Origin of the sequence: Sphingomonas sp. BE138 (genome assembly GCF_031456125.1) — a bacterium.
Taxonomy (GTDB): Bacteria; Pseudomonadota; Alphaproteobacteria; order Sphingomonadales; family Sphingomonadaceae; genus Sphingomonas.
In genome coordinates, this window is record NZ_JAVDUC010000010.1 from 1 (window position 1) to 55558 (window position 55558).

The window sequence follows — 55558 nt, forward strand, 5'->3', positions numbered from 1 at the left end:
CCCCGATCGGGGCCCTTTCCATGTCGTCATCACGCCTCGACCGCTGGCCTACTTTTACACCGCCACCGTGGCCGGATTTTGCTCCGCCGTTGACAGTCGAGTGCGAGACTGTCAAAAGGCTTCTGCAGGATCGGATAGGCGATCCGCTCGTCGCCAGCCTCGGCGTACCCGCTGGCGATCAAGACCTTGACGGTCGGTCGGGCGAGCTGGGCTTGGTGGGCGAGCTGAGCACCGGTCATACCGGGCATCATCTGGTCGGTGACAATGACATCGATATTCGGATCCGACTGGAACTGCAGAAGGGCGCTGGGACCGGATCCTGCGAGCCGCACGGCATGACCCAGCTCCTCGAGCAACGCAGCGGTGTTTTCCAGAACGAGCGGTTCGTCATCGACCACGAGGACCGACAGCTTCGACATTCCGTGCTGCGGCCTCGTCGCCGCACGTGCATCATCCGCCTTCGCTACGACAGGCGCGGTCGTTGCCGGAAGGTACAGGTCCACGCTGGTGCCAGCGCCCGGCGTGCTGTCGATGACCAGGTGGCCGCCGGACTGCGCCGCAAAGCCGTGCACCATCGAGAGCCCCAGGCCGGTGCCCTTGCCGACGTCCTTGGTGGTGAAGAAGGGGTCGATCGCCCGAGCGAGCGTCGCCTCGTCCATCCCGATGCCCTCGTCAGCGACGGAGAGCCGCAGATAGTCGCCCGGCTTCAGGCCGTATCGGTTGCCACGTGACAGCGATTCCGACGCGGCGCTGATCGTGATCGCCCCGCCGTCCGGCATCGCGTCGCGTGCGTTGACGGCGATATTCAGGAGCGCCAATTCAAGTTGATGGGCGTCGATCAGCGCAGGCGGCAGGTCGGAAGAGAAGCGCTTTTCGACACGCACCTGTGGACCGAGCGATCGCTGGAGCAGATCGGCCATGCCGTCGACCAGTCGGGAGATATCGGTGGCTTGAGGGCGCAGGTCCTGGCGCCGGGCGAAGGCGAGGAGCCGCTGCGTGAGGGCCGCACCCCGCTCCGCGCCGTGCAGAGCGTTCGTTACCAGGTGCGAGGTCCGCGGATCTTCCGGCAGACGCCGTTTCAGCATGTCGAGATTGCCGATGATGACGGCGAGCAGGTTGTTGAAGTCGTGAGCGATGCCGCCGGTTAGGTGACCGATGGCTTCGTTCTTCTGCGCCTGGCGAAGCTCGGCCTCTGCACGCCTGCAATCGGTCACGTTCGTCAAGCCGCCAAGAACGTGGATGATCCTGCCAGCGGCGTCGCGCTCGATCCGTGCCGCCAGAAGGACGTCGAGCAGGGCGCCGTCGGATGCCACCATCTTATACTCGCACGCAGGCAGTTCTCCCTTCGATCGGAGCTCCGGCCAGTCCGATTCCCGGAAGCGCTGCGCCGACTCCGCGGTCATGAAGGTGAGCAAGGGGCGTCCGAGAACCTGTTCGCGCTTATAGCCGAACAACGCCAACCATGCGTCGCTCACCTGCTCCAAGCAGCCATTCCGATCGAGCGACTGGAGCGGTAAGGGTGTGCCGCGATAGAGCTTTCGGAAACGCTCCTCGCTCGAGCGGAGCGCCGCCGCCTCGCGCTCCGCCAGCAGTGCGAAGCGTCGATCGAACAAGGCGGCGACCAGTGCGAGGAAGAGGATCACGAAAGTCGCGGCGAAGACGGCGACCGCCAGCGACGTCTGCGCGACGCTCGCAGTGCGGTCGATGATACCAGGGTGCGACACGAAGCTTGCCGCTCGCATGCCAGCAAAATGCATCCCGGAAATCGCGAGCCCCATCACGATCGCCGCGGCGACGCGCTTGATCTGACTACTCTCGCGCGCAGCAAGCCACAGGGCCACCGTCGCCGCACCGATGGCGATCAGCACGGAGATGGCGACCCACATCCGATCGTAGCTGAGGTCGGCCGACATCCGCATCGCCGCCATGCCTATGTAGTGCATCGCGACGACACCGATCCCCATCAGCAATCCGGCGACGACCAGGCGCCGGACCGAACTGGTCGCTTGGTCCATGATCGCAAACGCCAGGCCGGTGACGGCGATCGCAACGCCAAGCGATGCGACGGTCAGTTCGGGATCGTATGTCACATCCAGGCCAGGCATGCTGTGCGCCAGCATGGCGACGAAGTGCATCGACCAGATGCCGCCCCCCATCGCAAGAGCGGCGGTGCCAAGCCATAACCGGCGAGTCCATCCGCTGGCCGCTCGTATCCGACCGCTGAGGTCCAGCGCGGTGTACGACGCGAACATCGCGGTCATCACGGAGAGCGCCACGAGCACGCTGTTGTGAGTGGCCATTTACGCCAAGCTCCAACCGGCGCATCGATCCGTACGATCAAACACCGGCCACTGCCGCAAGATTGTTCCTCACCCTCCAAACGAACATAGAAGCGCGCATTTTCGAACTTCTATGACTTCGTTCGGACTTTATCGCTGATGCAGGTTGTCCGGAATTGCTCCAAAGGCGGCTGGGTGCTGAACCTGTATTAACCCCTGGGACGTGCCCGCCGTATACTGTTACAGAGCCGATTATCGCCTGTCCGTAGCTGGAGGATCACATCGCGCCACCGACGCGTCGGCGCCCTCGGGTAAGCGGGTCGTTACTAACCAGATTGCTATCCGGACTCCTTCACGTCTTCGATCGCGCGGTCTTTTCGCCGGCGCGATCCCGCGGATCCCGGCGATTATCGCTTCGACGATGCGTATCGTGTCTGCGTTGTCGCCGTTGATGCGACAACCGGTGGCCTGTGTTGCGCCAGCCGCTGTTTTCGCGACCGCTCACGCGGGTCGGGCAACTGAGACGCAGCGGCAGAGATCGCGGCTTTCGTCGCCGACGGGCAAGAGGCGTTCACGCCTGCATCGGCACTGGTAGCATGGCTAGGCAGGCTTACGCGCTGCATGGCCGTCGCCGGGAGGAGCGACCCCGGCCGCCAGGGCGAGCTGGATCAGTGCCGCCAGGTTGCCGGCATTCAGGCGGCTCATGACCTGGGCGCGGTGCAATTCGACCGTGCGCGGGCTGATGCCAAGCTTCTTGCCGAGCATCTTGTTGGTGTCGCCCTCGACCAGCCCGAGCAGCACCTCCCGCTCGCGCGGGGTGAGTCGGGCGACGCGCGCGCTGGCGGTCTCGTCGCGGGAGACGGGGCGGACCGCCGCGAAGCAATCGGCGATGGCACTCGACAGGCCGGCGCGCAGCGCGGCTTCGTCGTCCACGACGATATAGTCGGTCGCGCCCGCCTTCATCGCGGCGACCACCGACGCCAGATCGGTATCGGTTCCGTCCAGGAGCACGCTCGGCAGGGCGAGCGCCCGCGCCTTCAATTCGCGAGGGATCGACAACCCCTCCGGTTTGGACGGGCGCAGATCGACGAGGACGCATCCGGGCGCGAGGACCGCGGCGATGTCGAGAAAGGCCGCCGCGCTCTCGAACGTCCGCGCGCGATACCCCAGCGAGCGCACGAGAGCGGCCAGCCGCCTTGCCTCGAGCGCCTTCGTGCTGACGATATAGACTTGGCCGGGGTCGTCCTGCGTCAGGTCCTCGACGATGCCCCCGATGCGGGTCACCGCGCCATGGTCGTCGAGAATCGGGAAGCCGGTGTTGCGCAGACGGCGGACGGCCCCGTCGCCGGGGCGGATGATGCGATATTCGAATTGCGTGACCTCGCCGGCCGCGACGGTGGCCAGCGCATGTTCGACCTGCGATCGGTCGTCCGCGTGGACATCCTCCAGCCACCGGTCGAGGAAGCGTGCGCCTTCATCGCGAGGGATGCCCCAGATCCGTTCGAACGCGGCGCTGCGATACAGAATGGCGCCGGTCGCCGGATCGCCGATCCAGAGCAGGTTGCTGCTGTGCTCGGCGAAGCTGCTGAACTGCGCCTCGCTCGCGCGGATCGCCGCTTCGGCGTGGCGTTGCGGGGTCAGGTCGATCGCCGCGCCGACGAAGCCGATCGGGCGGCCATTCTCGAATGTCGTGCGGCCCGACGTGGCGATGTGGCGGACGGCACCGTCATCGCGGCCGATGACGCGATATTCGATCGTATAGTCGCCGTCGCCGGCCGGATCGACACATGCCGCGATCGCGTCGCGGACCCGCGCCCGGTCATCGGGATGGATGCCCTGCTGGAACAGTTCTTCGTCGACCGGCGTGCCCGCCGGCAGGCCCCACATGGCGCGCAGCCGGTCGTCCCAGTCGAGCGCACCGGTGCGCGGGTCCCACGCATAGATGCCGATGCCGACCAGCTCGGTCGCGGCGCGCAGCCGCGCTTCGCTGGTACGCAGGGCCTCTTCGAACACGCGCCGCTCGCTGGTGTCGCGGGAGACGCCGATGACCAGTTCAACCGATCCGTCCGGCCCCAGCACCGGCCCCCAGACGTAGGAGAAATAAGCCGCATGGCCCGTGGGGCTGCGGTAGAACACCTCGTTCTGGATCGTCGTGCCGTCAGCGAAGATCCGGTCGATATGGCCGTCAAGCAGGTGGGCGAGATCGGCCGGATAATTCAGGTCTGCAAAGGACCTTCCCAGCATCTCTTCCGACGTCAGCCCGAACAGCGCCAGCATGGCCGGGTTGGCGTAGGCGAAGCGTCGGTGGCGGTCGAACGCATAGACGTAATCCGGGATGGCGGAGAGATTCGCTTCCAGGAATCGCACCTGCCGCGCCAGCGTCTCGCCCGCGCCATAAAGCGGATCGTCGCCTCGTGCCGGCGCGGCGAGCGAATATTCCTCCATGGGCCGGCACTCCTCAACCGTTGCCGGCCGGGGCGGCAATGACCCTTGGCCGGGTATAGTTCCCTAGGGATCGCCCGGATGGGCCGGCATCGGGTCGATGCGTACCTCGGCACCACGCAACCGAGGAGAGCGGCATGAAAGCCCTGGTCTGGCATGGCAAGGAGGACATTCGGTACGACACGGTGTCCGACCCTGCGATCGAACACCCCCGAGACGCCATCATCAAGGTTACGAGTTGTGCGATTTGCGGGTCGGACCTGCACCTTTTCCATAATCTCGTTCCCGCGATGTTGCCCGGCGACATCATGGGTCATGAGAGCATGGGCGAGGTCGTCGAGGTCGGCAGCGCGGCCAAGGGCACGCTGAAGAAGGGCGACCGCGTCGTCATTCCCTTCACCATCCAGTGTGGCGAATGCGACCAGTGCCGCCGCGGCAACTTCTCCGTTTGCGAGCGGACCAACCGCAAGAAGGAGCTGGGCGACAAGGCGTTCGGCCATGCGACCGCGGGGCTGTTCGGTTATACCCACCTGACCGGCGGCTATCCCGGGGGCCAGGCCGAATATCTCCGCGTGCCGTTCGCCGACACCACCCATATCAAGGTGCCGCACGGCATCGACGACGAGAAGCTGCTGTTCCTGTCGGACATCTTGCCGACCGGCTGGCAGGCGGCGGTGCAGGCCGACATCCAGCCGGGCGACACGGTGGCCGTCTGGGGCTGCGGTCCCGTCGGACAGATGACGATCCGCTCGGCGATCCTGCTGGGCGCCGAACAGGTGGTCGCGATCGATCGCCTGCCCGAACGCCTTTCGATGGCCGCCGCCGCGGGCGCGATCACGATCAACTTCGAGGAGGAGAGCGTCGTCGAGCGGCTTAACGAACTGACCAAGGGCAAGGGACCGGACAAGTGCATCGATGCGGTCGGCACCGAGAGCCACGTCAATTTCGGCCAGCCCGACACCGTGCTCGACCGCGCCAAGCAGATGCTGATGGCGGAGAACGATCGCCCGCATGTGCTGCGGGAAATGATCTATGTCTGCCGCCCGGGCGGCGTCATCTCGATCATCGGCGTCTATCTGGGTCTGGTCGACAAGATTCCGATGGGCCAGGCGATGAACAAGGGGCTGACCTTTCGCATGGCGCAGGCGCATGTCCCACGCTGGACCGGCGACCTGCTGCGCCGGATCGAGGACGGGCAGATCGATCCGTCCTTCGTCATCACGCACAAGGTCGACCTGTCCAAGGGACCCGACATGTACGCGACCTTCCGCGACAAGGCGGACGGGTGCGTCAAGGTCATGCTCCAACCGTAAAGGAGGCATCCATGCCACTCACCAACATCACCGGCATCGCCCGTTCGGAGGGCGACCCGAGAGTCGAACGCAAGGGGCCGAGCTCGCTGACCAGTGCAGACCGGCTGGCGCGCGCCCTCGGCTGGTTCTCGGTCGGGCTGGGCCTGGCCGAACTGATCGCACCCGGCCGTCTGGCCCGCACCTTGGGGCTCGACGACAAGGAAGGACTGATCCGCGCTTATGGCGCACGCGAACTGGCGAGCGCGGTGCCGACGCTGTCGATCGACAAGTCGGTCGGGCTGGCCCTACGGATCGGAGGCGATGCGCTCGACCTTGCCACGCTCGCCGGTGCGTTGCATCGCGACAATCCGAAATGGCGCAATGCCGCCGTCGCGACCGCGCTGGTCGCCGGCGTCACGCTGCTCGACGTCACCGCGTTCAAGGGGGTGAAGGCCGCCCACGCCCGCGAACCCGGTAGCGACCGCGATTATTCGGAACGGTCGGGCCTGCCGAAAGGGGCGCAAGCGTCTCGCGGCCTGGCGCGGACGGACTTCGACATCCCGCCGGATTATCGCGCCGAAGGCCGGGTGGCCGCCGCGATTCCCGTGCCGACGCTTCCGACCTGAAGATCGAGGGGGCGCCGGCATCATATACGCCACGATAATCGACCGTAATAGAATCCGCCGCTGAAGCCGAACGGTGCGAAGCTGCCGTACGCGCCGGAGCCGTCGGAGTTGATGATGCCGTTGCGCTCCGGATACACGTCGAACAGGTTGTTCGCGCCTACCGACAGGTTCAGTCGATCGGTCACGTCGACGCCCACGTCCAGGTCGGCGACCAAGCGCGCACCGAACGTCCGGTCGCCGGTCGCGACGTTGCTTGACTCGGTATAGCGCCCCCACCGCGTCAGGCGGGCGAGCGCATGCAGCCGCCCATGCGTCCAGTCGACCGTTCCGACCGCCTTGCTCCGCGGAGTCGCCACCACGAGGTCCTGCTGCGCCTGCCGGCCGAACAGGACGACGTTCAGATTGCCCAGCGCCGACGGATTGTCGATCACGTGCAAGATACGCGTCCTGTTGTAGCTATAGGCGGCCGACAGCCGGAAGCGGCCGAGCGCACCCGCCTGCCAGCGATATTCCGCCACCGCATCGATGCCGCGGGTACGGGTGTCGATCGCATTGGTGAAAAACTGCGCGCTGTCGACGCCGGTGATGCCGTTGGCGACCAGGATGCTGCGGATCGCCGTGCCGCCATTCGCCGCGGTGCCCAGGAACTCGGTCTTGACGATGCGGTCGTCGACGCGAATCTGATAGCCGTCGAGCGTCAGCCGCACCCCGCCGCGTTCGAAGGTGATGCCTGCGGTATAGTTGAACGACTTTTCCGGCTTCAGCGGCGATGCGCCGAGCGCCTGTGCGGCGACGCTGTTCACCGGAAGGAACTTGGAAACGGTCGAGACGCGCTCGTTGCCGACAATCGTGACCGTGTTCTGCGTGGTGGAAAAGCTCGTCTGTGCGAGCGAGGGCGCGCGAAAGCCGGTGTTGACGCCCCCGCGCAACGCGATGCCGGGCGCAAGCTCCACCCGTGTCGAGAATTTGCCCGCTATCGCATTCCCGGCGCTGTCGTCGTAATGCTCGAAACGGCCCGCCACGCCGACGAACCAGCCGGGCGTAAACCTGGTGGACAGATCGGCATAGCCGGCGACGTTGTTGCGCGTGAGCGTGGCGGCATCGGCCGGCGACGTGCCGGTGAAGGACACCAGACCCGGCGATGGCGAACGGCCGCCGTACAGGAGCCCGAACGGCGTACCGTCGCGCGGAATAACGTAGCCGCCATCACGGTAGCTGTCGGGCTCGCCGGCGCGGTTGCTGAACCGCTCCCATCGATGCTCCGCGCCGACCGAGATCGTGAGCGGTTCGGCGACACCGATGTCCACGTCGCGGCTGATGTCGAGGTTGTTGACCCATAATTGTTGACGCTGCTCCCCCATGAAGAAGCGCGTCTTGCTGTCGGGGCCGAGCGAGGGATTGAGGGTATTGTCCGCGCCCAGCCGCACGCGATCCTGGCCGTAGCTGGAGGACAGGTCCCAGCGCCAGCCACGCGCCTCTCCCTTCAGCCCGAGCGTTGCCTGCCAATCCCATTCGCTGATCCGGCGATAGGCCTGGAAGCCGGCCGGATAGATTTGCGGCAGGCTGTTGAAGCCCTGCGGATTGGCCAGCCCGCCATAGCCGGTCGACGAGGGGAAGTAGGCGCCGCGCGCGTCGCGGATGCGGCGGTAGCTGAGCGTGGAGGCGGTATAGAGCGACAGGTCGTCGCCGATCGGCAGCGCGGCGTTGACCGCGCTGTTGACGATCGTATCGCGGTTGGAACGCCCGTAGCCGCCGGCGACCAGATGATCCGCGCCGCTCTCGCGCGGATCGGGCTGGCCGTTGACCAGCGGATAAAGCCGGGGCGCCTCTTCGGCGGAGGAGGTGGCGCGATCGTGATATTTCGCCTCTACCGAAAAGCGCGCGAAGCCGCCTTCGGTGCCCAGCCGGGTTCCCCACCCGATCTGCTGCTGGAGCAGCTCGCCGCCTTTTTCGTAGAGCTGGCCGGCGGTCGTGGTCAGTTCGCCGCCTTCCGGCGCATCGTCCAGGATGATGTTGATGACGCCGGAGATCGCGTCTGAGCCATATTGGGCCGCCGCGCCGTCGCGCAGCACTTCGATCCGACCGACCGCATTGGTGGGGATCAGGTCGATGTCGACCGGGGTGGAGCCGCCCGACACCCGCGAGAGGTTGTTGATGAGCGAGGTGGTATGGCGCCGCTTGCCGTTGACCAGCACCAGCAGATAGTCTCCCGACAATCCACGGATCGAGATCGGGCGCACGCTCGCCGATGTGCCGCCGCCGCCCAGCGCGGGCATGGTCAGCGAGGGCACGATGTTGCCCAGCACTTCCTTCAATCCGGTCCGGCCGGTCGCCTTCAATTCGTCGCGCGCGATCACGTCGATCGGCACCGGGCTGTCCGCGACCGTGCGTGCGACGCCGCTGCGGGAGCCGGTGACCACCACATCGCCTTGTTCCTCCGCCACCGGATCGGGCGCGGGGTCGGCCGCCGGGGCGGCCGCGGCGCGGGCGGCGGCGGCGGCGGAAGCGTTATCGGGGGCGTCGGCGTGCGCGATGCCAACGGCCGTGAATGCCGCCAGCATCGTGCCGGTGACCAAGGTCTTGTTCATGTCCCTCCCTCTCGATGTCGAATGGCACAGCGCGGCCTTTCCCCGCCGGCGCGCGGCGGGTTACGCACCCTCTCGCCCTGGCTTGCTGTGCTGTTGCTCAGGCGCCCGCGGGCGGCACGAAGGCGTCCGCGATGTCGCGTGTTCCGGCCACCGTGCCGGCGCGGCGGAACGTTTCCAGCACCCGTCGCTGGTCGGCGATCACCCTGGCATCGATCGGCACGCTGCGGCGCCCGTTTTTGTTCGCGTAATCGCGCGCGATATCGGCGGGCAGCCCGGTTTCCCGCGCGAGCACCCGGGCATAATCGTCCGGGTGCGTCCGCGCCCAGTCGAGCGCCTTGGCCTCGCGTGCCAGGAAATCGTCCAGCATCGTGCGGTGATCCTTCGCCGCGCGATCGTTGGCGACCTCGAAGCCATAGCCGCTGACCAGATCATGCCCGTCCACCAGCACGCGTGCGCCTTCCTTCAGCGCCATCGGCAGATACGGCGTCCAGATCGCCCAAGCGTCGACCCGGCCGGAGCTGAACGCCGCCTTTGCGTCGCCCGGCGCAAGAAACGTGAAGCGCACATGATCGGCCGGCAACCCGTCGGCGGCGAGCGCAGCGAGTGCAAGGTAATGCCCCACCGACCCGCGCGTGGTCGCCACCGTCTTGCCCTTCAGGTCGGCCAGCCTACGCACCGGCGAGGCGGCGCGCACCACCAGCGCCAGCGCATCACGCGGCCGCTCCGCGACGTTTTGCGCGCCGATCGCCTTGATCGGAGCGCCGCTCTGATAGGCGAACATGAACGGCGCGTCTCCGACCAACCCCAGGTCGACCGACCCGCCGGCGATCGCTTCCAGCAGATGCTGGGCGGCCGGAAATTCGGACCAGTCGACGGTGTACGGTGCGCCGTCGAGGGCGTGGCTCGCCAGCATCACCGCCTTGGTGCCGCCGCGCTGGCTGCCGACGTGGAGCACCTCGCGCGTGTCCTGCGCCCCGCAGGCGGCGAGCGCGAGCAGCGCGACGACGGCAGCGGCGATGCGCGTCATGCCGCGGACCTGTCGCGCTCGCGCGCCGCATCCTCTTGGGCGACGCGGGCACGCACCAGCGGCAGCAGTTCGCGGCCGTACACGATCGAGTCCTCCAGCGGCTCGAACCCGCGGATCAGGAAATGGTCGATGCCCAAACGATAATAATCGAGGAAGGCATCGGCGACCTGTTCCGGCGTGCCGACGAGCCCGGTGGAATTGCCCTGCGCTCCGCCGACAGCGGCCAGCCCGGTCCACAACCGGGTGTCGGCACGATAGCCCGCCTCGGCCGCCTTCAGCAGGCGCTGCGCGCCGGCATGCGGAGGCGCATGATCCTTCGTCTCCAGCCCCGCATCGGCGCGGATCGCACGGACGATCTCGACGATCTCGTCCGCGCGCTTCCACGCCGCTTCCTCGGTGTCGGCGACGATCGGGCGCAGCGACAGCGAAAAGCCAGGCGCGCGATTGTACCGGGCGGCCGACGCGCGGATCCCCGCCACCGCCTCGCGGACCTGCGCCTGTGTCTCGCCCCACAAGGCGTACACGTCGGCATGACGGCCCGCGACGTCGATCGCCTCGGGCGAGGAGCCGCCGAAGAACACGGGCAGGTTCTGCGGCTTGATCGCGGCATAGCCGCCGCGGATGCGATAGAAATCGCCGTCATGATCGAACGGCGTCTCCGACGTCCATTCGCGACGCAGGATCGTCAGATATTCGTCGGTTCGGCGATAGCGTTCCGCCTTGTTGGTGCGGTCGCCGTCCTTTTCCATTTCACTGTCCGCGCCGCCCGTGATGATATGGACCGCGACGCGCCCGCCCGACAGCTGGTCGAGCGTCGCGAGCTGGCGCGCGGCGACGGTCGGCTGCGTGAAGCCGGGGCGATGCGCGATGAGGAAGCCCAGCTTCGTCGTCAGCGCCGCCGCGTGCGCAGCGACGATCTGGCTTTCGGGCGAGTTGGAGCCGAATGGGATCAGGACGCGGTCGAAGCCGCCTTCCTCCTGCGCGACCGCGGCGCGCTCCACATAATCGCGGTCGAGCGGGCGCACTTGCCGTAGCCCATGAATCTCGCTCTCGTTGTTGAAGCCGATGTAGCCGATGAACTTGACGGTCATGGTGCGAACTCCTTCGGTAATGGTCAGATGACGTAGAAGCCGTGGGTGCCGTCGCGCGCGAGCTGGTCGACCAGGCCATATTCCCAGTCGAGATAGGCCTGCATCGCGGCGGCGGGATTGTCGGTGCCTTCATAAGGCCGGCGATACCGCCCGTGGGGCCCGCGGGGCGGCGTCGCCCCGCCGTCGCCGGCCTCGGACGCGCCAGTGAGATCGGTCAGCACCAGTACCTCCCAGCCCATCTGCGCGAGCCACGAGGCGGTCATGTCCGCGCGCACGCCGCGATCGTCGGCCAGGACGATCCGCGCGCCGCGCACAGGAGCGAAATGATCGGTCTCCTGCACGAGCTGGCCGCCGGGGGCGGAGCGGAACCCGGCGAGATGGCTCAGCGCGAACTCCTCGGGCGTGCGCACATCGAAGCGGTAGAGCGTGCGGGTCGCGTCGGCGGCAACGGCAGACAGTTCGTGCCGGTCGATCTGCCGGACACCGGCACGATACGCGACATGGCGGGCTCGGCGGCGCGCCTCGTCGGCGAGGTCACGGTCGACCTCGGGAAAGCGCGCCTCCGAGCCGTGCGCGAGCGTCTGCCCAGCCAGCGTCCAGCCGATCGTGCCGTTGCGCAACGCACGCACGGGATTGGGCACACCGGCGTTGATCAGCGACTGCGTCCCGATGATGCTGCGCGTCCGACCGGCGCAATTGACGATGATCGTTGTTGCCGGATCGGGTGCGATCGCCCGCGCGCGTAGCACCAGCTCGGCGCCTGGCACGCTGACCCCGCCGGGCAGGCTCATCGTGGCATATTCGTCGAAGCGCCGTGCATCGAGGATCGCGATGTCGGCGCGGCCCGCGATCAGTTCCTGCACCTCCTCGGCGGAGAAGGACGGGGTGCCGCGACGGTGCTCCACCAGTTCGCCGAACGCCTTGGCGTAGCTGTTGACGTCCTCGAACACTTCGTAGCCTGCCGCTCGCCACCCGGCGAGCCCGCCCTCCAGCAGCCGCACGTCGCCATAGCCCAGGGTGCGGAAGCGTTCCGCCGCGGCTTCTTCATCGCCGTCGCCATAAAGGATCAGGGCCCCGTCGCGGCGCGGCCAGCGTGAGGCCGCCTCGACCTCGATCCGATCGAGTGGCACCTGCGCCGCGAACAGCGGATGGCCGGTCGCGAACGCGGCCTCGTCACGGGTATCGATCAGCGCGACTTCCGCACGCGCGAGCAGCGCCGCGCGCACGTCGCGCGGGTGGATGGTGGCGGTCATGGCAGCAGCGGCTCCAGCGGGGCGTAGCCGGACACGAAACGTTTCGGCTGGCCGGCGTTGTTATAGGTCGCGCGCTCGACCGCGCCGATGTCCGCGCCGTAGACGTGGATCGAGACGGAGGCGCGGTCGTCGTGCGCATTTGCGACGCTGTGGATATCGCCGACCCGCGGTGACACCGCATCCACTTCTCCGGCCGCCAGCCGGACCGCGGGCCCGGTCGCGTGCAACCCGCCGCTGTCGTCGCGGCGATATCGCTGGACCAACTCGGCGCCGCGCAGCACGCCGACCAGCCCCCACACGCGATGGTCGTGCACCGGTGTGGCCTGTCCCGGCCCCCAGACGAAGCTGACGATCGAGAAGCGCGATGGCGGGTCGCGATACAGCAGATATTGCCGGTACCGCGCCAGATCGGGTGCGGCATAGGCTTCGGGCAGCCAATCGTCCTTGGCGACCAGATCGCGCAGCAGCGCCGCTCCCGCGGACAGGATCGCCGCCTCGTCTACCGCGCCGTCCACCAGCGTCTGAAAGTCGGCGGCAAAAGCGGCGAAGCGGGGTGCGGTCATTCCGCGGCCTCCGCTGCACGGCCGGCGACCGCGTCGGCATAGCTCCCGTTCGCCACCTCTACGCCGAGCGCCGCAAGCAGACGACGCCGCAGCGCGCGCACCGCGCCGCTTCGCTGACCGCGCTCGGCGGTAATCCGCTCCTCCAGCGCGATCCGTCCGTGGTCGAGCACCAGCACCCGGTCGGCGAGCGCGATCGCCTCGTCCACGTCGTGCGTGACGATCAGCACCGCCGGACGGTGTGTCCGCCACAGCGTCAGCACCAGTTCGTGCATCCGCATCCGGGTGAGCGCGTCCAGCGCGGCGAATGGTTCGTCCAGCAGCAGCAGTTGCGGCGCCCGCACCAGTGCGCGCGCCAGCGCCGTGCGTTGCGCCTCGCCGCCGGACAGCGTCATCGGCCACGCGTCGGTCCGGTGCGACAGGGCGACCTCCGCCAGCGCCGCTTCGGCGCGGGCACGTGCATCGCCGCGCGGCAGGCCCAGCGCGACATTGGCCCAGACCTTCTTCCATGGCAGCAGCCGCGCATCCTGGAAGACCACGGCGCGGGCCGACGGGATCGCGACATCCTGCCCCTCCGCCGGATCGAGCCCGGCCAGCGTGCGCAGCAAGGTGGTCTTGCCGCTGCCCGAGTGGCCGAGCAGGGCGACGAACTCGCCGCGCGCCATGTCCAGGTCCAGGTCGTGGAGGATGGTGTTCGTCCCGAAGCGGCGGGTCAGTCCGCGCAACCGCACGACGGGTGCGGCCTCGCGGGTCGTCGGGAAAATGGCGACGCTCATCGGATCAGCCCTCCACCAGCTTGGGTCGCCACGCGAGCGCGCGGTTTTCGAGCGTGCGCACGATCTGGTCCGCGCCGAGCCCGAGCAGCGCGTAGACCATCAGGCAGACGACGATGATGTCGGTGCGCATGAAGTCGCGCGCATTGTTGACGAGGAAGCCGAGCCCGGCGCTCGCGTTGATCTGCTCGGCGATCACCAGCATCACGATCGCGATCGTCAGCGCATAGCGCAGTCCGACCAGCAACGACGGCAGCGCGCCCGGCAGAATGACGTGCACGATCAATTGCCAGCGATCGAGCCCGAAGCTGGCCGCCGCGTCCAGCAATCGCCGGTCCACGCCACGGATTCCGTTATAGAGATTGAGGTAGACCGGAAACAGCGTCGCGAACGCGATCAAGGCGACCTTGGTGGTCTCCCCGATGCCGAACCAAACGATGAACAACGGCGCCAGCGCCACCACGGGGATCGCACGCTTGATCTGGAGTAGCGGATCGACCCACGCCTCGCCGGCGCGCGACAGCCCGGCAATCAGCGCCAGCACCACGCCCGTCCCGAACCCGAACCCGAGTCCCAGCGCCACGCGGCAGAAGGAGATGAGCAGGTTGGCGGGCAGCTCGCCCGACGCAATCATGCCGAGCATCGTCGCGAACACCGCGGAGGGTGCGGCCAGGACGTGCTGCGGGATCAGGCCGACGCGCGACGCCAGTTCCCAGCCTGCGAGCAGCAACAGCGGCGTCAGCAGGCGTGAGCGTGCGACGCGCCGGGTCCCGGTGCGGAGGGGCGAGGAGGGGAGCGGTTCGGCCATGCTCCTAGCCTCCTCATAATTCCTACTACTTCAATGGAGTTTCGCTGCTATGACCTATTAGTCCTGCTTGTGACTCCGGCGTTCTGCCGCGGGGCGCGGCAGAAATGTCGAGGGGACGTCTGTGAGCGATTGTATCTGCCCGCGGCTTCATCGGAGCCGAACATGCCGGTGAACCTGCCCACCAACATGCTGCGCAGTTTCGCGGCGATCGTCGACGCCGGCTCGATGCTCAGCGCGACCGAGCGGGTGTTCGTCACCCAGTCCGCGCTCAGCCTCCAGATCAAGCGGATCGAGGAATTGATCCAGCAGCCCTTGTTCCATCGCGATGGCCGGCGCCTCGCGCTGACGCCGGCCGGCGAGATGCTGCTCGGCTATACGCGGCGCATCCTCGCGATCCACGACGAAGCGGTGGCGGCGGTCAGCGCGGGTGCGTTCGCCGGGCCGGTACGGATCGGGATGGTGCAGGATTTCGCCGATCTGCTGCTCGGCGGTCTGCTCGCTCGGTTCGGCGAACTTCATCCCGAGGCGCAAATCTTTGCACGGGTCGCGGGCACCGCGGAGCTGCAACAGATGCTGGAACGCGGGCAGCTCGATCTGGTGATCGGCTATGCCGCCGCCGACGATGCGCGCGCCCTGCGGGTCGCGCCGACGCATTGGTACGGCGCGGAGGCGCTGGCCGCTCGCGACGAACTCCCGCTGGTCGTGCTGGAAAAACCCTGCCGCTTCCGCGAGGCGGCGATCGCCGCGCTGGACGCGGCCGGCCGGCGGTGGCGGATCGCAGTCGAGACGCCGAACCTTTCGACGCTGAAGGCGGCAGTCGTGGCCGGGCTTGGCCTGACGAGCCGCACCGGCCTATTCCTGCGCGACGTCGTGCCGGTCCGCGATCGCGATCTGCCCGCATTGCCCGACGTGTCGTGCATCCTGCTGCGCGGCGAAGCCGCGGGCACCGCCGCCGACCGGCTGGCACATCTCGCTGCCGAGGAGGTACGCGCGCTTCCCGACCTATAGGTAAAACTCAAGTCCTGATTAGACCTTCGCGTTGGTAGGCGCTCGTCCGGCCGTACTAGCCTTGGCACGTCCAATCAGGAGGCACGTCATGGCCATTGCAACACTGACCCGCGACGATCCGTCGTCCCAAGCCGATACCCTGACCGTCGAGCAACTCACGCCGGTCATCGGTGCCGAGATCAGCGGAATTGACCTGCGCGAACCGCTGAATGCCGCGACGCGGGACGAACTCTATGCGCTGCTCCTCCAGCACAAGGTGCTCTTCTTTCGCGATCAGCAGATCGATCGTGACCAGCAACTCGCCTTCGCGCGAAATTTCGGTGAACTCTACGCCCATCCCACCGGCGGGCTGCAGAGCCATCGTATCATCCAGCCGATCGCCGCGACCGACTTCATCAAGCACGACGTTCGCGAAAACCACTGGCACACCGACACCAGCTGGCGGCTCAATCCGGCGCTGGGGGCGGTGTTGCGCGCCGAACACATCCCACCGGTCGGCGGGGACACGATCTGGGCGAACGGCGGCGCGATCCTGCGCGGGCTGCCGGAGGATCTGCGCGCCGCGATCGACGACCTCTATGTCGTCCACGACTATCAATCCGCGCTGGCGCGCGCTGGCGAGATCTACCCGCTCGTCGCGCATCCCGCGATCCGGACCCATCCGGAGACGGGCGAAGACATCTTCTGGATCAACTTCAGCCTGAAGCCGCGCTTCGTCGACCTCGATCGCGCGGAAAGCGACGCGCTGCTCGCCCGGCTCTACGACGAAGTGAAGAAGCCGGAGCACAGCGTGCGCTTCCGCTGGACGCCCGGTGCCGTCGCCTTCTGGGACAATCGCGCCGGGCTGCATTATCCGGTCCGCGACTACGGCGACTTTCCGCGTGTCATGCACCGGGTCCTGATCGCCAGCGACGATATACCGCATCGCGTCCGCGCAACGCAGGCGAGCGCCGCATGACGACGCTGCGCGCCCGCTTCGAGGCATTGGAAGCGGAGCGGGAGCGCGACTGGCCGCCCGAGCGCTTGCGCGCCAATCGTGCGCAGCGGCAGGTGCTGGTCGATCGCTTCGACCCTGCGGCGGTGGTGCGCGAGGGGCAGCGGGTCGAGTCGTTCGTGCTCGACACGCCGGCCGGTCCGGTGACGCTGGAGGAGTTGACGAGCGGCGGAGATCTGCTCCTCATCTTCTTCCGCTTCGCCGGCTGCCCGGCGTGCAACGTCGCCCTGCCGTATTACGACGAGACGTTGGCCGGTCCGCTCGCGGCGCAAGGCGTCCGCATCGTTGCGGTCACGCCGCATCTGCAGGAAGAGGGCGCGGATGCCATCCGGAACCGTCACCAGCTCAGTTATACCGTGGCGACCGACCGCGGCAACGCGCTGGCGCGCCGGTTCGGCCTCGCCTTCCTCCCCCAGGAACCCGCGACGCCGCCGGTCGCGGGCGGCGAGTGGATCGGTAGCCTGACCGGTACCGGGACGGGCGAACTGCCGCAGCCGGCCCTCGTTCTGATCGGTGAGGATCACGTGGTCCAATTCGTCGACGTGAGTCCCGATTGGCTTCGGCGAACCGAGGCAAGTTCGATATTGCCAAGGATCCGAGCTGCTGCAGTTTCGTGAACCTCGACCTAGCTGTTTTGGGCGGGCCACATGCGCGGCTTTCGTCACCGGCGCTGGCACGGCTGATGGTCGTCGCAGCTACGGCGCAGCGATGAGCCAGTGCCGGCAATCGCGACCGCCCGCCGATGGCCGGGGCTTATCCATGCGGCGCGAGCGCGCGCTCGACGCACAATCCGATCGCAGCGATCCGGTCGACTCCGGCGTAGGGCTCCTTGTCGAGCTCGTCGCCGAAGATGTCGGGGTCGAGCACGCGATAGTCGTAGCGATAGCCTTGCGCCGGCATCGCCGCGGTGAGCGCATCGTGCAACACGTCGTGGCCGCCGACGATCGACACGCCGGTGTGCATCACGAAGCGGCCGCCGGGGGCGAGCTTCCGAATGGCCATCAGCGTCCAGTCGAGCGAGAGCTTGCCGCCGAACAGATCGCCGCCGTCACGGTAGGCCCGTCGATCCGGATCGATCATGAACGGCGGATGGGTGACGATCAGGTCGAAGCTGCCGTCGACATCCGCCGGCTGGTTCACGCGGACCGTGCGGTGCTCGATGCCGGCAAAGGTCGCATTGACCGCGGCCAGCGACAAGGCCTTGGGATTGACGTCGGCGAGCGTCAGCGTCGCCTTTCCATGCAGCGAGGCCGCGATGATCCCGCCTACGCCGGCGCCGGCGCCATAGTCGAGGACGCGGGCGGACCCGGGCAGTCCTGCAAGATGGCGCGATATGTAGTCCGCGAAGCGGTAACTGTCCGGGCCGAGAAACACAGCATCCTGATCGTGGGTGGGATAGCTGGAGTGCACGAAAAGGCGGCCGAACACGTTCGATACGCGCACCCGGGCCGCGACCAGGCCATCTGCCCGACGCGTCAGGAGGCCCGCGGCGGCCAGCGCATCAAGGATCGACGCAGGGACGAGATGCGGATCACACGGCAGCGACCATCCCAGAAGGTCCGCCACCGTCGATCCGACAGCTCGGTCCGGACGGGAAAGGACGCGCGCCTGGGACGCGGGTGTCGGCGCTATGAAGTCATAGTCGATCGATCGAAGTTGTGAAAGCAAATCAAGCAAGGCGTCGCGCGTCGCGGGGCAAGCAGCGGCAGGCGAGAGGCTCGCCTTTGGTGCACTCGGATGTGTTGTCCGCATCATTGTCGGTCCTGACGGAGGTATTGGCGCTGAACGGTAGCACGTCAGGGGCGGTTCCGGATCAATGCATTGATTACAATCAACTAATGAGAAAGGAGCATAGGCTAAATGTGTATCAGTGACAAATAATAGCCTGCAATGTTGCCCGGCGCGAAATCATCTTAAAAGGCTTTAATTGCAGGAACATCACTTCGCGCGGCGATGTTGCGTGCTTATGGTTAGGTACTCGCTGCTTTTCATCGACAAATCGAGCCGGCTGGTGGCCGATCATCGGCTTAGGGCCCGGGATGTCCACCATGCTTTGGCCCAGGCCAATCGCCGGCTTTATCGGACTTTCGTGGGCGGGCAGGAGCCGGCGCTCGATCCCAAGGGCAGGGTGGATGTGCTGGATCCGTCCGGTTCGATCGTGGCCCGCATCTATTGCGCCGAAGCCATCGCGGCGATGTCCTGATGGTTCCCCCCTTGTACGAGGCGCAGAGCGGCGACGCGCAGCGTCAGGGCACGTTCGCGGTCCCGGTGCCGATCGACGCGGATTACGTCGGGGCACTCGAGCTCCGCGTCGACGCCACCGATCGCTGGCGCGGGATCCTGCGGGTGCGTGAGATCATCCCGGTGTCGGCGGCCGGCGAGCTGGTGCTGCTCTATCCCAAGTGGCTGCCCGGTTTTCACGCGCCGGTCGCCCCGATCGAGCTGCTGGCCGGGCTGTCCTTCAGTGCCGGCGGAGAAACGCTCGAATGGCGGCGACATCCCACGATGGTGCACGCCTTCGCCGTCGCGGTTCCGGACGGTGTCGGGGCGGTCGAAGCGGCATTCCAGTTCCTGTCTCCCACCGACGCGGCACAGGGGCGGGTGATCAGTGCGCCCGACCTGCTTTGCCTGCCCTGGCACACGACGATCCTTTACCCGGCGGGCCACAGCGCCGGCCATATCGCTGTCGATGCCCGGCTGACCCTGCCCGCGGGCTGGAGCGCTGCCTGTGCCGTTCCGATCAAGCACGTGGACGCTTACGAACTGACCTTCGACCGCTGCTCGCTCGACACGCTGATCGACTCGCCGGTACTGGCCGCGCGCCATCTGCGAACCTATGCGCTCGACGGGGACGTGACGCTGCGCGTCGCTGCCGAGGAACCGCATCTCCTCGCGGCCGACGCGGCGCAGATCGACGCCCATGCAGCCGTGGTGGCGGAGGCGCTGCTGCTGTTCGGCTCCCGTTCCTATGACCGTTTCGAGATGTTGCTCGCGCTCAGCGATACGCTGAGCACCGCCGGGATCGAACATCATCGCTCGTTCGAGGCGGTCAGCGTCCCCGGCTATTTCGCCGAATGGGACAAGCATGTGACGCGCCGCGATACGATCCCACATGAATTCATCCACAGCTGGAACGGCAAGCATCGGCGCGGCGTGGATTCGTGCACGGCATCGTTCGATCGCCCGATCCAGAACAGCTTGCTCTGGGTCTATGAAGGGCAGACTCAATACTGGACCAACGTGCTGTGCGCACGATCCGGATTGTGGAGCGTGGAGCAGACGCTGGGCGCGCTGGCGCTCGACGCGGCCCGGTACGACGCGCGCCCCGGCAGCCGCTGGCGGCCGTTGATCGACACCACCCGTGACCCGATCATCGCCGCGCGGAGCCCGCTGCCATGGCCGAGCTGGCAGCGCAGCGAAGACTATTATTCGGAAGGCGCGCTGCTGTGGCTGGAGGTCGACACGCGGCTGCGCGAACTGTCGGGCGATACCTGCTCGCTCGACGATTTCGCGCGGCGCTTCTTCGGGGGCGCCGAGGGCGACTGGTCGACACGCCCGTATCAACTCGACGACGTGGTTCACGAGTTGGAGGTACTGGCTTCGTTCGATTGGCGCGGTTTCCTGCTCCAGGCGCTGGAGGAGACGCGCGCCGGGACGTTGCTGGGCGGGCTGGCCCGCGGCGGCTATCGCCTCGACTATGCCGGCGCGCCGAACGCCTATCAGCGTTGCCAGGAGGCCGAAACCGGGATCGCCGACCTCACCCATACGATCGGCCTCACCGTCGCACATGACGGGCGGATCGCCGACGTGTTGTGGCAAGGTGCGGCGTTCGATGGGGGACTGACGATCGGAACGACGATCGTGGCGGTCGCAGGGCGCTCCTTTTCCGTGGAGCGCCTCCGCGCCTGCCTTGCCGCTGAGGCTGACCTGGAACTGCTGGTACGACGTGGCGCGACCGTGCGAGCCGTGACGCTGTGTGCCGCGCAGCCACGCTATCCCACGCTTGTCCGACTGACCGACCAACCGGACCGGCTAGGCGAGATCTTGCGGCCGCGGCGCGCATCCTAGCGTCTTTTCGGATCGTCAGCGGCCCGATCGCCCTGCATGGTGGAACGGGATGCAGGGCCGGATCGTCTCCCCAATGTGGGAGAAGCCGTTGATCGAACGCCATTTTGCAAAGCTCCGCGCGCGCGGCGTGCTGTCCCCGGACGAGGAGCAAGGCATCCGCGATGCCGTCGCCGAGCTGCGCACGGTGCCGGCGGACACGATCGTCGTGCGCGCCTACGAGGTCCAGGACCATAGCACCCTGCTGCTCGACGGCATCCTTTGTCGCTACAAGGATCTGCGCAACGGACAGCGGCAGATGACCGAACTGCATGTCGCGGGCGATTTCGCCGACCTGCACAGCTTCACGCTCAAATATCTGGACCACGACGTGATGAGCCTGACGCCGTGCCGCCTGGCCATCGTGCCGCACACGAAGCTGCGCGATCTCACCGAGCGTTTTCCATCGCTGGCGCGCAGTTATTGGTTCAGCACCAATCTGGATGCCGCGATCCATCGCGAATGGGAGCTTTCGCTCGGGCGACGCACCGCGTCGGCGCGGGTTGCGATGCTGCTGAGCGAATTGCATCAGCGCCTGCTCCTCGTCGGTCTTGCCGATGCGCATGGTTACGAGTTGCCGCTGACGCAGACCGACATCGCCGAATGCACCGGCCTGACCAACGTCTCGGTCAACCGCGTGCTGCGCGAGCTACGCGAGGACGGCGCGGCGACGGTCGCCGCGGGCCGGGTCAGGATCCTCGATCGGAGCGCCCTGTGGCGCGCCGCGGAATTCGACCCGCGCTATCTCTATCTTGGTGACGCGACCGTAAAGCGGTTCTGAGCGTCCGCCATCTGATCAGCGATCCACCTCTCCGAATACGATGTCGATCGACCCCAGGATCGCCGTGATGTCGGGCAGCATATGGCCGCGCGACATGAAGTCCATCGCCTGCAGGTGGCTGAAGCCGGTCGGGCGGATCTTGCAGCGATAAGCCTTGTTCGAGCCGTCGCTGACCAGATAGACGCCGAACTCGCCCTTCGGGCTTTCGGTCGCGACATAGACCGCGCCGGCCGGCACACGGAAACCTTCGGTGTAGAGTTTGAAGTGGTGGATCAGCGCTTCCATCGAACGCTTCATCTCGGCGCGGCGGGGCGGTTTCACCTTGTCGTCTTCGGTTGCCACCGCGCCATCCGGCATGTCGCGGAGGCACTGGCGCATGATCCGCGCCGATTGGCGCACCTCCTCCACCCGCACCATGAAGCGATCGTAGCAATCGCCGCGGGTGCCGACCGGCACGTCGAAGTCCATCTCGGCGTAGACGTCATACGGCTGCGATTTGCGGAGGTCCCACGGGATGCCGGAGGCGCGGATGCACGGCCCCGAAAAGCCCCAGGCGATCGCATCGTCGCGCGACACGGTCCCGATGTCGACGTTCCGCTGCTTGAAGATGCGGTTCTCGGCGACGAGGCTGATCGCGTCCTCGAACAAGCGCGGCAATCGGGTGTCGAGCCATTCGGCCATGTCGGTCAGCAACTTGAGCGGCACGTCCTGCCGCACGCCGCCCGGCCGGAAGTAATTCGCATGCATCCTGGCGCCGCTGGCCCGTTCGTAGAAGCTCATCGTGTCTTCGCGCAGCTCGAAAAGCCACAGGTTCGGCGTCATCGCGCCGACGTCCATCACGTGGCTGCCGAGGTTCAGCAGATGGTTCATGATCCGCGTCAGCTCCGCGAACAGGACGCGCAGATACTGACCGCGGCGCGGCACTTCCAGGTCCATCAGCTTTTCGATGGCGAGCACGTAGGTGTGCTCCATGCACATCGGCGAGCAATAATCGAGCCGGTCGAAATAGGGGATGGTCTGCAGATAGGGTTTGGTCTCGATGAACTTCTCCGTGCCGCGATGGAGCAGCCCGACATGCGGATCGACCCGCTCGACCACTTCGCCGTCGAGTTCCAGCACCAGGCGCAAGACGCCGTGCGCGGCGGGATGCTGCGGCCCGAAGTTGATCGTGTAGTTGCGGATGTTCACGTCCTGCTCGCCGACACCGTCCAGCGCGGGATCGAGCGTCTCGATCGGCGCGCGAGACGGTACGTCCCCCGCCTCGTTCCTGTTGCTCACATGACCGGATGGTGCCGGCGACGTCGGTGTACCGTGGTCGCTCATCAAGACGCTCCCGAAATGGTGCGCCATAGTGGAAGGAGACGTGCATCTTCGCTTTCAAATGGTTCTAAAATCCTCGTCAGCACTAAATATAAGTATTGTAAATCAGTGAGTTATTGAGGAACTCGCGCGTCACCGCCGCTGTTCGGTCCGGACAATCGCGGAGAGTGACGATGGCGCAAAAGGGAGCGGGCGGTAATTCGGGCGCGGTGACGTCCAAGGGCGGTGACGGCGCGCGCGGCAGCCTGGGAACAGGTCGCGGCGGCGGAACCGGGACCGGAGCGAAGAAGGCGGCGGCGAAGAGCAAGTCGCCCGATACCAAGAACAAGGGACAGAAGATCAGCGGCGCGTGACCGCGGTGAGGTTCGCCGCGGCGCATCGGTCACGCGTCCTGAGCGGCGGCAGGCTGCTTGCGGGATTGGTGCTGCTCCCGGCTTGCTCGCCCGCCAGCATCCTCGCGCCCGATGGGCCCGTCGCGGCGGCGAACCGACAGATCCTCTACAATGCGCTGGCGATCATGCTGGCGATCGTGGTGCCGACGATCATCGCGACCCTGGCCTTCGCCTGGTGGTTCCGCGCCGACAATCCGCGCGCCACGTACCGCCCGCACTTCGTCTATTCGGGGCGGGTCGAGATGATCGTGTGGTCGATCCCGATCCTCGTCATCCTGTTCCTGGGCGGCGTCATCTGGGTGGGCAGCCATGATCTCGATCCGCGAAGGCCGGTTGCGGCTGCACCCGGGCAGGAGATCGCCGCCCCGCTGGAGGTGCAGGTCGTCTCGCTCGACTGGAAATGGCTGTTCATCTATCCGGGTCAGGGTGTCGCGACTGTCAACCGGCTGGTGCTGCCGGTCGGGGTGCCGGTGCGCTTCCGCCTGACCTCGGCCAGCGTCATGAACACCTTCTTCGTGCCGCGGCTCGGGTCGATGATCTACACGATGAACGGCATGGAGACGCAGTTGAACCTGCGCGCCGATCGTGCCGGGCGGGTGTACGGCCAGTCGGCGCATTATAGCGGCGACGGCTTTTCCGACATGAACTTCGCGGTTGACGCCGTCACGACGGGCGACTTCGCGCGCTGGGTAGCAGAGGCGCGCGGGAAAGGGCCGGTGCTGGACGTACGCGGCTATGTCGCGCTCGCGCGGCAGAGCCAGGACGTGCACCCGTACAGCTACCGCGCGGCGCAGCCCGGGCTGTTCGAGGCGATCGTCGCGCAGAAGCTGAAACCTGCCCCCGGGCCCGAGGAAGGGCGCGGCGGCGACGCCCATGTCTCACCCGGCACCCCGGAGATCTGACGATGCTCGGAAAGCTCGACTGGTCGGCGATCCCGTTCGATCAGCCCATTCCGCTCGTTGCCGCGGCGGTGATCGGGGTCGCCATGCTCGGCGTGCTCGGCTGGATCACGAAGCGCGGTCATTGGCCATATCTGTGGCGCGAGTGGATCACCAGCGTCGACCACAAGCGGATCGGCATCATGTACACGATGCTGGCGCTGGCGATGCTGATCCGCGGCTTCATCGACGCCATCATGATGCGATCGCAGCAGTCGCTGGCGACCGGCGGCGCGCAGGGATACCTGCCCCCCGAACATTACGACCAGATCTTCTCCGCGCATGGAACGATCATGATCTTCTTCGGCGCGATGCCGTTCGTGATCGGCCTGATGAACTTCGTGATTCCGCTGCAACTCGGCGTACGCGACGTGGCCTTCCCGACGCTCAATTCGGTCAGCTTCTGGCTGACGGCGGCCGGTGCGCTGCTGGTCAACGTCAGCCTGGTCATCGGCGAGTTCGCGCGCACTGGCTGGCTGCCCTATGCGCCGCTGAGCGAGACGACCTACTCGCCGGGGGTCGGGGTCGATTATTACCTGTGGGCGATCCAGATCTCCGGGGTGGGCACGCTGATGTCGGGCGTCAACCTGGTCACGACGATCCTGAAGATGCGGGCGCCGGGCATGTCCTACCTGCGGATGCCGATGTTCTGCTGGACGTCGCTGGGCGCGAACATGCTGATCGTCGCGGCCTTCCCGATCCTGACCGCGACGCTCGCGATGCTGACGCTCGACCGCTACATGGGCTTCCACTTCTTCACGAACGATGCCGGCGGCAACATGATGATGTTCGTGAACCTGATCTGGGCGTGGGGCCACCCGGAAGTCTACATCCTGATCCTGCCCGCGTTCGGTATCTTCAGCGAAGTCTTCGCAACCTTCTCGGGCAAGCCGCTGTTCGGCTATCGCTCGATGGTGGCGGCGACGTTGTTCATCGTCGTCGTCTCGTTCCTCGTGTGGCTGCACCATTTCTTCACGATGGGGGCGGGGGCGGACGTCAACGCGGCGTTCGGTATCGCCACCTCGATCATCGCGGTCGGGACGGGCGTGAAGATCTACAACTGGCTGTTCACGATGTACGGCGGGCGCGTGCGCTTCCCGACGCCGATGCTCTGGTCGCTGGCGTTCATGGTGACGTTCGTGATCGGCGGGATGACCGGCGTGCTGCTGGCGGTGCCGCCGGCCGACTTCATGCTGCACAATTCGATGTTCCTCGTCGCGCATTTTCATAACGTGATCGTCGGCGGCGTCGTGTTCGGGGCGTTCGCCGGCTATACCTACTGGTTCCCCAAGGCGTTCGGCTTCTCGCTGGACGAGCGCTGGGGCAAGATCGCCTTCTGGCCGTCGCTGCTCGGCTTCGTGCTGACGTTCGGCGCGCTGTATGTCGTCGGGCTGGAGGGGATGACCCGGCGGCTCCAGCATGTCGAGGTCGACGAATGGGTGCCGTGGCTGCACGTCGCGCTGGCGGGGGTCGGCTTCATGATGCTCGGGGTCGCCGCGCAGGTGGTGCAACTGGTCGTCAGCATTCGCGATCGCGAGCGGCTGCGCGATACGACCGGCGATCCGTGGGACGGGCGCAGCCTGGAATGGTCGACGGCTTCGCCGCCGCCGTTCTTCAACTTCGCGGTGTTGCCGGACGTGCATGGCGAAGAAGTCTATTGGGGCATCAAGCAGAAGGCGATCGAGAGCCAGCGCTTGGGCCCGGAGCCCAAGTACGAGCCGATCCACATGCCGCGCAACAGCGCCACCGGCTTCGTCACCGCCGTCTTCGCGACGCTGATCGGGTTCGCGCTGATCTGGCACATCTGGTGGTTGGCCGCGCTTGGCTTCGTCGGCGCCTATGCGACCTTCGCCGTCTTCGCGTGGCGGACCCACGAAGAATATGAAGTGCCAGCGGAGACGGTCGCCGAGCTCGACCGCGCCCGCCGTGCTGCGCGCCATGCCTGGCTGGCCGCGCGCGCCGGGCAGGAGGTGCCGGCATGAGCATCGCCACGGCGCACAGCGAGCCGGTTCGATCGCGCCACGATCCCTATGCGCTCGGCCGCGGTGGCGGCGGCGGTGGGCAGGGGGAGGCGACCGGGCGCGGGGAGGGCGGCCCGGCCTCCAAGCGGATCGTCGTCGGCTATGGCTTCTGGATCTATCTGCTGTCCGACATCGTCATGTTCTCGGCGTTCTTTGCCGCCTATGCGGTGCTGGCGGGCGAAACGGCGGGCGGGCCGACCGGCGCGGAGATCTTCGGCCGCGGACGGGTGGCGATCGAGACCGCGTGCCTGCTGCTCTCCAGTTACACTTGCGGGCTCGGCAGCCTTGCCGCCGTGCGGCGCGATCATCGCGCGACGCAGCGCTGGCTGGCCGCGACGGGGCTGCTCGATGTGCTTTTCCTCGGCATCGAGGTGCAGGAATTCGTCGAGCTGGTGCGCGAAGGCGCGGGGCCGCAGCGCAGTGCGTTCCTGTCCGCCTTTTTCGCGCTGGTCGGGCTGCATGGCCTGCACGTCGCGGTCGGATTGCTGTGGCTGGCGACGATGATGGCGCAGATCGCGACGCGCGGTTTTCGCCCCGAAGTGGAGCGGCGGTTGCTGTGCTTCAACCTGTTCTGGCACGCGCTCGACATCATCTGGGTGGGCGTGTTCTCGATCGTCTATCTGCTGGGAGACCTCGGATGAGCGAGCATGATCATGGCGACACCATCCCCGGCGAGCAGTCGCCCGATACCGAGGAGCCACAGGGTGCGCGAGGCTATACGATCGGGCTGTTGCTGGCCGCACTGCTGACGGCGGGGTCCTTCTGGATCGCGTCCACCGATCTCGTCTGGGGGCCGGCGGTTCCAGTCGGGATCATCGTGCTGGCGGTGGCGCAGATGGGAGTTCACCTCGTCTTCTTCCTGCACGTGACCACGGGACCGGACAACACCAACAACGTCATCGCGCTGGCGTTCGGGGTGTTGATCGTGCTGCTGGTCGTCGTCGGATCGGTGTGGGTGATGACCCATCTGAACCACAACATGCACATGGCCCCCGGCGACATGCTCCGCCACATGCGATGAGCGCCCCCGGCCGCCGCCGCATCACACCTCGATCGCGACGAAGATCGCGCCGGTTCGCGACTTGTCGTCGGCGGTGTCGAACGCCTCGTTGATCTGCTCCAGCGGGAAGCGGTGCGTGATCAGTTCCTGTGTCTTCAGCACGCCCCGCGCGATCAGGTCCAGCACCTCGGCCTCCTCGGGGCGGATGTCGTGCATCGCAAAGCTCGCGCTGGGGAGGAGGCGGATTTCCGACATCTGGATGCGCTGCCATTCGAGCGGGATCGCGATCGCGCCCTCGTCGAAGCCGCCGACGATCACCACCGCGCCGCCGCGCCGCGCCATCTTCGTCGCCTGCGGCAGGGTGGTCGGCATCGCCTCGCCGCCGACGCACTCGAAGACCACGTCCGCGCCCTGGCCGCGCGCAAAGTCGCGCACCGCGGCGACCGGATCCCCTTCGCCCGCGTCGACCACCGCGTCCGCGCCCAGCCGCCGCGCGATCTCCAATGAGTGCGCGACCTTGTCGACGACGATCACCGCCGCGCCCGCGGCCTTGGCGAGCATCAGCTGCCCGAGCCCGATCGGGCCGGCACCGATCACCGCCACCCGGTCGCCGATCGTCACGCCGGACAGATGATGCGCGTGCAGGCATACCGAATAGGTATCGATCAGCGCCGCATCGTCGAACCCGACATGATCGGGCAGGCGGTAGAACTTGTGCTGCGGGCCGACGACATATTCGGCATAGGCGCGCGACACGCTTTTCGTGCGCGTCGCATACAGGTCCGGGCAGAGGTTGTAGCGGCGGGCGCGGCACCAGTCGCAGGTGCCGCAGCCCAGCACCGTTTCCACGACCACGCGGTCACCGACCGCGACGCGCGTCACGCCATCGCCGACGGCGACGATCTCGCCGGCGAGTTCGTGCCCCATGACATGGCAGGCGAGATGCGGATCGGGCTTCTTCCAGTGGCGCAGGTCCGTGCCGCAGATCCCGGCGACCCGCACCCGCATCCGGACCCAGTCGCCGCCGGGCAGCTCGGGCGTTTCGATCTCCGCCAGTTCGAACCGGCCGTCTTCGGTCTTCAAGGCTGCGCGCATGTCACGCTCCGTAGTGATCGATCATCAGGAAGGCCGCGCCTGGCACGTCGAGCTGTTGACGCACGTAGCCGTCCGCTGCGGCGAGCACCGTCACGCCGCCACCTTCCTCGTGCGCGACGAGCAGTTCGTCGCCGACCGGCAGCAGGAAGCGCGGCGATCGACCGTCGCTGGCGACGTGGCGCACCAGGCGCGGCTGCCCGGCATCGTCGAGCGCGAAGGTCGCGATGCTGTCGTGCCCGCGGTTGCTGACGTGCAGCCCGGTCGCGGCATCAAGCACGATCTCGCCGCCGAGGCTTTCGACGCGTACACCCTCCGGCAGCGTCGAGACGATCGTCGTCGCGCGCCACGGCCGGTCGCGGGTGTCGAGCACCGTCAGCGTCGAGGCGAGTTCGCTGACGAGATAGGCGAGTGGCGCGGAGGGATGGCGCACGAGATGGCGCGGCCCCGATCCCGGCGGGGCGGCATAGAGCGCGCGGTCGTCGGCCATGATCCGGTCGGCGCCGAGATCGATGTGGATTACGCTACCGCCGGGCGCGAAGCCGACCCAATGCGCGTGCGGCCCTTCCTGCCGGTCCGCATCGGGGCCGCGTCCTGCCCCGGTCCACGTCTCCGCGCCCTGTGGCAGACCATCCTCACCCAGCGAAAGCAGCGTCACGCTGCCGCTGCCGTAATTCGCGACCGCCAGGCGGCGGTGGTCAGGCGCGAGCGCGAGGTGACAGGGAGCGCTGCCGCCGGACGGGACCGCCGCGACCCTCGTCCATTCCTCGCCGTGGTAGACTACCATTTCGTTGGCGATTTCGTCGACGGCATAGCGCAGCCCGTGGCGGTCCGATGCCACGATCCACGATGCGTTACGGACGTGCGGCAGTGGCGGACGCGGTGTCCAGCGCCCGTCCGCAGCGCGCTCGATCGGCAGCAGTCCGGGTCCGCCGCTCGCCGCATAGGTGCCGACCAGCACCCGCGTCATGGCAGCTCCTGAAGCCGAGGCTCGATCCGCAACGAGACGATGTCGACGCGCGCCGGGCGGTCCAGGAGGAACGCGATCGCTTCGGCGACGTCCTCCGCCCGCAGCATCTGATCGCGCGCGATTTGCTCTTCCTGTTCCGTCGGGTCCGCGGCCTGCATGTCGCTGCCGGTCGTGCCCGGCTCGACCACCCCGACGCGGATGCCGCGCGATGCGACCTCCTTGCGCAGCGTCTCCACGAACGCGCGGATGCCGGCTTTCGTGGCGGAGTAGACGCTCTCGCCCGGCGCGTGAATCGACGCGCTGATCGAGCCAACCATCACGATCTGCCCGCCATCCCGCAGCCGCGCCAGGGCGCCGCGCGCCGCCGCCATCGCGCCCATGAGGTTGACGGAAACGACGTAGCGCCAGTCGGCGTCGGCCATCTCGTCGATCGGCTCCGCACCGAGCGCGGCGTTCGACACCAAAGCATCGAGGCCGCCGAGCTGCGCGTCGGCCGTCGCGAACAGCGTCTCGATGCCCTCGGGCGTGCCGAGATCGGCGCTGACGCCGTGCACCTCGCCGGGGAGGTCGGCGAAGCCGTCGAGCGCTTCCTTGAGCGCGTCCGGGTCGCGCCCGACGGTGACGATCCGCGCGCCCCGGCCGGCGAGCAGAGCGATGGTTGCTCGTCCGATGCCGGTGGTACCGCCCGTGACGATGATCCTTTTGCCCTTCATTCTATTCGCTCCATTGCAGGATCAGGCGGCCGCTGGCGGGCACGCGAAAGTCGATGCGGTCGTTGTCGGCATGATGCGGGCGGAGCCGGTCGCCGTGCGCGCTGGTCAGCGTCGCCTCCGGCAGTCGCTTGCGCTTGAGCCGCACCAGGGAAAGATCCGCGTGGCACGTTTCGCCGCCATCGAGCACCAGCGTCAGCGCGCGGTCGCCGGTGCGCTCGATCGTGCGGACGAACAGGTTGCAGAACAGTCGGAACGGCGCGTCCTCGATATGGTGGAAGGCGCGCGAGGCGAAGATCATCGCGGCACCGCAGCCGTAGATTTCCTGCCCGACCTGGCCGGCCTGCTGCCCGTCCCCGTACAGATCCTCCAACGGGAAGGAGAGCTTGGGGTTGATGACGCCGCTTTGGTGCGGTGGTCCTGCGATCGCCTCGGGGGGCAAGGCGTCGGGGTAGTAGAACCACGCGCGATCGAGCGCATATTTGCAATATTCACCGATCAGCATCCGCGCGGCGGGTTCAAGGTCGGGGCCGCTGTCGGCCAGATAGGCTTCGAACGCGGTGAAGCTGTCGAAACATTCGTAGATCGCCATGTACGGCGAGTCATGCAGACAGGTCGCGCCGAGGAAGTTGCGATAATGCTTCGCATGCCCGATCTCCGACTCCCACAACTCGCAATTGTGAAAGAAGCTGGCGAGATAGACGTAGCTTTGCGCGCGGTAGCGTTGCTCGTTCGTGATCCGCCACAATCGCAGGCACGCCGCCGCACCCCATGCGGTGAGATTGGCCTGATATTCCAGGTTGAAGCGCATCCCGACCGCAGCGTCGATCGCGGCACGTGCCTCGTCGAGGTACATCTGGTCGTTGGTCAGTTGATAGCAGAACAGCATCAGTTGCGCGTAGATACCGCCGACATCGGTCTGCCCGAACCGATCGTCGTTACGCGCACGCGTCTTCACCGAGAAGTCGCGGATGTCGTACATGATCGGCCACGCGTAGCGGAAGTGCCGCGCGGCCCGGATGCCATAGTCGATCGACTTCATCAGCAGGTCGCGGCAGGTCTCGTCGCCGTCCAGCGCCATCCGCGCCATGTTGAGCATCGGATGGTAAAGGTACCAGCTGTCGACCGCGTCCGCGTCCTTGTCGTCGCCGACGTTCGGCAGATAGCGCCGCACCACCTTCAACTCTTCATCATAAAACCGCGGCAATCCGCGGCGTAATTCGTCCTCGAGCGGGAAGGGCTCGCCACGCCAGCGCCCGTAATCATGGAGTGCGGCAAGCACCGACATCTGCACCATGACGTCTGGATATTCGCCGTCGGGATAAGGCATCACATAGGTGTGACCGTAATGGCGGACGGTGGCTTGCGGCGCGTGTTCGAGATCGGCGATCGTCCGATCGGCGCGATCGATCCAGTCGCGATAGTCGACATGGGGGAGCGGCAATGCCTTGTACGCAAGCCCGAGCATTTGGAGGAACTGCCGGGCCATCTCCAGCTCGTCGTCTCCGGCACCATCCCGAAAGACGATGATCGGGTTGCTAAGCATGACCGTCTGGCCGGGCGGCAACGGATGGGTGGGAGGCGTGCCGCTTTGCGGCGGCGTGGGGGGCGAATAGCCCAGTTCCGGCCACTCGCCTCCGACCGCTCCGTCCGGGACTGTATGCGTGGCGAGATAATAGTCGTTCAGCCGCGTCAGGTTCTGGAGATACAGCGTGCTGTCGAATCCCGGGTCGTCGCAGCGGAAATAGATTAGCCCGCCGTTCACCCCGCGCTGTGCCGCCTCGACCGTTCCGGTCGCACCCGTCGGATCGTCGCCGGCGTCGAGTACATAAAGGTCGCGCGGATGAAACGGGATCAGCAGCGGCGCCCGCGGCGTCAGCCACACCGCAAGCTGCATCCGGTGGAGGTCCGCCTCGCTGGTGCGTAGCGCGACTACGTGGCGGCCGATCGTCCCCTCCGCTTCCAGCCGCAGCGCCTCGCCGGGCTCGGCCGCGACCTTGCGGACGGTCATGTCCCCGTCCGGCACGAAGGCCGCACGTATGGCGAGCCCGCCCTTGCCGGGGCGTCGCACCAGCGCCCAGATCGAGTCTCGCCCGCGACAGACCTCGACGGTCAAATCGCCGAGCTGCAGAAGCTCGATCCGCTCCATGCCGCCGTTTCGCAACTCGCCGCGCAACGCCAGAACATAGGCGCTGACACCCGGAATGCTCTCCGCCAATTCCACGGTCTGTGTCGTCCGGTTCGTCACTTCGCTTACTCCTCCGCCGCCGCTAGCCTGCGCAGCAGCATCGTCGCCACCACGCCGGTGTCGAGCATCATCGCCGCGGTTTGCGTCGGGCGTTCGCTCGCTTTCACGTACAGGCTGCCATGCCGCAGCAGATGCGGTTCATGCGTGCCGCGCTCCTCCCCGCGATAACCGGGCGCGAGCAACGCGCGCTGGCGATCGCCACTCGCCCCGCGGTGCGCGCAGCACCACAGGGCCGTCTGGACGACCGCTTCGGGCGCGTAGATCATGCTGCGATGCACCCCTGCATCGGCATAGGGTTGCCGCCATGTTGGTTGTACGGCGTGTCGATCCGACCGGGGTGGATCAGCGATAGCGAGATCGGCCAGCCTTCCTGCGCCACCTCGGCTTCGTTGCCGACGTCGCACACGACGTAAGCCGCTCGGCCACCATTGGCCTCGATCTCGCTGACCAGCGTGCGCAAGGCGCTTGCGTTACGGGCCGCTGCAATAATCGTGGTTCCAGCCTTGCCCGCCATCTTCGCGGTGACAAGTCCTATGCCGGTGCTGGCGGCTGCGATGACGATGACGTGGGGATCAAGCGGTTGCAGCGCTGAATTCATCGTCGCAATCCTTATTTGTATCACTAATCTAGTATTTAATGGTATTCTTCTTACAAGCCGCTCAACGAAACAATGCTTTAAGTGTTCATTGCCGGGCGGGTGATTTCTTCGGCCGCGTGCCGCTTCAGCCTTTGTGCGAACAAGCCGCTCATGCGGCATCTCGGCCGCGCCAACCCCTCGATGCTCCCGATGCGTTCCGCACCGCGAGCCGCGACGATCAGCCGGCTGGTTCGAGGACATGGTTCGCGACAGCCGGCTTGCGAACGATTAGGCGGCTTGCTGAGGCAATCGCCTACAACCGGGCTATAAGAGGACATCGGCCATGAAGACCGCGATCGTTACCGGCGCCACCGCGGGGATCGGTGCTGCGACCACCGAGGCACTGGTCGGGGCGGGGTGGCAGGTCATTGCAACCGGCCGCCGCGCGGATCGGCTCGCGGCGCTGACCGAGCGCTTCGGCGACCGCGTGCATGCCGCGGTGTTCGACGTGCGTGACGAGGCGGCGCGGGAGGCCGCGCTCGAGGCCGTGCCGGCGGCGTTCCGCGACATCGACCTGCTGGTGAACAATGCCGGGCTCGCGCTCGGCACCGCCCCGGCGCAGAAGGCGGATCTGGCGCAATGGCGCACGATGATCGACACCAACGTCACGGCTCTGGTCTCGATCACGCACCGGTTGCTGCCGGGGCTTATCGCGCGCAAGGGCGCGATCGTGAACATCGCGTCGGTCGCCGGGACCTACCCCTATTCGGGCGGAAACGTCTATGGCGGGACCAAGGCGTTCGTGCAGCAGTTCACGCTGAATCTGCGATCGGACCTGCACGGTACCGGAGTCCGGGTAAGCGCGATCGATCCGGGAATGGTCGAGACCGAATTCACGCTGGTGCGCACCGGCGGAGACGCGAACGCGTCCGATACGCTCTATGCCGGGGCCGCGCCCATGACGGCGGACGATATCGCGGCGACGGTGTTGTGGATCGCGACGCAGCCGCCGCATCTGAACATCAACCGTGTCGAGTTGATGCCGGTGAGCCAATCGCTGGCGGGATTTCAGGTGGCACGCGAGGCGTGAGCGCCCGCTGTCGGCGAGGACCGCTCCGATTGGCGGCGATTAGCGGAGGGAAATGGTGCCCAAGGGCGGGATCGAACCACCGACACTACGATTTTCAGTCGTATGCTCTACCAACTGAGCTACTTGGGCACACCGTTTTTCAGCGGTGAGGCGCGTCCCTAGTCGCTGTCGCGATGGGTGTCCAGCGATTCCGTGTCGATTGTTTCACCCGGCAGCCGATATCCCTCGCCCAGCCATTGCAGCAGGTCGCGATCCTTGCAGCCGCGGCTGCAGAAAGGGGCGTGGTCGGGCACCGATGGCTTGGCACAGATCGGGCAATGGGCGGCGGTCGTCATCGATCGAATATAGGGGTGCGGCCGGTGCGCCGCACCAGTGCATCGCGCCAGTCGGCCTGGCTCTCGATCCGCTCGCGAACCGGCGCGGGCAGTCGGAAGCGGTTGAGCGCGCCCGGGGGAGTGCGTTCGATTATTCGTAGCGCGGCGCGCGCCGCGGCGCCGACCGGATCGTCGCGCAATCGTTCCGGCAGCGAAGCGCGCGGACGCGGGCGGACGATCTGAAGAAAGCCGAAGCCGTTGACCGCGGTGCGCTCGAACGGTGCCGGTAGCGCGGCGTCGAGCGCGGCGGCCACGTCCTGGCGCAGTGCCTTGCCGGTGACGCTCGGGAAATCGATGCCGATCGATCCGCCGATCGCGTGGCGGCGGATCGCCTGCGCCACCGCGGTTGCCGCCCGCAGCGCCAGTTGGTCGGTGGAGCCTTCGCCATCGACGTCGAACAGCGTCATGGCCGGGGTCGGCGACATCCGCAGCACACCGCCGGCGAAGGCGATCTCACCGGTCGTCGCTTCCTCCAGCACCTCGGACCAGCCGGCGGCCTCCAGCGCGTCCGGCTCGTGCGTGCGCAGCGTGCGGACGGGGAAGGGAGAGGCTGTGATGCGCGCGAGAAGGTCGGGGCCGTGCGCGGGCGGCGCGGTGGTGACGCGCGCGCGCGGGCGCTTGGCGCGCCCCGGCTCGGGGATCGCCTCGCGCGTGATCTCGACGGTCAGCGCGGCGCCCAGCGTGACGCCGGACGGTGCGCGGTCGAGCAGAACCTCGCCACCGACGTCTAACGCCGCGACCAGTCGCTCGGTCAGCCGCGCGCGCGCGACGGTGCCGACGCGCAGCGTGTCCGGAAGCTCGATTCGGGCGGCGAGGATCCGGTCATCGGCGACCAGCGCGGCGCGCGCCTCGCCGATGCCGTCCTCGTACAGCCATTCAGCCAAGCGCGATGCCGCTGGCGGCAAGCAAGGCACGGGTTTCGAACAGCGGCAGACCGACGACGCCGGAATGGCTGCCGTGCAGGAAGCGGACGAACGACTCGGCGCGGCCCTGGATCGCATAGCCGCCGGCCTTGCCCAGCCCCTCGCCGCACGCGACGTACGCGTCGATCTCGGCCGGGGTCAGCGGCTTGAAGGCGACGATCGTGTCCGCAAGGCGGGTGCGGAGCGTTCCGTCTGGCGCAATCGTGCAAACCGCCGACAGCGCGTGATGACGACGCCCCGATAGCAGCCCGAGCAACTCGCGCTGGATCTCCGGCGTCTCGGCCGGCGGCAGGATGCGGCGGCCAAGTGCGATCGTGGTGTCGCCGGCCAGCACCGCCTCATCCGGCTCGCGCGGCACGGCACGCGCCTTCTCCTCGGCGAGCCGCAACGCATAGGCGCGCGGCGTTTCGCGCGGGTGCGGCGTTTCGTCGATGTCGGGCGCGGCGATGCGGTCAGCCACGACGCCGATCCGCGCAAGCAGATCGCGGCGCCGCGGCGAGGAAGAAGCGAGGACGAGGCGGGTCATGCAGCACGCCCCCAAGCAGGGGGCGCTCGACGCGACTAGGACGGGCCGGGGCCGCCACGACCGGGCATGAAGCGGTAGGTGATCCGCCCCTTGGTCAGGTCGTACGGAGTCAGCTCCACCAACACCTCGTCACCGACCAGCACGCGAATACGGTTCTTGCGCATCTTGCCGGCGGTATGGCCGAGGATTTCGTGATCGTTCTCGAGCCGGACGCGGAACATCGCATTGGGCAGCAGTTCCACCACCTGCCCGCGCATCTCGAGGAGTTCTTCTTTCGCCAAACGGTGTCTCTTTCGCGTTACGTGCGCGCGGCCTTAGCCGAGAAGACGAAAAAAGGAAAGGCGCGCGGGAGCGGGCGCCATGGCGGCGCCGCGTCGTGCGGGAGATAGGCGCGGCACGCGCGGCGCGCAAGGCTCAGCGCGGCGCGGCGGCCAGCGCCGGGGCAATGATCGCGCGGAGCTCGCTGTCGCGGCCGCGCCGCCAACGCGCCAGCGGCTGCTCGACCAGCAGATACATCGCGCCGGCATAGGAGAAGCTGAGCGCGAACGTGATCGTGTGAAGCGCGAGGGGATGTTCGACGCCCAACCCCTGTTCGACGATCAGCGCCATCGGCATGTGGATGAGGTACAGCGTGTACGACAGCAACGCGACGATGCGTAGCGGCAGCCACGACAGCGCGCGCGCGGCCCGCCCGCGATCCTGCAACGCCGCGCTGAAGACGACGAACAGCGCCGCGCCCTGCAGCGAGTAGCGGATCGTCTCGCGGAACAGGTCGCCGCGGATCTGAAGGCACGCGAGCAGCACGCCGAGTGCCGCGACGACGTGCACGGCCCGCGGCTGCCACGGCGCACGGTCAAGCGCCGGGTTGTTCCACAAGGCCAGGCAGCAGCCGAACAGGATCGAATCAAGCCGGGTGTGCGACCAATAATAGTTGTTCGAAAAGTCGCTCAGCACCGCAACGTTGACGATCCGCAGCGCCAATACGACGCCGCAGCCCAACAGGCACCACAACGCGGCGCGCCGCGCGGGCATCCGTACGAAAACGGCGGCGAAGACGGTCGAGAACAGCAGGTAGAAATGCTCCTCGACGTCCAGCGACCAGAAAGGGATCGGCAGGCCGTGTTCGACGCCGAGCGCCGAGGCGTAATTGGTGAGGAACAGCCCATCGAGCAGCAACGAAGGCGCAGTAATCACGACCGGCAACAATCCGGCGGCGATGGCGAGCAGCAGCAGCGCCATGGTGATGTACAGCGGTGGAAAGATGCGCACCGCGCGGCGCCAGTAGAAATCGCGCAGATCGATCCGTCCGTGCGCCGCTGCCTCGATCCGCAGCAACGACGTGATGAGATAGCCGCTGAGGAAGAAGAAGATCGTCACGCCGAACCCGCCCGGGATCAGGTGCGTCACATGCGTATGTGACGCCATGACGATCAGGATCGCCAGCGCGCGCAGCCCGTCGAGCATCGGGAGGTGCGGCATGCGTGTCGTCCGGCAATCCATCCCGCGCGATCGTCCCCTTCGGTCCCCACCCGCGCGTCTCGGCACGCCGACAGGGGGGCGCGGCTCTCACGCTCCCATGTCGACATGGCGCTCCGAGTCGGCGGGTTTCTCCCTACCGCGTTCGCGCGCCAAGCGACATGGAGAGAGTCGCGTTTCGCCGACGTTGATAGCGATCAAGCGTAAACGTGTCGTTCCCGCCGATCAGGGTTATTGCTGGTCGAGCAGGGTGGTGAGTTCGCGTGACAGGCTGTCGAAGCGATAGGGTTTGGGCAGGAAGCGCCCGTCGTCGGGGATCGCATCGGTGGAGGGATGCGTATCGCCGGACGTGAGCAGGATACGGATGTTGGGCCAGCGTTCGTGCACCACCTTGGCCAACGTCAGACCGTCCATCGACCCCGGCATGCGGATATCGGTGAAGAGCACCTGGACGTTGTCGGCGCGCTCCAATATCGCCAGCGCCTCATCGGCGGAGGCCGCCTCCATGACGCGGTAGCCGGCTTCCTCCAGCGCGTCGGCGCCGATCATCCGCACGAAAAGCTCGTCCTCGACGATCAGCACCGTGGTGCCCGGCTCACTCTTCACGGCCGCGATCCTCCCCGGCGGCGAGCTTCGCGCCGCCTCATCTCTTGCCCCCACGCGGCCGCAGCCAGGCCAGCGCGGCGAGCCCCAGCGCGGCGCCGACGGTGGTGGCGGCCGCGACCCGGTGGCGGCCGGCGGTTTCATACACGCTGACGGCGCGGCCGTGCTGGTCGTGCGACCGCTCGCGCCCGCCGTCGAACGGGGCTTCAAGATTGTTCTGCCGGGTCGCAGGCTTTTTGGGATCACGCAGCCACGGCAGCAGCGCTGGGCCGAGCCGGTCGAGGAGCGTCGGGAAATGCTGCGCGGCGAGCACCTGCGCGCGCCCGGTGCCGCCGACCGTGACATCGCGGCGCGGATGTTGGGCGGCGTCCAGGATCGCCTCGGCGACCAGCTCGGGCGCATAGACCGGCGGCGGCAGCAGCGCGGCGCCGTCGAGATGATTCGCGGCATGTTCGGCGATCGGGGTGTCGATCCCGGCGGGCTTGATAAGGGTGACCGAGATCGGCAGCCGATCGCCCACGATCTCGATCCGTAGCGAATCGACATAGCCCTTCACCGCATGCTTCGTGGCGGCGTAGGCGCCCATGCCGGGCGAGGGGATGTCCGAGACGATCGATCCGATGGTGATCAGCGCGCCGCCCTTGCGCTGCAGATGCTCGACCGCAACCAGGCAACCGTGGACCGCCCCCAGATAGTTGGTGCGCAGCAGCCGTTCGTGCTCGTCCATCGGCGTGTCGACCAGCTTGGCGTAGATCGCGACGCCCGCGGCGTTGACCCACGTGTCGATACGCCCGAACCGCTCCACCGTTTTCGTCGCGGCGCGCTGCAGGTCGCGCAGGTCGCCGACATCGGCGGTGGCGAAATCCGCCACGCCGCCGCCTTCGGTGATCTCGCGCACGATCCGCACCAGCGCGTCGGCGTCGCGCGAAACCAGCATCACCTTCGCGCCTCGTGCCGCAGCCATGCGCGCGGTCACCAGCCCGATGCCGGAACTGGCGCCGGTGATGAGGATCGCCTGCTCGGCAAGCGGCTTCAGGACGGGCGTCATCGCGCGCACCAGCTCTTGATCGTCGTCGCACAGGCAGAAGGTTGGTGGCGTAACATATGGATTAGTCCGATGATTTTGTGATTTGTCCTAGAACACGTCATGCACGGATCGGTTCAGCAACGATGTACAAATGGCCGGCGGCGCACGATTGCCGCCGCGCCGGACCGGCTGTTATGCCGGGGCTGAATGGAGGCGATGATGCGAAGGACGTGGAGGCTTATTGCGCGGACGATCGCGGGAGCGGCAGCCGGACTGGTGCCGGTCGCTCCCGGTGCGGCGCAAACCCCGCGGCAGGTCCGCTACGAACTGTCGTTTCCCGATGCAGCGCACCATCAGGCGCGGGTCGTCGCGACATGGCGCGGGGTGCCGGCCGGCCCGCTGCGCGTGCAGATGGCACGCTCGTCGCCCGGCCGCTACGCGCTGCACGAATTCGGCAAGAACGTCTATGCGGTGACCGCCACCGACGGTGCCGGGCGTCCGCTGCCGCTTACGCGCACCGATCCCTATGGCTGGAGCGTCGCCGGACACGACGGGACGGTGGTGCTGCGCTACACGCTGTTCGGCAATCGCGGCGACGGCACCTATGCGCAGGTCGATGCGACGCATGCGCATCTCAATCCGCCCGCGACGCTGATGTGGGCCAGCGGCTTCGACGCCGCGCCCGCCACCGTGCGCATCGTTGCGCCCGACCCAAGCTGGACGATCGCGACGCAATTGCCCGCGATCGCGGGGCAGCCGGGCACCTTTGCGGCACCCGATCTGCAATATTTGATGGACAGCCCGCTGGAGGCGGCGCGTCTCGACGTGCGCGAATGGACGGTGGGCGAGGGCAAGGACCGGCAGACGATCCGGATCGCCGCGCATCATCCGGGCACCGCGGCGACGGTTGATCGGCTGGCGGCGCAGGTGCGGCAATTGCTTCCGCAGCACGCCCGCGTGTTCGGCGAATGGCCGCGGTTCGACCATGGCAGCTACACCTTCCTCGCCGACTACATGCCGCAGATCTCCGGCGACGGCATGGAGCACCGCGATTCGACGGTCGTGACGATGCCGGTGCCGCTCGACGGCACCAACGCCGCGCCGCTCGACACGATCGCGCACGAGTTCTTCCATGCCTGGAACGTCGAGCGGCTGCGGCCGCGCGAGCTGGAACCGTTCGACTTCACGCGCGCCAATGCCACGCCGTCGCTGTGGTTCGCGGAGGGCTTCACCAGCTATTACGGTCCGCTGCTGCTGCGCCGCGCCGGGCTGACCGATGACGACACCTGGGCGGAGTCGGTAGCGGGTGCGCTGAACCTGGTGCTGCTCTCACCCGCGCGCCGCTCTGGCGGACCGCAGGAGATGAGCCTGCGCGCGCCGTTCGCGGACGCCGCGACGTCGGTCGATCCCGTCGGACCCGATATCTACCTTTCCTATTACCCTTATGGCGAGATCGTCGCCCTGGCGCTGGACCTTTCGATCCGGCAGCGCTTTCCCGGGCGCTCGCTGGACGATTACATGCGGCATCTGTGGCGGACGCACGGGCGCGCCGAACGTCCCTACACCCCCGACGATTTGCGCCGCGCGCTCGCCGAGACGACCGGAGACGCGGCCTTCACGGATGCCTTTTTCACGGCCTCGGTGGTGGGAAGCGGCTTGCCCGATTTCGCACCGCTGCTGGCACAGGCGGGGTTCGTGCTGCGTCCCGCGGCGCCGACGCATGGCTGGGTCGGTGCGGGCAAGGCGCGCACGACCTCAGGCGGCGTCGTGCTCGCCGCGGCGCCGACGGCGGGATCGCCGCTCGATGCCGCCGGGCTGGACGCGGGCGATCGGATCATCGCGGTCGACGGCATGCCGATCGCGGCCCCCGCCGATTGGGACGGCGCGCTCGCCCGCCTGACGCCGGGCGCCACGGTGACGCTGCGTTGGTCGCGCTTCGGCACGGAGCAGCAGCGCGTCGTCCGTGCCGTTGCCGATCCGCGGCTGGAGATCGTGCGCATCGAGGCCACGGGTGAACGACCGACCCGGCGGCAGCTGGCATTTCGAAACAATTGGTTTAAGGGATGATTAACCACCACGATCTAGGTAAGCCGGGTATGTGTCACTGATTGACACAGGGTTCGGCGAGGCAGAAGATCGCAGTATGGCCCAACGACAAGCGCGCAACGTGTCGCTCACTCCGGAACTGGAGTCGTTCATCACCGACAGCCTCGCGACCGGCGACTATGGCAATGCCAGCGAGGTGGTGCGCACCGCCCTGAAGCTGTTGCGCGATCAGCCGGGCGCGCGCGAGACTGCGCGGGCGGACTGGCCGGTCGGCGGCGGCGAGACCGGCGCGATGATTCGCGAGGCCGACTGGTCGCGCCACGCGCTGGGTCCGGTGGATCGCTGGTCGCCCGCGCTGCGCGTGACGGTGGCGAACGTCGTGAATTCGCCGGTGCCCAAGGTGCTGATGTGGGGTCGCGACGGCGTCATGCTCTACAACGATGCCTATCGCGAGATCGCGGGGACGCGGCACCCTGCGGCAATGGGTCGCACCGCGGCGACGATCTTTCCCGAGATCCGTGACTGGAACCAGGCGGTCATCGACCGCGGCATGAACGGCGAGGTCGTCAGCTACCGCGACCAACCGATGACGTTGGTCCGCGACGGGCAGCCGGTGCAGCTCTATTTCGATCTGTTCTACACGCCGGTGTTCGAGGGCGACGGATCGGTCGGCGGCGTCCTGTGCACCGTGATCGACAATACGGCCCGGCTGACGCTGGAGCAGCGCGTGGCGGCGAGCGAGGCAGAGCTGCGCACCGTCACCGACGCGCTGCCGCTGCTGGTGTCGTTCATCGACCGCGACCTCGTCTATCGCTACGCCAACCAATATTATACCGACTGGTTCGGGATCGGCGTCGACCAGGTCGTCGGGCACCACACCCGCGACGTGATCGGCGCGGAAAATTTCGAGCGTCGCCGCCCGTTCATGGAGCGGGCGCTGGCGGGCGAGACGATCGTCGGGGACGAGTTGATCCGCCACGGCGACGGATCGTGGCGACGTGCGGACATCCGCTACCTCCCGCGGCGCAACGCCGTGGGAATTGTGGTCGGCTTCCAGGTGATCGTGCTCGACATCGAGGACCGCGCGTTGCGCGAGGAAGCGTTGAACGACAGCAATGCGCGGTTCCGCGCCGCCGTAGAGGCGATGCACGGCGTGCTGTGGACCAACGATGCCGAGGGGAGAATGGTCGGCGAGCAGCTCGGTTGGGCGATGCTGACCGGGCAGACGCCCGAGCAATATCAGGGCTTCGGCTGGGCCGATGCGGTTCACCCCGACGACGCGCAGCCCACGGTCGCGGCGTGGCAGAAGGCGGTGGCGTCCAAGTCGACCTTCGTGTTCGAACATCGCGTGCGGCGGCATTGCGGGACGTGGCGGACGTTCGCGATACGTGCCGTGCCGCGCATCGACGCGCGCGGCGAAATCGCGGAATGGGTCGGCGTCCACACCGACATCACGCACCAGCGCGCCGCCGAGGCCGCGTTGCGCGACCATGCCGAGCAACTCGAGCGGCAGGTGCGGCATCGTGAGCGCGCCGAGGAGCAGCTGCGCCAGCTCAACGAGACGCTGGAGACGCGCGTCATCGACGAGATCGCGTCGCGCCATGTCGCCGAGCGCAAGCTGGCGCAGGCGCAGAAGATGGAGACGGTGGGCAAGCTGACCGGCGGCGTCGCGCACGACTTCAACAATCTGTTGCAGGTCGTCTCGGGCAACCTCCAGCTGCTGCAAAAGGACATCGCCGGCAACCAGCGGGCGGAGACGCGCGTCGCCAACGCGCTGGCGGGCGTGTCGCGCGGCTCGCGGCTGGCAGCGCAGCTGCTGGCGTTCGGGCGGCGACAGGCGCTGGAGCCCAAGGTCGTCAACGTCACCCGCTTCGTGCGCGGGATGGACGACATGCTGCGCCGCGCGATCGGCGAGGGGATCGAGGTGGAGACGATCTTCGGCGGCGGCTTGTGGAACACCTTCATCGACCCCGGCCAGATCGAGAATGCGCTGCTGAACCTCGCGATCAACGCGCGCGACGCGATGGAAGGGCAGGGCAAGCTGACCATCGAGCTGGCGAACGCGCATCTCGATGACGATTATGCCCGCCGCCACGACGAGGTGGTGCCCGGCCAATATGTGATGCTGGCAGTCAGCGACACCGGCTGCGGCATGTCCGACGACGTGATGGCCAAGGTGTTCGAGCCGTTCTTCTCCACGAAGGCGGAGGGCAAGGGCTCGGGGCTTGGGTTGTCGATGGTCTATGGCTTCGTCAAGCAATCCGGCGGGCACGTGAACCTGTATTCGGAGCCCGGGCATGGCACGACGATCCGCCTCTACCTGCCACGCGCGATGGAAAGCGAGGATCTGGAGGTCGTAATCGACAACGGCCCGATCACCGGCGGAACCGAGACGGTGCTGGTGGTCGAGGACGACGACGAGGTCCGCGCGACGGTGGTCGAGATGCTCGGCGACCTGGGCTACTGGGTGCTCAAGGCCGTCGACGCACAAAGCGCGCTGAGCGTGGTGGAAAGCGGTATTCCCATCGATCTGCTGTTTACCGACGTGGTGATGCCTGGGACGCTCAAGAGTCCCGAACTGGCGCGCAAGGCGCGGCAGCGGCTTCCGGACATCGCGGTGCTGTTCACCAGCGGCTATACCGAGAACTCGATCGTCCATGGCGGGCGGCTGGACGCCGGGCTCGAGCTATTGTCCAAACCCTATACGCGCGAGGCACTGGCGCGGAAGGTGCGGCATGTGTTGGCCAACCAAGGTCAGCGGCAGCGGAGCGTGGCCGAGATACCGGCCGTCGCGCCGACCCGCCCGGCGCCGATGCCGACGGAGGCGCGTCGTACCATCCTGCTGGTCGAGGACGATGCGCTGATCCGCAGCGCCACAGCCGAGGTGTTGCAGGAGGCCGGGCACGTGGTGGTCGATGCCGCCAGCGCCGAGGAAGCGATGGCGGCACTCCAGACCGCGCCGATCGACGTGCTGGTCACCGACGTGCATTTGCCGGGCTCGTCGGGGCTGGAGCTGGCAGAGCGTGCCGCGGAACTGCGGCCGGGCATTCGTATCGTGGTGGCGAGCGGCGACGTGAGTGCGGTCAGCGATGTGCTGCCCGAGGGTCATCTGCTCGCCAAGCCGTATGGCGCGCGCGAACTGCTCGCGATCGTCGAGGACGGCGCATTGGCGTCGAAGGAAGAGACGCACGTGGACGAGCGGGCCGAGGGGCTGGAGTAGACCGGCTCAAGCCGAAGGCTCGTCGACGGACGCTCGTTCTCTCCGGACATGGCGAGGTGAGCGGCGTCCGCATAGGTCAAGGCCGCTTCATGACCCCTTAGCTGGCTTGATGGGCACCGAGCAAGCGACGGACCACCTTCTGCCGGCACGACTTGAGGAGCCGGAGAACGCGAAGATCAGTCGTGATGATCGCTGCCTTTACCGGTCAGCGGCGCACCGTGGCCACCGGCGCTGTCCGCGTCCGGGTCTTCGCCGTCGTGACCGCCGCCCGCACTCGAACCGCTGCCGCGGACTTCGCCCGTCTCCGGGTCGAAGGAGGCCCGGCGACCGGCGTCGGTGGTGCCCTCAGGCACTTGCGACGGCTTCGGCGCGACGGAGCCGGCGGGCATCTCGTCGCCCAGGCGGCGCTCGTCGTCGAGCGTGTAGCCCTGGCCGAATTTGCCGGAGTCCTTGTCGAAGGCGGGCCGGCGGCGGTGCTGCGGATCAACGGGGTCGGTCATATAGTCTCAACGCCGTGACGCCCGTCGACGATCCGTCACCGACGCGTGATCTATCGACGCGGGTCCTTCGCCGTCCCGGACTGCTCGGCGGCAAGCGCCATCGCCTGCGCAGAGCCGGTCGCGGGTTTGACGCGGACGGTCGGCTCGTTGCGGCCGATCGTCAGGTACAGCACTCCTGCGATCAGGACGCAGATCGCCAGTAGCGCTGGCCAGCCGGCGAAGCTGCGATGCGTCAGGTGGCGATGATCGTGGCTCATGCGTAGCGCTCCGGCAAGGAAGAATGCCGGTGTGAATAACCGATGTTATCGGCGCGTTCCGCGCTGGAGAGTGAGATTTTGTTGCTGTCAGGCGGCGTGTTGATGCGCGTCGTACGCCGCCATTGCGGCCTCGGCCTGCGCCAGGGCGCGGGGATCGTCGACGTCCAGCCACCAGCCGTCGCCGATGTCGGCGACGCGAGCGCCGCCCGCCGCGGCCAGCGCCTCGACGCCAGCCGAGATCGACCCGGCGCCGCCCCCGGCAATGGAGGCGCGGAGCGCGGCGTGGAAGCGGGCATCGACCGCAAAAACGCCGGTGTCGTAGCAATCGTAGTCGGGCAGGTGCTTGCCGATGGCGACGATCCGATCGCCATCGGTCCGCACACGGGTAACATCGTCGAGGTCGACAAGCGGGTTGCCGAGCCGGCGGTCGACCCCCAGCACCAGCGCGGCGTCGGGTGCCGCCGCGACACGGGCGATCAACGCGGGGTCGACCAGATGATCCGCCATCATCAGCAGGTGGCGGCGCGCGCCGACCGCCGCAGCGCCGGTCAGCACCGAGTGGCCGTTGGGCAACGACCAATCGGGCGTCCGCACGCACGTGACAGGGACGCCCAGCGTCGCGGCGGCGAGCGCCAGGTGCCGCTCGAGCCGCTCCGCCTCATGACCGGTGACCACCGTCACGGCGGTCACCCCGCCGGCGATGGCGGCACGTAGCACGCGCTCGATCAGCGGCACGCCATGGACGAGCGTCAACGGCTTGGATGGGGACACCTCGCGCAGCCGGCTGCCGTAGCCGGCCGCGACGATCAGCGCGTGCAACGCAAGGCTTCCTTACTCGGCGGCGAGGCGTGCGTCGGCGTGGATGAACTCGTTGGTCATCGCCGCCGCCACGTCGTCCGTCACCTGCTGGGGCGGGTGCTTGCAGAAGAACGCCGACGGACCTTCCAGCGCGCCGCCGATCCCGCGCTCCAGCCCCAGCTTCACGCAACGGATCGCATCGACCACGACCGCCGCCGAATTCGGCGAATCCTCGACCGACAGCCGCAGCTCCAGGTTCATCGGCACGCCGCCGAACAGGTCGCCCTCCAGCCGCAGGAAGCAGAGCTTGTTGTCGCCCAGCCACGGGATGTAGTCCGACGGGCCGACGTGGATGTTCTCGTCCGCCAGCCGCTCGGCGATCACCGCCTGCACCGCCTCGGTCTTCGACTCCTTCTTGCTCGCCAGCCGGTTGCGGTCGAGCATGTTCATGAAGTCGGTGTTGCCGCCGGTGTTCAGCTGATAGGTGTGATCGATCGTCACGCCGCGCTGTCCGAACAGGTTCGACAGCACGCGGTGGACGATGGTCGCACCGACCTGCGCCTTCACGTCGTCGCCGATGATCGGCAGGCCGGCATCCGCGAACTTCTTCTCCCATTCCGGGCGCGACGCGATGAACACGGGCATGCAGTTGACGACGCCGAGACCGGCCTCCAGCGCGCATTCCATGTAGAATTCGGTCGCCTCCTGGCTGCCGACGGGCAGGAAGTTGACCAGGATTTCGGCGCCCGAGTTCTTCAGCTCGGCAACGATTTCCGCCTTTTCGGCGTCGCGCGTGTCATTGATCTCGAACCCGCGATCGTTGGCGGCGGTCAGCATGTGCGGCGCGACGCCGTCCAGCTTGGCCCCCATCTTCACGATGGTGCCGGTCTTCGGCACGTCGGCATGGAACACCTTGGTGCAGTTCGGCTTGGCGAAGATCGCCTCGCCCAGATCGAGCCCGACCTTGCGCGAGTCGACGTCGAACGCAGCCACGAATTCCATGTCGCCGACCTTGTAGCCGCCGATGTCCTCGTGGATCAGGCCCGCGGCGGTATTGCTGCCGGCGTAATGATATTTCCCCTGTACGAGGCTGCTTGCGCAGTTGCCGACACCGATAACCGCAACCTTGATCGTCGCCATTCTACCCCACTTGCCGGCGCTTAGCCGGACGATAAACAAAAACGTTGCCGCTTCGTGACAGATACGAGGCATCTGTCAAGCGAGCCGATGCCCTGTATAGGCGCCGTGGGGCAATCTCGCGAGGGACCGCGTGAACGAATCTGAAACGGCTGTGGCGGGAAAGCCGCGCGAGTTGCAGGGTTTTCTGAACCGGACGATTTACCATCCGCTGGCGCACCGGCTGGCACGCGCATTGGTGCCGACTCCGATCACGCCGAACATGGTGTCGGTCGCCGGCGCCGTCATGGTGATGGTCACCGCGGTCCTCTATGCCTGGGTCGCGACGCCGGCAGCGATCGCGCTCGGCTTCTTCCTGCATTGCGCGTGGCATGTCGTTGACGGTGCAGACGGAGCGCTGGCGCGGATGTCGGGGCGCGCTTCGCCCTCGGGCGAGATCGTCGACGGGCTGTGCGACTATGCCGGGCACGGCGTGCTCTACCTGCTGCTGGCCGGCGCGCTGGACGACCGGATCGGCTGGATCGCATGGCCGATCGCGATTGTGGCCGGCTTCAGCCGCGCCGTGCAGTCGGTGTTCGCGGAGAGCCAGCGCCGTACCTATCAATGGTGGGCTTATAATACGCCGTGGCTGCAGAACGCGAAGGCCGAGGGCGGTGGCATCGGCGTGGCGCTGTCCAACCTGTACCTGAGCGTGTGGCACGCGCTGTCGCGCCCGACGCAGCGGGTGAACGCGCTCGTCGCCAGCGCGGAGGCCGATCCGCCCGAGCGGCGGCGGATCGCTGGCATCGCGCGCGAGGTCGGCTCGCGGGCGCTGCCACTGCTGGCCGCACTGGGGGCGAACCCGCGCACGATCCTCCTGGGGCTGAGCATGATGGCGGGCACGCCCTTGTGGTTCTTCCTGATCGAGATCGTCGTGCTGAATGTCGCTCTGGCGCTGGCGATCGTGCAGGCGGCGTACCTCGGCAAGCGGATCGCGGCGCTGATCGCCAGCGGGCACCGCTAAGGCGCCGGAACCCTGCCGGGCGCAGCGGGTTGCCCGGCCAGACTTCAGTGGAGGAGGACGAGCGATGCGACGGATGGCGATGGTGGCGGGGATCGGTGTGGCGACGCTGGTGCTGGCGGCCTGCAACGACGAAGGCAAGATGGACACCGGCACGCCGGTCGCGGGCGGCGCACGCGCGGTGGCGATGCTGATGAGTTCGACCGGAACCCCAGTGGGCCGCGCGACCGCAACCGAAGTGGCTGGCGGAGTTCGCTTCACCGTCGACGCAACGGGGATGCCGGCGGGCACGCACGGCGCGCACGTCCACACGACCGGACGCTGCGACGCGCCGGACTTCACCACCGCGGGCGGCCACTGGAACCCGAACCAGAAGAAGCACGGGACGATGAACCCGCAGGGCCCGCACGAGGGCGACCTGCCAAACCTCGTGATCGCCGCCGATGGCCGCGGTACGATCGGTGCGGTCATCCCGGGCGCAACGCTCGCCGGGTTGATGGACGCGGACGGCGCCGCGATGGTCGTTCACGCCGGCCCCGACGACCTGATGACCGATCCCAGCGGCAATTCGGGTGGCCGGATCGCCTGCGGCGTCTTCCAGCCGGCCTGAGGTCAGATCGGCTCGCCCGCCGCCCGTGCGCGCGCCTCGCGCGTGCGCTCGGCGGCGGGGAAGCGACGATAGGCGACCAGCCCCGCCACGAGCGTGAGCGGCACGCTGAGCAGCAGCGACAGCATCCCCGTCGACAGACTGCCGGTCAGCGTCGAGATACGGCCGGCGAGATACGGCCCCAGCGCCAGCCCGATCAGTGTCGTGCCGATGAAGAAGGTCGCGGTGGCGGTGCCGCGCATCCTTGGCAGGACCAGATCCTGCGTCGCCGCCGCCGCGGCGCCGAGCCCCCATGCCGCGAACACCTGCGCGCAGAAGACGCAGGTGTAGAGCACGACCGGGGTGACGGTCGTGTACCCTGCGATCATGAAGGGCACCGGCAGCACCGCGCTGGCGATCACCGGCACCAATCTTCCGGCCGGGTTGCGGCGGCGCATCCGGTCCGCGATCAGCCCGCCCGTCGTCACCCCGATGAACCCCGCCGCCGCGCCCGAGCCGCCGATGAACAGCCCGGCTTCGGCAGGTGACACGCCGAGCACGCGGATGGCGTACGGTGCGGCCCAGAAGCTCGCGGCATAGGCCATGAAAGCGTTGAGGCCATAAGCGACGACCGTGCACAGGAAGGCGGGGGTGCCGACGATCAGCGCGTAGGTGGGCGGATCGCGATGACGCAAGGCACAGCCCCAGGAAAAGACCGCATAGGCGCCGACCCCGACCGCGATCCATTGCGGCAGCGGCTCGCCTGCGAGGTGCAGCACCGCCACGACCGCGATCGTCACGGCGAGCGCGACCATGTTGACGAGGAGCGCACGCTGGCCGAGCCGCGCGGCGCCGATCAGCGTCAGCGGCGGCAGGATCGTCAGCAACTCATCGGTGAAGGCGCGGAATGGGGCGGGATGGGCCGGCGGCGCCGGCAATCCTTCGATCGCGCCGCGCACCGGCTCGCGGAGCGTGCTGACCACCGCGGCGAGCAGCAGGCCCGGCAGCCCGACCGCCAGGAATGCCGCCTGCCATCCGGCGAGCCCCAGCGGACCGCCGGCGGGATAGGCGTGATCCCATTTCTGGACGATGAGTCCACCGATGAACAACGAGCAGCCGCCGCCGACATACAGGCCCGCCGAGTAGATCGACAGCGCGGTGGCCCGTCGCTTCCTTGGGAAATAATCGGAGATCAGCGAATAAGCGGAAGGGGACGCGGTCGCCTCTCCGATGCCGACGCCGACGCGTGCCGCGGCCAATTGGGTGCCGCTCGCCGACAGGCCCGAAAAGGCGGTCATCGCCGACCACAGGGACAGCCCGGCGGTCATCAGGCGTACCCGATGCCAATTGTCCGCCAACCGCCCGAGCGGGATGCCGAAGAGGGAGTAGAATACGCCGAAGGCGGTGCCGTAGAGGAAGCCGAGATCCTCGTCGCGCAGGTTCAGGTCGCGCTTGATGTCCTCGGCAAGGATCGAGATCACCTGCCGGTCGACGAAGTTGAGGACATAGACCAGGAACAGCAGCCCCAGCACGTACCATGCATAGCCGCTCGCGCGGGCGTCATCGTCTCCGGCCATGCATCCTCCCGATTTTGCCCGGAGCCTATCAGACCCGGCCGCCAAGGGAAGGACGCTAATTCAGCGGCCAACGCGCGACCGCTTCGTAGCGGGCGCCGTCATGCGCGAGCACGCTTTCGTACAGCGTCAGGTGCGGCATGGTGAAATCGGGAGAGGCGAGGGCGGCGTGGTCGGCGATCCAGCGGTCTGTCGCCACCGGGTCTGCAGCGCTGCGTGAGAAGCGCGCGAGCGTGACGTGCGGCAGGTAGCGGCGTGGATCGGCGGCCACCCCGGCGCGGGCAAGCGCCTGGTCGACCTTGCGATGAAGCGCCGCCAGCGGCTCGCCCGGCAGCACGCGCGCCCATAACGTGTCGAGGCGTCCGCGTCGCTCGAACGTGCCGACGCCGTCGATACGCACGCGGGGCGTCGGGGCAGCGACCGTCGCGAGCGCGGCAGCGACATCCTCGGCCTGGCGCCGGTCGACCTCGCCGACGAAGCGGACCGTGCAGTGCAACTGCTCGTCATCCTGCCAGCGCGCGCCAGGTAGGCCGCCCATCGCATCGAGCAACAAGGTGCGGATCGCGGGCGGCGGACGCAGGGCGACGAAGAGGCGATGCATAGGGCTGTAACGAACCTTTGCTGCGGCCGTTGCGGGTCGCCGGCTTCCTTGAAATACGGGAACCGACGCGCGATATTCCCGCTGTCCGACCCATTCGTTCGGATGAAGGAGCAAAGAGACAATGGCCAATTGGTCCGATCCCCGGCCCTCCGCTGCCCCGTTCGGCGGGACCGCTTCGGGCACCCGCACGGAGGCGCGCGACGCCGGCCTGCGGTCGTACATGCTGTCCGTCTACAACTACATGGCCTCCGGCGTGCTGTTGACCGGCATCGTCGCCCTGGCATTCGCGTTGTCGGGTTATGCTCAGGCAGTGTTCGGCACGCCGCTGCGCTGGATCGTGGCGCTGGCGCCGCTCGCGTTCGTGTTCGCGATGAGCTTCGGGCAGGGCAAGTTCTCGACGTCCACGCTCAAGGCGATGTTCTGGGGCTTCGCGGTCGCGATGGGCTTGTCGCTGTCGTCGATCTTCTTCGTCTATTCGCCGCTCGCCATCGCGCAGGCGTTCGCCGCCACCGCGGCGGGCTTCGCGGCGCTGAGCCTCTACGGCTACACGACGAAGCGTGACCTGTCGGCGTTCGGCACCTTCCTGATCATCGGTCTGGTCGGTCTGATCGTCGCCAGCCTGATCAACATGTTCGTTCAGTCGGGCCCGATGGGACTCCTGATCTCGCTGGTCGGCGTCCTGCTGTTCGCGGGTCTGACCGCCTATGACACGCAGCGGACCAAGAGCCTGTACCTCCAGGTTGCGGGCTACGGCCCGGAGATGGTTGGCAAGGCGGTCGTGATGTCGGCGCTGAGCCTCTATCTCGACTTCATCAATATGTTCCTGTTCATCCTGCGGCTGTTCGGCGGGAACCGCGACTGATCCAGGGGATTGAGTGACGAACGTCAAAGGCCCGGCGGGTGACCGCCGGGCCTTTTTTCTTCCTCTTCGCAAAGGATTGCGCCGATGCGCTTGTCGATCGAGTCGGTGCTCGACTACGGATTCCCGCTTCCCGCCGACGTGCTGCTGCAGATCGAGGTGGCCGCGACGCCCGATCAGTTCCTGGAGGCGCAGTCGCTGGTGATCGAATCGGACCATCCGATCCGCGCGGTCGCAGGCGAGGAGGGGATCGGGCAGCGGTGCTGGGCACGGGGAGAGGGACGGCTCGTAGCGCGTTACACCGCGACGGTGACGATTGATCGCGCGGTGGTGCGGCTGGACGAACTGCCCGCAACGCCGGCGGCGCGCCTGCCCGCCGCGACGATCCCGTACCTGCTGCCCAGCCGGTATTGCGAGGCGGATCGGTTCGACCATTTCGTGCGGCGCACCTTCGGCGGGCTGTCCGGCGGCGCACTGGCGGTGGCCCTGGCCGATTGGGTGCGCACCAACCTCGAATATGCGCCGGCGCCGCTTGGCGGCGGTGCGCTGCATACCTTTGCCGAGCGGCGCGGCGTGTGTCGCGACTATGCGCACCTGCTGGTTGCGCTGGCGCGCGCCGCGGGGATTCCGGCGCGGTGCGTGTCGGTCTATGCGCCCGGCGTCGACCCGCCCGATTTTCATGCCGTCGCTGAGGTATGGTTGGATGGCGCCTGGCACTTGCTAGATGCGACCGGGATGGCACGCGCCGACGAGATGGCGCGCGTCGGTGTCGGGCGCGATGCCACCGACATCGCGTTCATGACCATCTTCGGCGCGGCCACCTTGTGGGAGCAGCGCGTCGCGGTTCGGCGGCTGGAACAGGAACGCCCGCCGCGATCCGGCGTTGACGTGTAAGCGAATATGTCCGGACGAGGAGGGTATGAGATGACCGAAGCGAGCGGAATCGACGAGCGCGCGCTCGACAGCCTGTCGGTTGCGCCCACCGCCGGCAATTCGGGCGGATCGAAGGATCCTCGGCAGGATGCGGGGCAGGACCGCTCGATCGACAAGCGGCTGTCGAAGCACCCGAACAGTGACGATGCGCGGCTGGACGAGGGTCTGGACGAGACGATGGACGCTTCCGATCCGGTGTCGATCACGCAGCCGGGGCGCAGCGAGCCGGCGCCGTCATCGGGCTTCGATGCGGCCGAGGAGGCCGAGCGCCAGCGCGACGCATGATCCGCGCTGCGACCGATCGTTGCCGATCGGTGGCGCTTTACTGTCGTTTTCGTTCCCGGCTCCTCCGTTCGTCGCATCCATGTTGCGGTGCGGCACGGGGCGTGCTGATTTATGACGGCCGGAAGACGGCATCGTTAAGCTAAGTGTTAACCACTTTGCTGCATTCTTCCGGGCGTTGGATCTTGCACGGCGGGGTGTGGCGATGGGTAGAATGAAGGCGGCCGAAGGCGCGATGACACTCGCCGAGATGAAGGAGTTCGCGACCTTCCCGGCGGCGACGCAGCGGTATATCCGTCGCAGCCTCGACGTCGGGCTCGACCGGGACGATGCGCTGGCGCGGTGGTCGCGCGACGTTGTCGAGGCGGCGAGTATCCGTGCGCAGGCGCAGCATTATCGTCGTCTGCCCGCGATCCGCGCCGTCGTCCCCGACGATAGTGGGTTGGACGCTGCCGAGCAGGTGCTGGCGCCGCTGATCACGCTGGCGGCCTTCGACCTGGGGCAGGGGAGGATCACGTCCTTCTCGGCATTTCGCTTCCTTTTCGAGCGACTGGTTGGCGCGAAGGTGCGCCCATGGCTGCCGTCCGCCTTCTGCGCTGCCGCCGCGATGCCGCAGCTGCACCCCGAATTGCGCCGCCGGCTACTCCAGTCGATCAGCGAGGCGGCGGCGACCGCATCGGGATGGTCCTCGCGTCAGCCGTCGTTCTTCCCGCACTGGGTCGAAAAGGTCGACACCGCCGCGCTGCCGCACTGATCGTCAGGCGAAGCGGGGCGGGATCGGCACACCGATATCACGGCCCGCATCGTCGAACACCCTGCGTGCGCGGTGAAGGTACTCGGTCAGCGCCCGGGCAGGGGGCGCGCGACCACGATCTCGACCATTAACGGCGGACGAACGCGATCCTCTCCGGCGACCAGACCGGCGTACAGTGCGTTGAGATTGCGACCGTGCCATGCTGGCGCGCCGAGCGCCGGCAGCAGCGCCGCCCGGAAATGCTCGCGCGTCTGCCACGCGCGCGCGTCCAGCCGGATCAGCGGCACGCCCGCCATCCCGCCGCCCCGCGTTCTGCCTGATCGAAATGGAAGTGGTCGTGGTGCGCGGCATTGTAATCCGGGGACAGCACGGTGGCGAACAGCCGGCACGCCCCGTCGCGCACCTCGCGCAGGAACGCGGCTTTGGTTTCCCGATCCGTGCCGCTACCCTGCCAGTCGCGCGCCACGCTGATCCGCGTCCCGTCCGATAGCCGGAAGCCCGCGATGTCGATCGCGTTTGCGCTGGCATGTTCGCTCCAGGCGCCCGCGTCGCGACCGTAGAGGCGGCGGCACGAATAGCTGCCGAAATGATCGACGCGAACGACTTGCGCGTCGAAATGGCGGCGCGCGGCCGGCGAGACCACGTCCCATTCCCACATCGCGAGCGCGGCGGCGATCGGGCAGGCGATCCCGATCCCGGCAGGCGACAGCGCCACCTTGCGTGCGCCGCCTTCGATCAGCCGCACCGCATCGTCATAGCCGCATTGCCCGTCGCGGCGGGTGGGTAGCGCGGTGTAGCGAACGCCCGATTGCGTCAGCAGCCCGCGGCACGCCGGCGCATCACCGGCCAGCGCGGTCAGCTTGCGCCCGGTGAACGCGCCGATCGGCTGCCCAAGGTCGAGCGGAGTCCACGGCAGATCCTGCGGCCGCCCGCGCAACGTGCCCCACGCGACCAGCGCCAGCGTCCCGAGCAGCAGCAGCGCGACGGCCCACGCCATCAGCCGGCGAACGCCGCGTGCTATCCGCGCTGCACGGCGTCCAGCCGCTCGGCGGTGATCGGATAGCCGAGATCGTCCGGAATGCAGAGATAGTCCTCCCCGTTTCGCTGTTCGAGCCAAGGAACGATCGTCCGCGACGGGCGCGCCCGCGCGTCCGCGACCGCCGCGGCATGCGTTCGAAACAGGGCAAGCCGTTCCAGGTTGCGCCGGGTGGGAAAGATCAGCGTCAGTCGCCCGGCGGCGGCATCGTCCAGCACCGCGCGCGCGCTCGCCCAGCACAGCCGGACGTTCTCGGTACCGTCGACCTGCGGCGCGGGTGCGTCCGCAGGCAGCGCGGCCAGATAGAAGCGCGCGTCGAAGCGTCGCACGATCCGGTGGGCGGGGCACCATCGCGCGAACGGCACCAGCGCATCGGTCGCAAGCGTCGCGCCGATCGCGGCGAGCGCCGGGCCGAACGGCACGCCGCGCCGCAGGGCCGTGCGCAGCGTCGCCAGCGCGGCGGCGTCGGGCATCGCTGACAGCCCGATAGGTAGCCCGGCCTCCTCGATCGTCTCGCGGATCGCGGCGATGCGGGCCGCGCCGTCGTCCAGGTCGGCCGGGCTAAGCATCTGCGCCAGAGAGACATCGGCAGGGTCGACCCGACCGCCGGGAAACACCATGGCGCCCGGCGCGAACGCCATCGCGCCCGCTCGCTCGACCATCAGGATCTCAGGATCGGCGCCGCTGCGATCGCGCATCACGATCAGGGTCGCGGCGGGAATGGCATCAGCGGCAATGGCGGGATTTGTCATCGGCGGCGGGTGGTGGAGCTGAGGGGAATCGAACCCCTGACCTCTGCAGTGCGATTGCAGCGCTCTCCCATCTGAGCTACAGCCCCGCCCGCCGATACCCGGTATTGGCCGGGAGCGACGCCCTTAGACGCGATCTGCCGGCGATGCAACAGCCGTTGGCGCCACTCCTTGAACTTTCGTCGGCGGACAACCCGAGCCACATGCGGGATGAAAGTCCGTTGCCCTGGCGAAACGACAGGAACGATTGCGCTGGATCAGCTTTCCTGTGGCACCGGTGCGACGCCGCCGAAGCGGTGCGCATCGCGTGTCT

The 55558-nt window shown here is 67.5% G+C and carries 55 protein-coding genes and 2 tRNA genes; 22 read left to right on the forward strand and 35 right to left on the reverse strand.

What is annotated here, in order from left to right; translation table 11 throughout:
• Nucleotides 1-29: 29 nt before the first annotated feature.
• Nucleotides 30-2300, reverse strand: a complete 2271-nt coding sequence (locus J2Y58_RS13110) for an MHYT domain-containing protein (RefSeq protein WP_310103769.1) — start codon at nucleotides 2298-2300, stop codon at nucleotides 30-32.
• 579 nt (nucleotides 2301-2879) lie between these two features.
• Complete coding sequence (locus J2Y58_RS13115; protein WP_310103771.1) at nucleotides 2880-4724, reverse strand: PAS domain-containing protein; 1845 nt, start codon at nucleotides 4722-4724, stop codon at nucleotides 2880-2882.
• Between the two features lie 134 nt (nucleotides 4725-4858).
• Here J2Y58_RS13115 and J2Y58_RS13120 point away from each other — a divergent pair, with 134 nt between their 5' ends.
• Complete coding sequence (locus J2Y58_RS13120; RefSeq protein ID WP_310103773.1) at nucleotides 4859-6034, forward strand: zinc-dependent alcohol dehydrogenase; 1176 nt, start codon at nucleotides 4859-4861, stop codon at nucleotides 6032-6034.
• 11 nt (nucleotides 6035-6045) lie between these two features.
• On the forward strand, nucleotides 6046-6639 hold the full coding sequence (locus tag J2Y58_RS13125; protein ID WP_310103775.1) for a hypothetical protein: 594 nt from the start codon (nucleotides 6046-6048) through the stop codon (nucleotides 6637-6639).
• A 20-nt stretch (nucleotides 6640-6659) separates the two neighbouring features.
• Here J2Y58_RS13125 and J2Y58_RS13130 read toward each other — a convergent pair whose 3' ends face one another.
• The 7 genes from J2Y58_RS13130 to J2Y58_RS13160 all read right to left on the reverse strand — a co-directional run bounded on the left by J2Y58_RS13130 (nucleotide 6660) and on the right by J2Y58_RS13160 (nucleotide 14739).
• Entirely contained in the window at nucleotides 6660-9227 is a 2568-nt protein-coding gene (locus J2Y58_RS13130; RefSeq protein ID WP_310103777.1) for a TonB-dependent receptor, read from the reverse strand.
• Between the two features lie 97 nt (nucleotides 9228-9324).
• Nucleotides 9325-10254 (reverse strand): ABC transporter substrate-binding protein, encoded by a 930-nt coding sequence (locus J2Y58_RS13135; RefSeq protein ID WP_310103779.1) that lies wholly within the window; start codon nucleotides 10252-10254, stop codon nucleotides 9325-9327.
• Nucleotides 10251-11345: an LLM class flavin-dependent oxidoreductase gene (locus J2Y58_RS13140; RefSeq protein ID WP_310103781.1), complete on the reverse strand. Its 1095-nt coding sequence runs from the start codon at nucleotides 11343-11345 to the stop codon at nucleotides 10251-10253. The genes J2Y58_RS13135 and J2Y58_RS13140 overlap by 4 nt, the downstream gene beginning before the upstream one ends.
• A 23-nt stretch (nucleotides 11346-11368) precedes the next feature.
• Nucleotides 11369-12598, reverse strand: coding sequence for a rhodanese-like domain-containing protein (locus J2Y58_RS13145; RefSeq protein ID WP_310103783.1), 1230 nt, complete (start codon nucleotides 12596-12598; stop codon nucleotides 11369-11371).
• The gene (locus J2Y58_RS13150) at nucleotides 12595-13161 is read right to left on the reverse strand and encodes a cysteine dioxygenase (protein ID WP_310103785.1); all 567 of its coding nucleotides are present in this window, start codon (nucleotides 13159-13161) and stop codon (nucleotides 12595-12597) included. The genes J2Y58_RS13145 and J2Y58_RS13150 overlap by 4 nt, the downstream gene beginning before the upstream one ends.
• Entirely contained in the window at nucleotides 13158-13934 is a 777-nt protein-coding gene (locus J2Y58_RS13155; RefSeq protein WP_310103787.1) for an ABC transporter ATP-binding protein, read from the reverse strand. Before J2Y58_RS13155 ends, J2Y58_RS13150 begins: the two co-directional genes overlap by 4 nt.
• A gap of 4 nt (nucleotides 13935-13938) precedes the next feature.
• Nucleotides 13939-14739, reverse strand: coding sequence for an ABC transporter permease (locus J2Y58_RS13160; RefSeq protein WP_310103789.1), 801 nt, complete (start codon nucleotides 14737-14739; stop codon nucleotides 13939-13941).
• A gap of 162 nt (nucleotides 14740-14901) precedes the next feature.
• On the opposite strand from J2Y58_RS13160, the gene J2Y58_RS13165 reads away from it, so the two are divergent.
• The 3 genes from J2Y58_RS13165 to J2Y58_RS13175 all read left to right on the forward strand — a co-directional run bounded on the left by J2Y58_RS13165 (nucleotide 14902) and on the right by J2Y58_RS13175 (nucleotide 17358).
• Nucleotides 14902-15747 (forward strand): LysR substrate-binding domain-containing protein, encoded by an 846-nt coding sequence (locus J2Y58_RS13165; protein WP_310103791.1) that lies wholly within the window; start codon nucleotides 14902-14904, stop codon nucleotides 15745-15747.
• Between the two features lie 88 nt (nucleotides 15748-15835).
• A complete protein-coding gene (locus J2Y58_RS13170; protein ID WP_310103793.1) occupies nucleotides 15836-16705 on the forward strand; it encodes a TauD/TfdA family dioxygenase in 870 nt (289 codons plus the stop codon).
• Nucleotides 16702-17358, forward strand: a complete 657-nt coding sequence (locus tag J2Y58_RS13175; RefSeq protein ID WP_310103795.1) for a peroxiredoxin-like family protein — start codon at nucleotides 16702-16704, stop codon at nucleotides 17356-17358. The genes J2Y58_RS13170 and J2Y58_RS13175 overlap by 4 nt, the downstream gene beginning before the upstream one ends.
• Nucleotides 17359-17494: 136 nt before the next feature.
• Here J2Y58_RS13175 and J2Y58_RS13180 read toward each other — a convergent pair whose 3' ends face one another.
• The gene (locus J2Y58_RS13180) at nucleotides 17495-18307 is read right to left on the reverse strand and encodes a methyltransferase (protein ID WP_310103797.1); all 813 of its coding nucleotides are present in this window, start codon (nucleotides 18305-18307) and stop codon (nucleotides 17495-17497) included.
• Between the two features lie 445 nt (nucleotides 18308-18752).
• On the opposite strand from J2Y58_RS13180, the gene J2Y58_RS13185 reads away from it, so the two are divergent.
• From J2Y58_RS13185 to J2Y58_RS13195, 3 genes are all read left to right on the forward strand, one after another.
• Nucleotides 18753-18944, forward strand: a complete 192-nt coding sequence (locus J2Y58_RS13185; RefSeq protein ID WP_310103799.1) for a hypothetical protein — start codon at nucleotides 18753-18755, stop codon at nucleotides 18942-18944.
• Nucleotides 18944-20809 (forward strand): peptidase M61, encoded by a 1866-nt coding sequence (locus tag J2Y58_RS13190; RefSeq protein ID WP_310103801.1) that lies wholly within the window; start codon nucleotides 18944-18946, stop codon nucleotides 20807-20809. Before J2Y58_RS13185 ends, J2Y58_RS13190 begins: the two co-directional genes overlap by 1 nt.
• 88 nt (nucleotides 20810-20897) lie before the next feature.
• A complete protein-coding gene (locus tag J2Y58_RS13195) occupies nucleotides 20898-21626 on the forward strand; it encodes a Crp/Fnr family transcriptional regulator (protein WP_310103803.1) in 729 nt (242 codons plus the stop codon).
• 15 nt (nucleotides 21627-21641) lie between these two features.
• On the opposite strand, the gene J2Y58_RS13200 is transcribed toward J2Y58_RS13195, so the two are convergent.
• Nucleotides 21642-22949: an NADH-quinone oxidoreductase subunit D gene (locus tag J2Y58_RS13200; RefSeq protein WP_310103805.1), complete on the reverse strand. Its 1308-nt coding sequence runs from the start codon at nucleotides 22947-22949 to the stop codon at nucleotides 21642-21644.
• 170 nt (nucleotides 22950-23119) lie between these two features.
• Here J2Y58_RS13200 and J2Y58_RS13205 point away from each other — a divergent pair, with 170 nt between their 5' ends.
• Genes J2Y58_RS13205 through cyoD form a run of 5 tightly spaced genes read left to right on the forward strand, consistent with a single transcriptional unit; the run spans nucleotide 23120 to nucleotide 27318 of the window.
• Nucleotides 23120-23299, forward strand: coding sequence for a hypothetical protein (locus J2Y58_RS13205; RefSeq protein WP_310103807.1), 180 nt, complete (start codon nucleotides 23120-23122; stop codon nucleotides 23297-23299).
• Complete coding sequence (gene cyoA, locus J2Y58_RS13210) at nucleotides 23296-24240, forward strand: ubiquinol oxidase subunit II (protein WP_310103809.1); 945 nt, start codon at nucleotides 23296-23298, stop codon at nucleotides 24238-24240. The genes J2Y58_RS13205 and cyoA overlap by 4 nt, the downstream gene beginning before the upstream one ends.
• A 2-nt stretch (nucleotides 24241-24242) precedes the next feature.
• On the forward strand, nucleotides 24243-26258 hold the full coding sequence (cyoB, locus tag J2Y58_RS13215; protein WP_310103811.1) for a cytochrome o ubiquinol oxidase subunit I: 2016 nt from the start codon (nucleotides 24243-24245) through the stop codon (nucleotides 26256-26258).
• Nucleotides 26255-26938 (forward strand): cytochrome o ubiquinol oxidase subunit III, encoded by a 684-nt coding sequence (cyoC, locus tag J2Y58_RS13220; protein ID WP_310103812.1) that lies wholly within the window; start codon nucleotides 26255-26257, stop codon nucleotides 26936-26938. Before cyoB ends, cyoC begins: the two co-directional genes overlap by 4 nt.
• The gene (gene cyoD / locus J2Y58_RS13225; RefSeq protein WP_310103813.1) at nucleotides 26935-27318 is read left to right on the forward strand and encodes a cytochrome o ubiquinol oxidase subunit IV; all 384 of its coding nucleotides are present in this window, start codon (nucleotides 26935-26937) and stop codon (nucleotides 27316-27318) included. The genes cyoC and cyoD overlap by 4 nt, the downstream gene beginning before the upstream one ends.
• A gap of 21 nt (nucleotides 27319-27339) precedes the next feature.
• Here the strand turns inward: cyoD and J2Y58_RS13230 are convergent, their stop codons facing one another.
• Genes J2Y58_RS13230 through J2Y58_RS13255 form a run of 6 tightly spaced genes read right to left on the reverse strand, consistent with a single transcriptional unit; the run spans nucleotide 27340 to nucleotide 32915 of the window.
• Complete coding sequence (locus J2Y58_RS13230) at nucleotides 27340-28392, reverse strand: zinc-binding dehydrogenase (RefSeq protein ID WP_310103815.1); 1053 nt, start codon at nucleotides 28390-28392, stop codon at nucleotides 27340-27342.
• Between the two features lies 1 nt (nucleotide 28393).
• Nucleotides 28394-29359 (reverse strand): beta-propeller fold lactonase family protein, encoded by a 966-nt coding sequence (locus J2Y58_RS13235; protein WP_310103817.1) that lies wholly within the window; start codon nucleotides 29357-29359, stop codon nucleotides 28394-28396.
• Nucleotides 29356-30072, reverse strand: coding sequence for an SDR family oxidoreductase (locus J2Y58_RS13240; RefSeq protein ID WP_310103819.1), 717 nt, complete (start codon nucleotides 30070-30072; stop codon nucleotides 29356-29358). Before J2Y58_RS13240 ends, J2Y58_RS13235 begins: the two co-directional genes overlap by 4 nt.
• Nucleotide 30073: 1 nt before the next feature.
• Nucleotides 30074-32317 (reverse strand): hypothetical protein, encoded by a 2244-nt coding sequence (locus J2Y58_RS13245; RefSeq protein ID WP_310103821.1) that lies wholly within the window; start codon nucleotides 32315-32317, stop codon nucleotides 30074-30076.
• Between the two features lie 5 nt (nucleotides 32318-32322).
• Nucleotides 32323-32583 (reverse strand): hypothetical protein, encoded by a 261-nt coding sequence (locus J2Y58_RS13250; RefSeq protein ID WP_310103823.1) that lies wholly within the window; start codon nucleotides 32581-32583, stop codon nucleotides 32323-32325.
• Nucleotides 32580-32915, reverse strand: coding sequence for an SDR family NAD(P)-dependent oxidoreductase (locus J2Y58_RS13255; RefSeq protein WP_310103826.1), 336 nt, complete (start codon nucleotides 32913-32915; stop codon nucleotides 32580-32582). The genes J2Y58_RS13250 and J2Y58_RS13255 overlap by 4 nt, the downstream gene beginning before the upstream one ends.
• Before the next feature lie 322 nt (nucleotides 32916-33237).
• Here J2Y58_RS13255 and J2Y58_RS13260 point away from each other — a divergent pair, with 322 nt between their 5' ends.
• Nucleotides 33238-33984 (forward strand): SDR family NAD(P)-dependent oxidoreductase, encoded by a 747-nt coding sequence (locus J2Y58_RS13260; protein WP_310103830.1) that lies wholly within the window; start codon nucleotides 33238-33240, stop codon nucleotides 33982-33984.
• Nucleotides 33985-34037: 53 nt separating this feature from the next.
• On the opposite strand, the gene J2Y58_RS13265 is transcribed toward J2Y58_RS13260, so the two are convergent.
• The 8 genes from J2Y58_RS13265 to J2Y58_RS13300 form a co-directional block, all read right to left on the reverse strand.
• Nucleotides 34038-34113, reverse strand: a tRNA-Phe gene (locus J2Y58_RS13265).
• 29 nt (nucleotides 34114-34142) lie between these two features.
• On the reverse strand, nucleotides 34143-34319 hold the full coding sequence (locus J2Y58_RS13270) for a DNA gyrase inhibitor YacG (protein ID WP_310103832.1): 177 nt from the start codon (nucleotides 34317-34319) through the stop codon (nucleotides 34143-34145).
• A complete protein-coding gene (locus tag J2Y58_RS13275; RefSeq protein WP_310103834.1) occupies nucleotides 34316-35242 on the reverse strand; it encodes a ribonuclease E/G in 927 nt (308 codons plus the stop codon). Before J2Y58_RS13275 ends, J2Y58_RS13270 begins: the two co-directional genes overlap by 4 nt.
• A complete protein-coding gene (locus tag J2Y58_RS13280) occupies nucleotides 35235-35807 on the reverse strand; it encodes a nucleoside triphosphate pyrophosphatase (RefSeq protein WP_310103836.1) in 573 nt (190 codons plus the stop codon). The genes J2Y58_RS13275 and J2Y58_RS13280 overlap by 8 nt, the downstream gene beginning before the upstream one ends.
• Before the next feature lie 35 nt (nucleotides 35808-35842).
• Nucleotides 35843-36088, reverse strand: a complete 246-nt coding sequence (gene infA / locus J2Y58_RS13285) for a translation initiation factor IF-1 (protein WP_022685627.1) — start codon at nucleotides 36086-36088, stop codon at nucleotides 35843-35845.
• Nucleotides 36089-36221: 133 nt separating this feature from the next.
• A complete protein-coding gene (locus J2Y58_RS13290; RefSeq protein ID WP_310103842.1) occupies nucleotides 36222-37286 on the reverse strand; it encodes an acyltransferase in 1065 nt (354 codons plus the stop codon).
• A gap of 228 nt (nucleotides 37287-37514) precedes the next feature.
• The gene (locus J2Y58_RS13295) at nucleotides 37515-37889 is read right to left on the reverse strand and encodes a response regulator (protein WP_310103843.1); all 375 of its coding nucleotides are present in this window, start codon (nucleotides 37887-37889) and stop codon (nucleotides 37515-37517) included.
• 37 nt (nucleotides 37890-37926) lie between these two features.
• Nucleotides 37927-38934 (reverse strand): SDR family oxidoreductase, encoded by a 1008-nt coding sequence (locus J2Y58_RS13300; protein ID WP_310103845.1) that lies wholly within the window; start codon nucleotides 38932-38934, stop codon nucleotides 37927-37929.
• A gap of 198 nt (nucleotides 38935-39132) precedes the next feature.
• Here J2Y58_RS13300 and J2Y58_RS13305 point away from each other — a divergent pair, with 198 nt between their 5' ends.
• Both J2Y58_RS13305 and J2Y58_RS13310 read left to right on the forward strand, forming a co-directional pair.
• Nucleotides 39133-40980 (forward strand): PDZ domain-containing protein, encoded by a 1848-nt coding sequence (locus tag J2Y58_RS13305; RefSeq protein WP_310103848.1) that lies wholly within the window; start codon nucleotides 39133-39135, stop codon nucleotides 40978-40980.
• A 76-nt stretch (nucleotides 40981-41056) separates the two neighbouring features.
• Nucleotides 41057-44179, forward strand: coding sequence for a type II toxin-antitoxin system ParD family antitoxin (locus J2Y58_RS13310; RefSeq protein ID WP_310103850.1), 3123 nt, complete (start codon nucleotides 41057-41059; stop codon nucleotides 44177-44179).
• A 176-nt stretch (nucleotides 44180-44355) separates the two neighbouring features.
• On the opposite strand, the gene J2Y58_RS13315 is transcribed toward J2Y58_RS13310, so the two are convergent.
• The 4 genes from J2Y58_RS13315 to J2Y58_RS13330 all read right to left on the reverse strand — a co-directional run bounded on the left by J2Y58_RS13315 (nucleotide 44356) and on the right by J2Y58_RS13330 (nucleotide 46874).
• Nucleotides 44356-44679 (reverse strand): hypothetical protein, encoded by a 324-nt coding sequence (locus J2Y58_RS13315; protein ID WP_310103852.1) that lies wholly within the window; start codon nucleotides 44677-44679, stop codon nucleotides 44356-44358.
• Between the two features lie 50 nt (nucleotides 44680-44729).
• Nucleotides 44730-44936 (reverse strand): hypothetical protein, encoded by a 207-nt coding sequence (locus tag J2Y58_RS13320; RefSeq protein WP_310103854.1) that lies wholly within the window; start codon nucleotides 44934-44936, stop codon nucleotides 44730-44732.
• Between the two features lie 87 nt (nucleotides 44937-45023).
• On the reverse strand, nucleotides 45024-45755 hold the full coding sequence (locus tag J2Y58_RS13325) for an NTP transferase domain-containing protein (protein ID WP_310103856.1): 732 nt from the start codon (nucleotides 45753-45755) through the stop codon (nucleotides 45024-45026).
• Nucleotides 45756-45767: 12 nt separating this feature from the next.
• Entirely contained in the window at nucleotides 45768-46874 is a 1107-nt protein-coding gene (locus J2Y58_RS13330; protein WP_310103858.1) for an inositol-3-phosphate synthase, read from the reverse strand.
• 130 nt (nucleotides 46875-47004) lie between these two features.
• Between J2Y58_RS13330 and J2Y58_RS13335 the strand changes: the two genes are divergently transcribed.
• A complete protein-coding gene (locus J2Y58_RS13335) occupies nucleotides 47005-47874 on the forward strand; it encodes a CDP-alcohol phosphatidyltransferase family protein (protein WP_310103860.1) in 870 nt (289 codons plus the stop codon).
• Nucleotides 47875-47938: 64 nt separating this feature from the next.
• Complete coding sequence (locus tag J2Y58_RS13340) at nucleotides 47939-48481, forward strand: superoxide dismutase family protein (protein ID WP_310103862.1); 543 nt, start codon at nucleotides 47939-47941, stop codon at nucleotides 48479-48481.
• Nucleotides 48482-48483: 2 nt separating this feature from the next.
• Here J2Y58_RS13340 and J2Y58_RS13345 read toward each other — a convergent pair whose 3' ends face one another.
• Nucleotides 48484-50034 (reverse strand): MFS transporter, encoded by a 1551-nt coding sequence (locus J2Y58_RS13345; RefSeq protein ID WP_310103864.1) that lies wholly within the window; start codon nucleotides 50032-50034, stop codon nucleotides 48484-48486.
• Between the two features lie 55 nt (nucleotides 50035-50089).
• The gene (gene thpR / locus J2Y58_RS13350) at nucleotides 50090-50632 is read right to left on the reverse strand and encodes an RNA 2',3'-cyclic phosphodiesterase (protein ID WP_310103866.1); all 543 of its coding nucleotides are present in this window, start codon (nucleotides 50630-50632) and stop codon (nucleotides 50090-50092) included.
• 121 nt (nucleotides 50633-50753) lie between these two features.
• On the opposite strand from thpR, the gene J2Y58_RS13355 reads away from it, so the two are divergent.
• The 4 genes from J2Y58_RS13355 to J2Y58_RS13370 all read left to right on the forward strand — a co-directional run bounded on the left by J2Y58_RS13355 (nucleotide 50754) and on the right by J2Y58_RS13370 (nucleotide 53460).
• Nucleotides 50754-51494 (forward strand): Bax inhibitor-1/YccA family protein, encoded by a 741-nt coding sequence (locus J2Y58_RS13355; RefSeq protein ID WP_310103868.1) that lies wholly within the window; start codon nucleotides 50754-50756, stop codon nucleotides 51492-51494.
• 84 nt (nucleotides 51495-51578) lie between these two features.
• Nucleotides 51579-52385 (forward strand): transglutaminase family protein, encoded by an 807-nt coding sequence (locus J2Y58_RS13360; protein WP_310103870.1) that lies wholly within the window; start codon nucleotides 51579-51581, stop codon nucleotides 52383-52385.
• 30 nt (nucleotides 52386-52415) lie between these two features.
• Nucleotides 52416-52709: a hypothetical protein gene (locus J2Y58_RS13365; RefSeq protein WP_310103872.1), complete on the forward strand. Its 294-nt coding sequence runs from the start codon at nucleotides 52416-52418 to the stop codon at nucleotides 52707-52709.
• Nucleotides 52710-52920: 211 nt separating this feature from the next.
• On the forward strand, nucleotides 52921-53460 hold the full coding sequence (locus J2Y58_RS13370; RefSeq protein ID WP_405053105.1) for a hypothetical protein: 540 nt from the start codon (nucleotides 52921-52923) through the stop codon (nucleotides 53458-53460).
• 86 nt (nucleotides 53461-53546) lie between these two features.
• Here J2Y58_RS13370 and J2Y58_RS13375 read toward each other — a convergent pair whose 3' ends face one another.
• The 4 genes from J2Y58_RS13375 to J2Y58_RS13390 all read right to left on the reverse strand — a co-directional run bounded on the left by J2Y58_RS13375 (nucleotide 53547) and on the right by J2Y58_RS13390 (nucleotide 55334).
• Nucleotides 53547-53756 carry a barstar family protein gene (locus J2Y58_RS13375; protein ID WP_310103876.1) on the reverse strand — a complete coding sequence of 70 codons (210 nt, stop codon included), beginning with the start codon at nucleotides 53754-53756 and terminating at the stop codon, nucleotides 53547-53549.
• Complete coding sequence (locus tag J2Y58_RS13380) at nucleotides 53738-54457, reverse strand: extensin family protein (protein ID WP_310103878.1); 720 nt, start codon at nucleotides 54455-54457, stop codon at nucleotides 53738-53740. Before J2Y58_RS13380 ends, J2Y58_RS13375 begins: the two co-directional genes overlap by 19 nt.
• A 20-nt stretch (nucleotides 54458-54477) precedes the next feature.
• The gene (locus tag J2Y58_RS13385; RefSeq protein WP_310103879.1) at nucleotides 54478-55248 is read right to left on the reverse strand and encodes an NUDIX domain-containing protein; all 771 of its coding nucleotides are present in this window, start codon (nucleotides 55246-55248) and stop codon (nucleotides 54478-54480) included.
• Nucleotides 55249-55258: 10 nt separating this feature from the next.
• Nucleotides 55259-55334 (reverse strand) — tRNA-Ala (locus J2Y58_RS13390).
• Nucleotides 55335-55558: the final 224 nt, after the last annotated feature.

Excerpts from the sequence above, each read along its gene's own strand:
- J2Y58_RS13110 (WP_310103769.1), bottom strand. The coding sequence starts at position 2,300 with ATGGCCACTCACAACAGCGTGCTCGTGGCGCTCTCCGTGATGACCGCG.
- J2Y58_RS13115 (WP_310103771.1), bottom strand. The coding sequence starts at position 4,724 with ATGGAGGAATATTCGCTCGCCGCGCCGGCACGAGGCGACGATCCGCTT.
- J2Y58_RS13120 (WP_310103773.1), top strand. The coding sequence starts at position 4,859 with ATGAAAGCCCTGGTCTGGCATGGCAAGGAGGACATTCGGTACGACACG.
- J2Y58_RS13125 (WP_310103775.1), top strand. The coding sequence starts at position 6,046 with ATGCCACTCACCAACATCACCGGCATCGCCCGTTCGGAGGGCGACCCG.
- J2Y58_RS13130 (WP_310103777.1), bottom strand. The coding sequence starts at position 9,227 with ATGAACAAGACCTTGGTCACCGGCACGATGCTGGCGGCATTCACGGCC.
- J2Y58_RS13135 (WP_310103779.1), bottom strand. The coding sequence starts at position 10,254 with ATGACGCGCATCGCCGCTGCCGTCGTCGCGCTGCTCGCGCTCGCCGCC.
- J2Y58_RS13140 (WP_310103781.1), bottom strand. The coding sequence starts at position 11,345 with ATGACCGTCAAGTTCATCGGCTACATCGGCTTCAACAACGAGAGCGAG.
- J2Y58_RS13145 (WP_310103783.1), bottom strand. The coding sequence starts at position 12,598 with ATGACCGCCACCATCCACCCGCGCGACGTGCGCGCGGCGCTGCTCGCG.
- J2Y58_RS13150 (WP_310103785.1), bottom strand. The coding sequence starts at position 13,161 with ATGACCGCACCCCGCTTCGCCGCTTTTGCCGCCGACTTTCAGACGCTG.
- J2Y58_RS13155 (WP_310103787.1), bottom strand. The coding sequence starts at position 13,934 with ATGAGCGTCGCCATTTTCCCGACGACCCGCGAGGCCGCACCCGTCGTG.
- J2Y58_RS13160 (WP_310103789.1), bottom strand. The coding sequence starts at position 14,739 with ATGGCCGAACCGCTCCCCTCCTCGCCCCTCCGCACCGGGACCCGGCGC.
- J2Y58_RS13165 (WP_310103791.1), top strand. The coding sequence starts at position 14,902 with ATGCCGGTGAACCTGCCCACCAACATGCTGCGCAGTTTCGCGGCGATC.
- J2Y58_RS13170 (WP_310103793.1), top strand. The coding sequence starts at position 15,836 with ATGGCCATTGCAACACTGACCCGCGACGATCCGTCGTCCCAAGCCGAT.
- J2Y58_RS13175 (WP_310103795.1), top strand. The coding sequence starts at position 16,702 with ATGACGACGCTGCGCGCCCGCTTCGAGGCATTGGAAGCGGAGCGGGAG.
- J2Y58_RS13190 (WP_310103801.1), top strand. The coding sequence starts at position 18,944 with ATGGTTCCCCCCTTGTACGAGGCGCAGAGCGGCGACGCGCAGCGTCAG.
- J2Y58_RS13200 (WP_310103805.1), bottom strand. The coding sequence starts at position 22,949 with ATGAGCGACCACGGTACACCGACGTCGCCGGCACCATCCGGTCATGTG.
- J2Y58_RS13205 (WP_310103807.1), top strand. The coding sequence starts at position 23,120 with ATGGCGCAAAAGGGAGCGGGCGGTAATTCGGGCGCGGTGACGTCCAAG.
- cyoB (WP_310103811.1), top strand. The coding sequence starts at position 24,243 with ATGCTCGGAAAGCTCGACTGGTCGGCGATCCCGTTCGATCAGCCCATT.
- cyoC (WP_310103812.1), top strand. The coding sequence starts at position 26,255 with ATGAGCATCGCCACGGCGCACAGCGAGCCGGTTCGATCGCGCCACGAT.
- cyoD (WP_310103813.1), top strand. The coding sequence starts at position 26,935 with ATGAGCGAGCATGATCATGGCGACACCATCCCCGGCGAGCAGTCGCCC.
- J2Y58_RS13230 (WP_310103815.1), bottom strand. The coding sequence starts at position 28,392 with ATGCGCGCAGCCTTGAAGACCGAAGACGGCCGGTTCGAACTGGCGGAG.
- J2Y58_RS13235 (WP_310103817.1), bottom strand. The coding sequence starts at position 29,359 with ATGACGCGGGTGCTGGTCGGCACCTATGCGGCGAGCGGCGGACCCGGA.
- J2Y58_RS13240 (WP_310103819.1), bottom strand. The coding sequence starts at position 30,072 with ATGAAGGGCAAAAGGATCATCGTCACGGGCGGTACCACCGGCATCGGA.
- J2Y58_RS13250 (WP_310103823.1), bottom strand. The coding sequence starts at position 32,583 with ATGATCTACGCGCCCGAAGCGGTCGTCCAGACGGCCCTGTGGTGCTGC.
- J2Y58_RS13255 (WP_310103826.1), bottom strand. The coding sequence starts at position 32,915 with ATGAATTCAGCGCTGCAACCGCTTGATCCCCACGTCATCGTCATCGCA.
- J2Y58_RS13260 (WP_310103830.1), top strand. The coding sequence starts at position 33,238 with ATGAAGACCGCGATCGTTACCGGCGCCACCGCGGGGATCGGTGCTGCG.
- J2Y58_RS13270 (WP_310103832.1), bottom strand. The coding sequence starts at position 34,319 with ATGACGACCGCCGCCCATTGCCCGATCTGTGCCAAGCCATCGGTGCCC.
- J2Y58_RS13280 (WP_310103836.1), bottom strand. The coding sequence starts at position 35,807 with ATGACCCGCCTCGTCCTCGCTTCTTCCTCGCCGCGGCGCCGCGATCTG.
- J2Y58_RS13290 (WP_310103842.1), bottom strand. The coding sequence starts at position 37,286 with ATGCCGCACCTCCCGATGCTCGACGGGCTGCGCGCGCTGGCGATCCTG.
- J2Y58_RS13300 (WP_310103845.1), bottom strand. The coding sequence starts at position 38,934 with ATGACGCCCGTCCTGAAGCCGCTTGCCGAGCAGGCGATCCTCATCACC.
- J2Y58_RS13305 (WP_310103848.1), top strand. The coding sequence starts at position 39,133 with ATGCGAAGGACGTGGAGGCTTATTGCGCGGACGATCGCGGGAGCGGCA.
- J2Y58_RS13310 (WP_310103850.1), top strand. The coding sequence starts at position 41,057 with ATGGCCCAACGACAAGCGCGCAACGTGTCGCTCACTCCGGAACTGGAG.
- J2Y58_RS13315 (WP_310103852.1), bottom strand. The coding sequence starts at position 44,679 with ATGACCGACCCCGTTGATCCGCAGCACCGCCGCCGGCCCGCCTTCGAC.
- J2Y58_RS13320 (WP_310103854.1), bottom strand. The coding sequence starts at position 44,936 with ATGAGCCACGATCATCGCCACCTGACGCATCGCAGCTTCGCCGGCTGG.
- J2Y58_RS13330 (WP_310103858.1), bottom strand. The coding sequence starts at position 46,874 with ATGGCGACGATCAAGGTTGCGGTTATCGGTGTCGGCAACTGCGCAAGC.
- J2Y58_RS13340 (WP_310103862.1), top strand. The coding sequence starts at position 47,939 with ATGCGACGGATGGCGATGGTGGCGGGGATCGGTGTGGCGACGCTGGTG.
- J2Y58_RS13345 (WP_310103864.1), bottom strand. The coding sequence starts at position 50,034 with ATGGCCGGAGACGATGACGCCCGCGCGAGCGGCTATGCATGGTACGTG.
- thpR (WP_310103866.1), bottom strand. The coding sequence starts at position 50,632 with ATGCATCGCCTCTTCGTCGCCCTGCGTCCGCCGCCCGCGATCCGCACC.
- J2Y58_RS13355 (WP_310103868.1), top strand. The coding sequence starts at position 50,754 with ATGGCCAATTGGTCCGATCCCCGGCCCTCCGCTGCCCCGTTCGGCGGG.
- J2Y58_RS13360 (WP_310103870.1), top strand. The coding sequence starts at position 51,579 with ATGCGCTTGTCGATCGAGTCGGTGCTCGACTACGGATTCCCGCTTCCC.
- J2Y58_RS13365 (WP_310103872.1), top strand. The coding sequence starts at position 52,416 with ATGACCGAAGCGAGCGGAATCGACGAGCGCGCGCTCGACAGCCTGTCG.
- J2Y58_RS13370 (WP_405053105.1), top strand. The coding sequence starts at position 52,921 with ATGAAGGCGGCCGAAGGCGCGATGACACTCGCCGAGATGAAGGAGTTC.
- J2Y58_RS13375 (WP_310103876.1), bottom strand. The coding sequence starts at position 53,756 with ATGGCGGGCGTGCCGCTGATCCGGCTGGACGCGCGCGCGTGGCAGACG.
- J2Y58_RS13380 (WP_310103878.1), bottom strand. The coding sequence starts at position 54,457 with ATGGCGTGGGCCGTCGCGCTGCTGCTGCTCGGGACGCTGGCGCTGGTC.
- J2Y58_RS13385 (WP_310103879.1), bottom strand. The coding sequence starts at position 55,248 with ATGACAAATCCCGCCATTGCCGCTGATGCCATTCCCGCCGCGACCCTG.